This window comes from Granulicella pectinivorans, assembly GCF_900114625.1.
Classification (GTDB): domain Bacteria; phylum Acidobacteriota; class Terriglobia; order Terriglobales; family Acidobacteriaceae; genus Edaphobacter; species Edaphobacter pectinivorans.
In genome coordinates this window covers 1-56,611 of record NZ_FOZL01000001.1, presented here as the reverse complement: position 1 = coordinate 56,611, position 56,611 = coordinate 1, and the positions used below count along the sequence as shown (strand labels likewise).

The 56,611-nt window shown below is 60.9% G+C and carries 51 protein-coding genes and 1 tRNA gene (1 of these 52 cut by a window edge); 19 read left to right on the top strand and 33 right to left on the bottom strand.

Annotation, left to right across the window (positions count from 1 at the left end):
• On the bottom strand, positions 1 to 696 hold the 5' portion of the coding sequence (locus BM400_RS21845; protein ID WP_175528792.1) for a hypothetical protein. Its footprint begins 342 nt before the window's first position; only the first 696 of its 1,038 coding nucleotides appear in the window; it begins with the start codon at positions 694 to 696; the stop codon falls past the left edge of the window.
• 233 nt (positions 697 to 929) lie between these two features.
• Positions 930 to 2,813, bottom strand: coding sequence for a lytic transglycosylase domain-containing protein (locus tag BM400_RS00255; RefSeq protein WP_089835536.1), 1,884 nt, complete (start codon positions 2,811 to 2,813; stop codon positions 930 to 932).
• A 154-nt stretch (positions 2,814 to 2,967) separates the two neighbouring features.
• Here BM400_RS00255 and lepA point away from each other — a divergent pair, with 154 nt between their 5' ends.
• Both lepA and BM400_RS00245 read left to right on the top strand, forming a co-directional pair.
• Positions 2,968 to 4,770, top strand: a complete 1,803-nt coding sequence (lepA, locus tag BM400_RS00250) for a translation elongation factor 4 (protein ID WP_089835534.1) — start codon at positions 2,968 to 2,970, stop codon at positions 4,768 to 4,770.
• Positions 4,770 to 5,369: an HAD family hydrolase gene (locus BM400_RS00245; RefSeq protein ID WP_089835532.1), complete on the top strand. Its 600-nt coding sequence runs from the start codon at positions 4,770 to 4,772 to the stop codon at positions 5,367 to 5,369. Before lepA ends, BM400_RS00245 begins: the two co-directional genes overlap by 1 nt.
• Positions 5,370 to 5,422: 53 nt before the next feature.
• Here BM400_RS00245 and BM400_RS00240 read toward each other — a convergent pair whose 3' ends face one another.
• Genes BM400_RS00240 through tyrS form a run of 7 tightly spaced genes read right to left on the bottom strand, consistent with a single transcriptional unit; the run spans position 5,423 to position 12,357 of the window.
• Complete coding sequence (locus BM400_RS00240) at positions 5,423 to 5,959, bottom strand: lipocalin family protein (RefSeq protein ID WP_175528791.1); 537 nt, start codon at positions 5,957 to 5,959, stop codon at positions 5,423 to 5,425.
• Positions 5,960 to 6,012: 53 nt separating this feature from the next.
• A complete protein-coding gene (locus BM400_RS00235; protein WP_089835528.1) occupies positions 6,013 to 8,724 on the bottom strand; it encodes a ribonuclease R family protein in 2,712 nt (903 codons plus the stop codon).
• A 33-nt stretch (positions 8,725 to 8,757) separates the two neighbouring features.
• Positions 8,758 to 9,282, bottom strand: coding sequence for a peroxiredoxin family protein (locus BM400_RS00230; protein ID WP_089835526.1), 525 nt, complete (start codon positions 9,280 to 9,282; stop codon positions 8,758 to 8,760).
• Positions 9,279 to 9,902 carry a hypothetical protein gene (locus tag BM400_RS00225; protein ID WP_089835524.1) on the bottom strand — a complete coding sequence of 208 codons (624 nt, stop codon included), beginning with the start codon at positions 9,900 to 9,902 and terminating at the stop codon, positions 9,279 to 9,281. The genes BM400_RS00230 and BM400_RS00225 overlap by 4 nt, the downstream gene beginning before the upstream one ends.
• Complete coding sequence (locus tag BM400_RS00220) at positions 9,899 to 10,210, bottom strand: PadR family transcriptional regulator (protein WP_089835522.1); 312 nt, start codon at positions 10,208 to 10,210, stop codon at positions 9,899 to 9,901. Before BM400_RS00220 ends, BM400_RS00225 begins: the two co-directional genes overlap by 4 nt.
• A gap of 39 nt (positions 10,211 to 10,249) precedes the next feature.
• Positions 10,250 to 11,044: a hypothetical protein gene (locus tag BM400_RS00215; protein WP_089835520.1), complete on the bottom strand. Its 795-nt coding sequence runs from the start codon at positions 11,042 to 11,044 to the stop codon at positions 10,250 to 10,252.
• A 59-nt stretch (positions 11,045 to 11,103) separates the two neighbouring features.
• On the bottom strand, positions 11,104 to 12,357 hold the full coding sequence (tyrS, locus tag BM400_RS00210; protein WP_089835518.1) for a tyrosine--tRNA ligase: 1,254 nt from the start codon (positions 12,355 to 12,357) through the stop codon (positions 11,104 to 11,106).
• Positions 12,358 to 12,404: 47 nt separating this feature from the next.
• On the opposite strand from tyrS, the gene BM400_RS00205 reads away from it, so the two are divergent.
• The gene (locus tag BM400_RS00205; RefSeq protein WP_089841307.1) at positions 12,405 to 13,289 is read left to right on the top strand and encodes an alpha/beta hydrolase; all 885 of its coding nucleotides are present in this window, start codon (positions 12,405 to 12,407) and stop codon (positions 13,287 to 13,289) included.
• Between the two features lie 56 nt (positions 13,290 to 13,345).
• Positions 13,346 to 15,769, top strand: a complete 2,424-nt coding sequence (locus tag BM400_RS00200) for a RelA/SpoT family protein (protein WP_089835515.1) — start codon at positions 13,346 to 13,348, stop codon at positions 15,767 to 15,769.
• On the opposite strand, the gene BM400_RS00195 is transcribed toward BM400_RS00200, so the two are convergent.
• Entirely contained in the window at positions 15,766 to 16,797 is a 1,032-nt protein-coding gene (locus tag BM400_RS00195) for an acyltransferase family protein (RefSeq protein ID WP_141223754.1), read from the bottom strand. The two genes, BM400_RS00200 and BM400_RS00195, sit on opposite strands and share 4 nt — an antisense overlap.
• Positions 16,785 to 17,897: an acyltransferase family protein gene (locus BM400_RS00190; protein ID WP_175528790.1), complete on the bottom strand. Its 1,113-nt coding sequence runs from the start codon at positions 17,895 to 17,897 to the stop codon at positions 16,785 to 16,787. Before BM400_RS00190 ends, BM400_RS00195 begins: the two co-directional genes overlap by 13 nt.
• Positions 17,898 to 18,102: 205 nt before the next feature.
• On the opposite strand from BM400_RS00190, the gene BM400_RS00185 reads away from it, so the two are divergent.
• The 4 genes from BM400_RS00185 (at position 18,103) to BM400_RS00170 (ending at position 21,892) form a co-directional block, all read left to right on the top strand.
• Positions 18,103 to 18,702 (top strand): dTDP-4-dehydrorhamnose 3,5-epimerase family protein, encoded by a 600-nt coding sequence (locus BM400_RS00185; protein ID WP_089835509.1) that lies wholly within the window; start codon positions 18,103 to 18,105, stop codon positions 18,700 to 18,702.
• Entirely contained in the window at positions 18,699 to 19,604 is a 906-nt protein-coding gene (locus BM400_RS00180; RefSeq protein ID WP_089835507.1) for an SDR family oxidoreductase, read from the top strand. Before BM400_RS00185 ends, BM400_RS00180 begins: the two co-directional genes overlap by 4 nt.
• Before the next feature lie 82 nt (positions 19,605 to 19,686).
• Entirely contained in the window at positions 19,687 to 20,637 is a 951-nt protein-coding gene (locus tag BM400_RS00175) for a glycosyltransferase family 2 protein (RefSeq protein WP_089835506.1), read from the top strand.
• On the top strand, positions 20,627 to 21,892 hold the full coding sequence (locus tag BM400_RS00170) for a glycosyltransferase family 87 protein (RefSeq protein WP_089835504.1): 1,266 nt from the start codon (positions 20,627 to 20,629) through the stop codon (positions 21,890 to 21,892). Before BM400_RS00175 ends, BM400_RS00170 begins: the two co-directional genes overlap by 11 nt.
• On the opposite strand, the gene BM400_RS00165 is transcribed toward BM400_RS00170, so the two are convergent.
• The gene (locus tag BM400_RS00165; protein ID WP_089835502.1) at positions 21,870 to 23,945 is read right to left on the bottom strand and encodes a prolyl oligopeptidase family serine peptidase; all 2,076 of its coding nucleotides are present in this window, start codon (positions 23,943 to 23,945) and stop codon (positions 21,870 to 21,872) included. The genes BM400_RS00170 and BM400_RS00165 overlap by 23 nt on opposite strands.
• A gap of 43 nt (positions 23,946 to 23,988) precedes the next feature.
• Between BM400_RS00165 and BM400_RS00160 the strand changes: the two genes are divergently transcribed.
• Both BM400_RS00160 and msrB read left to right on the top strand, forming a co-directional pair.
• Positions 23,989 to 24,378 carry a RidA family protein gene (locus BM400_RS00160; RefSeq protein ID WP_089835500.1) on the top strand — a complete coding sequence of 130 codons (390 nt, stop codon included), beginning with the start codon at positions 23,989 to 23,991 and terminating at the stop codon, positions 24,376 to 24,378.
• 134 nt (positions 24,379 to 24,512) lie between these two features.
• Positions 24,513 to 24,923 (top strand): peptide-methionine (R)-S-oxide reductase MsrB, encoded by a 411-nt coding sequence (gene msrB, locus BM400_RS00155; protein ID WP_089835498.1) that lies wholly within the window; start codon positions 24,513 to 24,515, stop codon positions 24,921 to 24,923.
• 104 nt (positions 24,924 to 25,027) lie between these two features.
• Here the strand turns inward: msrB and BM400_RS00150 are convergent, their stop codons facing one another.
• From BM400_RS00150 to BM400_RS00120, 7 genes are all read right to left on the bottom strand, one after another.
• The gene (locus BM400_RS00150; RefSeq protein WP_089835496.1) at positions 25,028 to 25,579 is read right to left on the bottom strand and encodes a periplasmic heavy metal sensor; all 552 of its coding nucleotides are present in this window, start codon (positions 25,577 to 25,579) and stop codon (positions 25,028 to 25,030) included.
• Complete coding sequence (locus tag BM400_RS00145) at positions 25,579 to 26,100, bottom strand: hypothetical protein (protein WP_089835494.1); 522 nt, start codon at positions 26,098 to 26,100, stop codon at positions 25,579 to 25,581. Before BM400_RS00145 ends, BM400_RS00150 begins: the two co-directional genes overlap by 1 nt.
• Positions 26,097 to 26,717, bottom strand: a complete 621-nt coding sequence (locus BM400_RS00140) for an RNA polymerase sigma factor (RefSeq protein WP_089835493.1) — start codon at positions 26,715 to 26,717, stop codon at positions 26,097 to 26,099. Before BM400_RS00140 ends, BM400_RS00145 begins: the two co-directional genes overlap by 4 nt.
• Positions 26,714 to 27,295 (bottom strand): porin family protein, encoded by a 582-nt coding sequence (locus tag BM400_RS00135; RefSeq protein WP_141223753.1) that lies wholly within the window; start codon positions 27,293 to 27,295, stop codon positions 26,714 to 26,716. Before BM400_RS00135 ends, BM400_RS00140 begins: the two co-directional genes overlap by 4 nt.
• A 358-nt stretch (positions 27,296 to 27,653) precedes the next feature.
• Positions 27,654 to 29,018 carry a glycosyltransferase family 87 protein gene (locus BM400_RS00130; protein WP_141223752.1) on the bottom strand — a complete coding sequence of 455 codons (1,365 nt, stop codon included), beginning with the start codon at positions 29,016 to 29,018 and terminating at the stop codon, positions 27,654 to 27,656.
• Between the two features lie 53 nt (positions 29,019 to 29,071).
• The gene (locus tag BM400_RS00125) at positions 29,072 to 29,899 is read right to left on the bottom strand and encodes an NAD-dependent epimerase/dehydratase family protein (protein WP_089835487.1); all 828 of its coding nucleotides are present in this window, start codon (positions 29,897 to 29,899) and stop codon (positions 29,072 to 29,074) included.
• 15 nt (positions 29,900 to 29,914) lie between these two features.
• Positions 29,915 to 31,498 carry a GMC oxidoreductase gene (locus BM400_RS00120; protein ID WP_089835485.1) on the bottom strand — a complete coding sequence of 528 codons (1,584 nt, stop codon included), beginning with the start codon at positions 31,496 to 31,498 and terminating at the stop codon, positions 29,915 to 29,917.
• 51 nt (positions 31,499 to 31,549) lie between these two features.
• Between BM400_RS00120 and BM400_RS00115 the strand changes: the two genes are divergently transcribed.
• Positions 31,550 to 32,530, top strand: coding sequence for a glycosyltransferase family 2 protein (locus BM400_RS00115; RefSeq protein WP_089835483.1), 981 nt, complete (start codon positions 31,550 to 31,552; stop codon positions 32,528 to 32,530).
• Between the two features lie 90 nt (positions 32,531 to 32,620).
• Here the strand turns inward: BM400_RS00115 and BM400_RS00110 are convergent, their stop codons facing one another.
• A complete protein-coding gene (locus BM400_RS00110) occupies positions 32,621 to 33,373 on the bottom strand; it encodes an SDR family oxidoreductase (RefSeq protein WP_089835481.1) in 753 nt (250 codons plus the stop codon).
• Between the two features lie 132 nt (positions 33,374 to 33,505).
• Between BM400_RS00110 and BM400_RS00105 the strand changes: the two genes are divergently transcribed.
• Positions 33,506 to 34,138, top strand: a complete 633-nt coding sequence (locus BM400_RS00105) for a TetR/AcrR family transcriptional regulator (RefSeq protein ID WP_217644052.1) — start codon at positions 33,506 to 33,508, stop codon at positions 34,136 to 34,138.
• Between the two features lie 45 nt (positions 34,139 to 34,183).
• On the opposite strand, the gene BM400_RS00100 is transcribed toward BM400_RS00105, so the two are convergent.
• From BM400_RS00100 to BM400_RS00085, 4 genes are all read right to left on the bottom strand, one after another.
• Positions 34,184 to 36,607 (bottom strand): ABC transporter permease, encoded by a 2,424-nt coding sequence (locus tag BM400_RS00100; protein ID WP_089835479.1) that lies wholly within the window; start codon positions 36,605 to 36,607, stop codon positions 34,184 to 34,186.
• 81 nt (positions 36,608 to 36,688) lie between these two features.
• On the bottom strand, positions 36,689 to 38,242 hold the full coding sequence (locus BM400_RS00095) for a multicopper oxidase family protein (protein ID WP_245781597.1): 1,554 nt from the start codon (positions 38,240 to 38,242) through the stop codon (positions 36,689 to 36,691).
• A gap of 139 nt (positions 38,243 to 38,381) precedes the next feature.
• A tRNA-Cys gene (locus BM400_RS00090) sits at positions 38,382 to 38,457 on the bottom strand.
• A gap of 48 nt (positions 38,458 to 38,505) precedes the next feature.
• Complete coding sequence (locus BM400_RS00085; RefSeq protein WP_089835477.1) at positions 38,506 to 39,162, bottom strand: peroxiredoxin; 657 nt, start codon at positions 39,160 to 39,162, stop codon at positions 38,506 to 38,508.
• 274 nt (positions 39,163 to 39,436) lie between these two features.
• Between BM400_RS00085 and BM400_RS00080 the strand changes: the two genes are divergently transcribed.
• Positions 39,437 to 40,348 carry a PhzF family phenazine biosynthesis protein gene (locus tag BM400_RS00080; RefSeq protein WP_089835475.1) on the top strand — a complete coding sequence of 304 codons (912 nt, stop codon included), beginning with the start codon at positions 39,437 to 39,439 and terminating at the stop codon, positions 40,346 to 40,348.
• 719 nt (positions 40,349 to 41,067) lie between these two features.
• Positions 41,068 to 41,493, top strand: coding sequence for a response regulator (locus BM400_RS00075; RefSeq protein WP_089835473.1), 426 nt, complete (start codon positions 41,068 to 41,070; stop codon positions 41,491 to 41,493).
• 142 nt (positions 41,494 to 41,635) lie between these two features.
• Here the strand turns inward: BM400_RS00075 and BM400_RS00070 are convergent, their stop codons facing one another.
• The 3 genes from BM400_RS00070 to recG are packed head-to-tail and all read right to left on the bottom strand — an operon-like array spanning position 41,636 to position 45,194.
• Positions 41,636 to 42,289, bottom strand: coding sequence for a hypothetical protein (locus BM400_RS00070; protein ID WP_089835471.1), 654 nt, complete (start codon positions 42,287 to 42,289; stop codon positions 41,636 to 41,638).
• Positions 42,290 to 42,335: 46 nt separating this feature from the next.
• A complete protein-coding gene (locus tag BM400_RS00065; protein ID WP_089835469.1) occupies positions 42,336 to 42,767 on the bottom strand; it encodes a DUF2442 domain-containing protein in 432 nt (143 codons plus the stop codon).
• A 60-nt stretch (positions 42,768 to 42,827) separates the two neighbouring features.
• Positions 42,828 to 45,194 (bottom strand): ATP-dependent DNA helicase RecG, encoded by a 2,367-nt coding sequence (recG, locus tag BM400_RS00060; RefSeq protein WP_245781596.1) that lies wholly within the window; start codon positions 45,192 to 45,194, stop codon positions 42,828 to 42,830.
• Between the two features lie 227 nt (positions 45,195 to 45,421).
• Here recG and BM400_RS00055 point away from each other — a divergent pair, with 227 nt between their 5' ends.
• The 3 genes from BM400_RS00055 (at position 45,422) to BM400_RS00045 (ending at position 49,020) form a co-directional block, all read left to right on the top strand.
• Complete coding sequence (locus BM400_RS00055; protein WP_089835467.1) at positions 45,422 to 46,870, top strand: sodium:solute symporter family protein; 1,449 nt, start codon at positions 45,422 to 45,424, stop codon at positions 46,868 to 46,870.
• A 339-nt stretch (positions 46,871 to 47,209) separates the two neighbouring features.
• Positions 47,210 to 48,172, top strand: a complete 963-nt coding sequence (locus BM400_RS00050; protein WP_089835465.1) for an MBL fold metallo-hydrolase — start codon at positions 47,210 to 47,212, stop codon at positions 48,170 to 48,172.
• Complete coding sequence (locus BM400_RS00045; protein ID WP_089835463.1) at positions 48,169 to 49,020, top strand: aldo/keto reductase; 852 nt, start codon at positions 48,169 to 48,171, stop codon at positions 49,018 to 49,020. The genes BM400_RS00050 and BM400_RS00045 overlap by 4 nt, the downstream gene beginning before the upstream one ends.
• Positions 49,021 to 49,035: 15 nt before the next feature.
• Here the strand turns inward: BM400_RS00045 and BM400_RS00040 are convergent, their stop codons facing one another.
• Positions 49,036 to 49,533: a lysozyme gene (locus tag BM400_RS00040; RefSeq protein ID WP_089835461.1), complete on the bottom strand. Its 498-nt coding sequence runs from the start codon at positions 49,531 to 49,533 to the stop codon at positions 49,036 to 49,038.
• 200 nt (positions 49,534 to 49,733) lie between these two features.
• Here BM400_RS00040 and BM400_RS00035 point away from each other — a divergent pair, with 200 nt between their 5' ends.
• Complete coding sequence (locus tag BM400_RS00035) at positions 49,734 to 50,996, top strand: glycoside hydrolase family 28 protein (protein WP_089835459.1); 1,263 nt, start codon at positions 49,734 to 49,736, stop codon at positions 50,994 to 50,996.
• 3 nt (positions 50,997 to 50,999) lie between these two features.
• Here BM400_RS00035 and BM400_RS00030 read toward each other — a convergent pair whose 3' ends face one another.
• Both BM400_RS00030 and BM400_RS00025 read right to left on the bottom strand, forming a co-directional pair.
• Positions 51,000 to 51,278, bottom strand: a complete 279-nt coding sequence (locus BM400_RS00030; protein ID WP_089835457.1) for a DUF167 domain-containing protein — start codon at positions 51,276 to 51,278, stop codon at positions 51,000 to 51,002.
• Positions 51,279 to 51,430: 152 nt separating this feature from the next.
• A complete protein-coding gene (locus tag BM400_RS00025) occupies positions 51,431 to 52,117 on the bottom strand; it encodes a YggS family pyridoxal phosphate-dependent enzyme (RefSeq protein ID WP_089835455.1) in 687 nt (228 codons plus the stop codon).
• Positions 52,118 to 52,178: 61 nt separating this feature from the next.
• On the opposite strand from BM400_RS00025, the gene BM400_RS00020 reads away from it, so the two are divergent.
• Positions 52,179 to 52,862: a MarC family protein gene (locus tag BM400_RS00020; RefSeq protein ID WP_089835453.1), complete on the top strand. Its 684-nt coding sequence runs from the start codon at positions 52,179 to 52,181 to the stop codon at positions 52,860 to 52,862.
• Here the strand turns inward: BM400_RS00020 and BM400_RS00015 are convergent.
• The 3 genes from BM400_RS00015 to BM400_RS00005 all read right to left on the bottom strand — a co-directional run bounded on the left by BM400_RS00015 (position 52,859) and on the right by BM400_RS00005 (position 56,469).
• Complete coding sequence (locus BM400_RS00015) at positions 52,859 to 54,961, bottom strand: hypothetical protein (protein WP_089835451.1); 2,103 nt, start codon at positions 54,959 to 54,961, stop codon at positions 52,859 to 52,861. The genes BM400_RS00020 and BM400_RS00015 overlap by 4 nt on opposite strands.
• Positions 54,962 to 55,103: 142 nt before the next feature.
• Positions 55,104 to 55,649: a DUF4337 domain-containing protein gene (locus tag BM400_RS00010; RefSeq protein WP_089835449.1), complete on the bottom strand. Its 546-nt coding sequence runs from the start codon at positions 55,647 to 55,649 to the stop codon at positions 55,104 to 55,106.
• Between the two features lie 10 nt (positions 55,650 to 55,659).
• A complete protein-coding gene (locus BM400_RS00005; RefSeq protein WP_089835447.1) occupies positions 55,660 to 56,469 on the bottom strand; it encodes an alpha/beta hydrolase in 810 nt (269 codons plus the stop codon).
• Between the last annotated feature and the right edge of the window lie 142 nt (positions 56,470 to 56,611).

The following is a 56,611-nucleotide window of genomic DNA, read 5'->3' as shown; positions in this document are numbered from 1 at the left end:
CTTCTTCGCGGCAGATTTCGTGGACTTCGCAGCGACCTTCTTCAGCATCGCAACCTTCTTCGCGGGGACCTTGACTGCAGCCTTCTTCGCGGTCTTCTTCAGCGGCGCGACCTTCTTCGCGGCAACAGTCTTCGCGGGAACAGTCTTCTTCGCGGCTGCTTTCTTGGCCGGAACTGCCGTCTTCTTGGCAGGCGTGGCCTTCTTCGCCGTAGTCTTCACTGCTGGAGCCGCAGCCTTCACCGGTGCGGCTTTCTTGGCGACGACCTTCTTGGCGGGAACAATCTTCTTCGCCGCAGTCTTCTTGGCCACGGTCTTCTTCGTTGCCGCCTTCTTGCTGGAGGGAAGCGACTTCAGAATCTCGCCGACGGTCGGCACGGGGACGACATCGACAGGTTCGGTGGCCATGGTCTCAGCCGGGGTGTAGCCTTCGGCGGGTGTCGCGGGAGCGGCCGGGATATCGGCCTCTTCGGTGTGCGGAGTTTCGTGCAGTAGGGGCTCGGTAATTTCGGTCTTGATCTCGTCTTCCATGTCTTCCTCGTCGCCGTTCATTTCGTCATCGTCCGAAGTGAGAGTGATCTCTTCTTCTTCGTCGTCCTGCTCATCATCGAAGCTATGGCTGGTGTGACCGGTTTCATTCTGATCGTCATCGGCCGCAGCATGCCACTTCATCGTGTCCGTCTGGTTGTCGCGTTCCATCTCGTCTCCCTTTTCACTCAGGTCTCGATCCAGCGTCTCGATCAAAACTTTGTGCTGCCTCAATGCCTTGTTGCTGCTCAACTCACCGCTTCATACTCGGCATATCACCGCTTCATACTCGGCATAAATGTACTGCATCTACGGCAGGGATTCTAGCAATCGACTGTAGCATGCGCTAGTAACCGCACACACACTTTTTTTGCGTGTGAGCCTTACTTGTCAGATGCTGAATTTCATTTCGACGAACGATGATGCGGTGAACTCTTTGCACTCTTCGCTGCGGGCTTCGCGCTTGTCTTCGTCGATGCGCCTTTCGTCGTCGTCTTCGTAGCTCCGCCACGGCTCTTGTTGGAAGTGGGCGATATGCTCGAACGCCTTGATCCACGCGCCTTTGAGGCACGTCCACGAGCGCGGGCTCGCGACGAAGGTGCAAGATGAACGGGCTCCGCAACAGCAAGCGAACGACCCGCCTGCACGGCACTCGAGGAGAGATTGTTCCAGCGGCGAAGATCTTCCGGAGATACATTGAAGCGATCCGCGATCGTGATCAACGTGTCGCCTCGGCGCGTCGTGTAGCGCGAAGGGTGCGTGGATGCAACGGATCCGGCGATCGGGACGACGAACTCATCGCCCTCCTCCACCGGCGCGCTGAGACTGACTTCGTTGGCCTCGGCCAGCACGCTCGCCTGCACATGCATGTCGCTCGCGATGGAGGCGAGCGTCTCGCCGGCCTTCGCCTCGTGGAAGCGCCATGTCGCACGCTTTTCTTCGGGGATGTCCTTCATGCGTTCGGTGTAGAGCTTCGACGTGCCGATGGGAATGTGAAGATCAAACGGTTGATCGTTCGGCGTGGTCATGCGCAGAAGGCTCGGATTCAGCGCGACGATGGCAGAGACGTTGGTCCCTGTCACATCCGCGATGAGCGGAAGGCTGACCGCATAGTCGACGGTGACCGTATCCCAGATGAGGGGTGCGTCCGGCACCATCTTGTCCAGGCCATACTTCTCGGGGTTCTTGGCCATGATGACCGCGGCCAGAATCTGCGGCACATAGTTGCGCGTCTCGGCCGGCATCGCATTGCGCCGGTAGAGTTCCCAGAAATCCGCGTAGCCGGTACGCATTACGGCGCGCTGGATGTTGCCCGGGCCCCAGTCGTACGCGGCCATGGCGAGGTACCAGTCTCCGAACTGGTTGTGCAGTGCCTTGATGTACCGCGCATAGGCATGTGAGCTCTTCTCCGGATCGAAGCGTTCGTCGAACCATCCGTTGCGCTTGAGTCCATAGGCCCCGGTGGGCATGAACTGCCACATGCCGCCCGCGCCGGAGCTTCCGTTCATAGCCTGCGGCTGGAAGCCGCTCTCGGCGACGGCGAGATAGATCATGTCCTGCGGCACGCCTTCCTCGCGCAGGATCTTCTGGATCATGTCCTTGTACTTGCCGGCGCGTTCGAGCGAGCGCAGCATGTGCGCATGGAACGAGGGCGAGTTCGCGAAGTAGTTGATGTAGCCCGCGACCTGATCGTTGATAACGAGCGGGAGATCGGATGCCGTCGTCAACTCCCCCTTCAGCTTTGCGGTCAGTTCTGGGTTCGCGGGGAAGGTGAGGTCGGCTGCGGACTCGATCGGCGATGCTTCGACCGGAGCGGAGAAGCCGTTGCCCTGCTTCAGCGCTGCGAGTTCCAGGGAGTTGACGGCATTCAGCAGCCGGTCGAACTCGTCGGCCAGTGCCTGGTTGCCTTTGAGATCCATGCCGCTGGTCAGCATCGCGTCCACGGCGAAGTCGAAGTCGGTGCGCGCTGCTTCAAGACGGCCCGCCTGGTAGTTCGCCACGCCGGACTTGTAGGACCGCTCGGCGTTCGCGATGATCTGCTGCGCACGATAATTTGCAGTCGCGTCCTGAGCGTTCTGCACGCCCTGGGTCTGCAACGGCGTGGCAGCGGGCGTTGCGGCCGCTGCGGCTGGCTGGATGGTGGGCGCGGTCGCGTAGGCGGGCACGCTGGCCACGGGAGACTTGCTTACGGAGTCGTCAGGGCACCCGGCCAGGAAGACGAGCGGGGCGCAGGTACAGGCCGCAAGGGACCAGCGCCAGGCCAGCCGGGAAAACGTGCTCTCACTCATTCGCTTACCTCAGAAAACAGATCCATCCGTGTTCAGATGCCGTTCCTGATTGTAAGACGGGAAAGATCGCGAAGAGGGCGCGGGGATCGGGGAACAGGCGTCGAATCGCCTCCTCCCTGCTGTATCGTTATAGATTGAGGGTTTCGTCACGAGTATGGATCCAAGCCACATCCGCAACTTCGCCATCATTGCGCATATCGACCACGGCAAAAGCACCCTGTCCGACCGTCTCCTGGAGATGACGGGCTCGCTGACCTCACGCGAGATGCAGGCGCAGGTGCTCGACGCCATGGATCTCGAACGCGAGCGCGGCATCACGATCAAGGCGCATACGGTGCGCATGATGTACAAGGCCGAAGACGGCGAGACGTACCAGTTGAACCTGATCGACACACCCGGCCACGTCGACTTTTCGTATGAAGTATCGCGGTCGCTCGCCTCGTGCGAGGGCGCGCTGCTGGTGGTCGATGCCTCGCAGGGCGTGGAGGCGCAGACGCTGGCGAATGCGTATCTCGCCATCTCAAACGGCCTCGAAATTTTGCCGATCATTAATAAGATCGATCTTCCCTCTGCCGATATTGAACGCACCAAGGCCATGATCGAGAAGTCGGTCGGTCTACCCGCGGACGATGCGATTGCCGTTTCGGCGAAGACGGGTTTGAACGTGGCGTCCATCCTGGAGGCCGTGGTCACGCTTCTGCCTCCGCCGAAGGGCGATGTGAACGCTCCGCTCCAGGCGTTGATCTTCGATTCCTGGTTCGACCCATACAGAGGCGTCATCGTGCTGGCCAGGATCATCAACGGCAAGCTGCGCAAGGGCATGAAGATCCGGCTCATGTCCAACGGCAAGGTCTTCGACGTGGAGAGCATGGGCGTCATGACGCCGAAGCCAGTCGTGCTCGAAGAGCTTTCGGCGGGTGAGGTCGGATTCTTCGTCGCGACGATCAAGAATGTTGCCGACACGAAGGTCGGCGACACCATCACGGAAGACTCCCGCCCCTGCGCCGAAATGCTGCCGGGCTTCGAAGACATCAAGAGCATGGTCTTCGCCGGTCTCTATACCGTCGACTCACATGAACATGCGATGCTGCGCGACGCGCTCGAAAAGCTGCGGCTGAACGATGCAAGCTTCTCGTTCGAGCCGGAATCTTCGGCTGCGCTAGGCTTCGGCTTCCGCTGCGGCTTCCTTGGGCTTCTCCATCTGGAGATCATCCAGGAGCGTCTGGAGCGCGAGTACGACCTCGACCTCATCACCACAGCTCCCGGCGTGCGCTACAAGATCACCATGACCGACGGTAGTGTGCTCGAGGTGGACAACCCCTCGCGCTGGCCGGATCCGACGGAGATCGAGAGCATCGAGGAGCCCGCGATCATCGCGAAGATCCTCACCAACGAGGAGTACGTCGGCAACATCCTGAAGCTCGTCGAGGACAAGCGCGGACGCCAGCAGAACATCGAGTACGTCTCCGAGACGCGTGTGATGCTGACCTACGAGCTCCCCCTGAACGAGATCGTGCTGGACTTCTACGACCGCCTGAAGAGCGTCTCGCGCGGCTATGCTTCGCTCGACTACAACCTGGCCGGCATGTGGGTCTCGCCGATGGTGAAGATGGACATCCTCATCGGCGGCGAGCCAGTCGATGCGCTCTCGATCATCGTGCACCGTGACTTCGCGTACGACCGCGGCAAGGTGCTCGTGGAAAAGATGCGTGAGCTGATCCCGCGGCAGATGTTCGAGGTCGCGATCCAGGCCGCCATCGGCGCGAAGGTTATCGCGCGCTCGACCGTTACCGCCATCCGCAAGAACGTGATCGCGAAGTGCTACGGCGGCGACATCAGCCGGAAACGCAAGCTGCTCGACAAGCAGAAGGAAGGCAAGAAACGCATGAAGCGGATCGGCAAGGTCGATATCCCGCAGGAAGCGTTCCTCGCCGTATTGAAGATTGGAGAAGACTGATGTTGCTGGAACTGCCCGAAGGTCCGTTTGCGGCCTATCTGTTTGACTGCGACGGCACCATCGTCGACTCGATGCCGCTGCACTATGTCGCCTGGAAGAAGGCGCTCGGCGAGTGGAACGTGAACTTCGAAGAGAAGCTTTTTTACGCGTGGGGCGGCATGCCGGTGGTCGAGATCATCCGTTCGCTGAACGAGATGCATGGCGTCAACATGCCGGTCGAAGAGCTGCACCACCGCAAGGAAGGCCTCTACTACGAGATGCTCGGCGACCTGAAGGCCGTGCCCGAGGTGCTGGAGCATGTCCATGCGACCCACGGCAAGATTCCCTTCGCCGTCGTCTCCGGCTCGACCCGCGAGAGCGTGGTGAAGTCGCTCGAGATACTCGGCATCCTCGACAAGTTCGACACGCTGGTCTGCGCGGGCGAGTATGTGAACGGCAAGCCAGATCCGGAGCCGTTCCTGCTGGCGGCGGAGAAGCTGGGCGTCGACCCGAAGCTGTGCCTCGTCTTCGAAGACACCGAGATGGGGATTCAGTCGGCGACCGCTGCCGGGATGAAGTCGGTGAAAGTCATGCAGCCATGGGAACGTATCACGGCGTAAGCGACGCAAGAGACAAAGGGCAGGCGCTCAAGCGTCTGCCTTTTCCCTGCCGCTCAATGCCCGCTCTGCGGCATCATCACCAGCTTGGCCGAGCTGAACCCCATCGCATCCGCCTTGGCCTTGATCTCAGCCAGGGTCGCATCACTCATCGTGGGGGTACGCGAGAACACCCAGAGCTCCTTGCGATTCGGGCTTCCGCTCAGCGACCAGCTATAGTCCGGGGCCAGCGCAAATACCCAGTATTTCCGTGTGAACGGCCATAGCGTCGTGATCTTGAATCGACCGTCCAGGACCTTCTTATCCTGCGCCTTCGCGGTGATGTTGTTCGCATCATAGAAGCCGGCCTTCACCTTGCACGCCTCGACGAACTGAAGCTGGCTGGCCTTGTCCGCTTCGGCCACCAGTTGCGTCACATCACTTGCACACCGCTTGAGGCGCTTGCTGGGGTAACCCGCAATCGCATACCAGGTCCCGGCGTAACGGGCGTGGTCGAGTTGCGGCACAGCCGTCACGCTCTGTGCGCGAAGATCGAGTGTTCCAGCCACCAAAACCAATCCCACCGCCACTCGCAGCCAATCCCGCATCGTCATCTCCAAGGCTTTCCTATGGTTCGATGCTGGATTGCCTGTACGCGGCCAGCCCATTACTTCTTCTTCCGTTTACCCTTGTTCTTGCGGTCCTTCGTTCGTTCCTTGGTCTTCGACTTCCTCGGCTTGCCGCTGCGGTTAGGGCTTGGCTTCGACTCTGCCGCCGGCTGCTGCCCATCCACGCCGATCAGCGCAAACTGCAACCGTCGTTGTTGCTGGTCGATCCGGTCCAGCAGCACCCGCACGCGCTGTCCCATCTTGAAGACACGCCCCGAGCGCGTCCCGACGATCTGCCGGTCCGTATCCCGGAAGACGTATCGGTCCTCTTCCGTTCTTCGTCCGCGCGCTCCATCCAGCGCCCCCAGCGATGCGATGGGTACCAGCCCTTCAATAAACAGTTCGTCGAGCTCCACGAAGAAACCGTACTTCGTGCAGGAGAGGATAATCGCAGAGAAGTCCTCCCCCACGCGATCCTGCATGAAGCGCATCTTCTTCCACTCCATCAACTCGCGTTCGGCATCGTCGGCCCTGCGCTCCGACTGGCTTGACTCGCCCGCAATCGCCGCGAGCTCTTCGACCGGAATTGGTTCGGCATCGTACTGCGGACGAGCCACGAACTTCCTCTTACCGCCTGCCGCGGCTGCTGCCTTCGCGGCCCATGGCTGCGGGTCATCCGACCGAATCGCACCGCCTTCAGCCTCCGCGCCGCCCTGCAACAAGGCACGCAGCAAACGATGCACGATCAGATCCGGATACCGCCGAATCGGCGAGGTGAAGTGCGTGTAGCTCGGACTCGCCAGCGCAAAGTGTCCGACGTTCTGCTCGCTGTACCGCGCCTGCTTCAGCGACCGCAGCATCAGGAATGCGAGGATCCTCTCCTCGGCCGTGCCGGCGATCTTTGCCGTCAACCGCTGGTACATCTGCGGCGTTACGGGAATCTCGTCGGTCGTCACCTCGTGCGTACGTGCCTGTTTGCCGCTGCCCCGCGCATCGCGCCGGTCGGACTTCATCTGGACCTTCTTCACCGGCAGCGTCGCAATCCCGAGCGAGTACCCAAACGTCCCGGCTGTCTCCTCGAACTCCACGATGCGCTTCGGATCGGGCATCTCGTGGATGCGATAGATGCTCGGCGCCTGCGCTTCGAGCCAGTGCGCCACGCACTCGTTGGCCGAGAGCATGAACTCCTCGATCAGCCGGTGCGACCATCCACGCTCTGACCGTACGATCGACTCCATATTGCCCTGCGGATCGAAGCGGATCACCGGCTCGGGCAGATCGAAGTCAATGGACCCGCGGCGCTTCCTCTTCGCGTTGAGCAGCAGCGCCAGCGCATACATCTTCTCGAAGGTATCGCCGAGGTCGAGGAACTGATCGCGGATCGTCTTATCCTCGACGGTCTCGTGATCGAGAATCGCCTGCACCTGTGTGTACGTCATGCGCCGCGCCGAGCGGATGATGCCCTCGGCCACGCGGTAGCTGCTGATCTCGCCGCGCGCATCCACCTGCATGATGCACGACAGCACGAGCCGGTCCTCATCGGGACGCAGCGAACACATGCCGCTCGAAAGCTGCGGAGGCAGCATCGGCACGGCTCGATCCGGGAAGTAGACGCTCGTCCCGCGCAGACGCGCTTCAAGATCGAGGTCGGTCCCGGGCCTCACGTAGTGGCTCACATCCGCGATGTGCACCTGCAGCTCCCAGGTGCCATCCGGATGCGGCGTGACGTGGACGGCATCGTCGAAGTCACGCGCGGTCTCGCCATCGATGGTGACGATAGAGAGATGGCGGAAGTCTTCGCGCCACTTCAAATCTTCTTCTGCAAGCGTATCGACCGTCTGCTCCGCCGAGGCCGTCGCCTCCGCCAGCACGTTGGCCGGAAAGACATGCGGGATGTGGTGCTTGCGGATGACGATCTCGACATCCACCCCGAAGTCGTCGGGGCGTCCCAGTACCTCAATCACACGCCCCTTCGCGGGCCTGCCAGGAAGAGGAAAGTCGGTAATCTCCACATCGACCGCAAGCCCTTCGAGCGGCTCCCGCAACTCGGGATCCTTCCAGTCGAACGCGGCCGCCAGCGCCTCTTCACCCAGCACGCGATGCGCAACTTCGGTGGTCTGCGTCGCGGGCAACTCCAGGCCGTCGGGGATGAGGATCGGCTGACCCATGCGTTCGTCGAGCGGCGTCACATAGTTGCCATTGATCATCGGCGCGTTTTCCCAGGTGCTGCGCCGCCTCGTCCGCGCGTAGTGGAAGATGCCGACGACCGTCGGATTCCGCCGCGTCAGCACACGTGCAATGCGCCCGGAGCGACGCCCGTCGCGTCCCCGCGGAGCTTCATCGACGAGCACGAGATCGCCCTGCATCGCGCCGTTGATCTCATGCGGAGGAATAAACAGATCCTCATCGCGATTGGCCATCCCTTCAGGCCGCACAAATCCGAAGCCATCCCGATGCAGATCGAGCCTGCCCGTCAGCAGACGGTCGCGCGTGGCACGATGCTCTTCCGGAAGCTTCGGCTCCACGGCACGCGAAGGCCGCGCCGTCTTCTCCGGTGCCGCCGCGGGCAGAGACCACATCTCCGCGTCGATCTTGACCAGGTCGCCACGCAGCGTAATCCGACCGAGCTGCTCCAGAAGAAGCCTGCGCTCACGCCCGCCACCCAGACCAAGCTCGCGCACCAACTGCTTATACCCGGCGCGGTGGTTCGGGCTGCGCTCGATGCGCCGGATCAGGTCACGGTCGGTCTGCGGATACGGTGTATTTCCCATCCGCTTCAGAATAGCGCCGATCGTCCGCCAGCGTTATCGCAGTAACTCCCGAATATGCTTCTCGAAGTCCACGCGATCAACAACTCCGGCGTGCGACAGCGCGATGCGGCCTTCGCGATCGATCAGAAGCGTCAGCGGCATCTGCCCCAGGCCAAAGCTCTTCTCCATTACCGGCGTCCCGATCACGACAGGGTAGTCCATATGCCATTCCGACATAAACGGCTTCACGATCTTCATGCCGTCGTCGTCCGTCGACACTCCGATGACGGCGAGGCCACGCTCGCGATACTCCCTGTCGAACTCGATGTACCAGGGCAGTTCGAGCTTGCATCCGCCGCACCACGTCGCCCAGAAGTCCAGCAGGACGACCGTGCCTTTGTAGGCCGAGAGCGTCAGGGGTGTGCCCCGGTTATCGGTGAGCGTAAAGTCCGGTGCGATCCTGCGTTGCGCCGCCGGAATCAGGACATCGGGCGTCGTCTTCACATCCGTCGGCAAGGGATGTTGCCCATGGGCTGACAGAACAAGGGCGAGCAGGCAAAGTCCGCGGAAAGGCTTCATGCGTTCTCCATGCGTGAGGTACGAAGGGCAAAGAGCGCCGGCAGCAGCACGAAGATGCACGGCAGCAGGCAAGGGAAGACGACGCGATAAAACGTGAGATGGAAGACCGCGTCGTTCTGGGGTCCGTAGCGGGGGGCAGAGAACACCGGCCATACCGCCGCCATCAGCGCAATCATCACGCACAGCAACCTGGCCGTGGTGCGTGAGACGCACACAGCAAGCGTTCCCGCCGACCACGCGTAGAACGCGAGCATCGCGCATGCGGAGAGAAGACGTGGCATGACGTCAGTGACACCAACCCAGAACCCCGCATTCTGCAAAAGATGCGTGTCCGCGTTATCGATCCAGAACCACAGTGAGATCGCGACGCTCGATGCCGTACTCCGCGCCAGCGCAGTGAGGAGAAAGCTCAGCGGCAGCACAAGGACAAAGAAGGCAATCGCAGTGCGAGGCTCGGTGCAGGAAGCGGCGCCGCGTCGCAGCGCAAGACCGGCAATATCTCCTACGCTTGCAGCAAAGGTGCGGTTGGATTCGGCCAGATCGCCTAACACGGCTTCACGTTCGTGCGGAGCAAGGCCGCGCGCCACCCACTCCGTCACCAGCCACAGCGCTCGCCTCACTGAGGCCCCCAAGCGATGTCTCCGGTAATGCGCAACACGGCAGAGAAGAACGCCGACGCGTCTCTGCGGCCCGCGGGCGTCACCTGCACCATGCGTTTGGCGCGCCCGCCACGCTGGGCCGTTGCCTCGCCCATCCACGTCTTCACCAGGCCCTTTGTTTCCAGGCGATCGAGCGTCGTGTACAGCGCGCCGATCGAGCATGGGCCACCGGTAGCGTCTTCGATCTCGCGACGGATCGCTGCACCATATGCCTCACTATCGAGGCGGAGGCTGGCTGCAAGGATGAGGTATTCGAACTCGCCGATCATTAGTTCCACTTTGTAGAACTAATGATCGTTTGTCAACAGCTAGCGGGTCTCAATCATATTTGCTGCTTCGTTCAACGTGATGTTCGAGGGCAGCGGCTCGAACTTGTACTTCACTTCATCCGTCTGTTGCCCGATGGTCTTGAACAGCAGGGCGCGTCCGTCGATGTGAACGTGAGTCTCAGTGATCTGCCACAGCCCCGGCGCAATTTGGCTGCGTTCGACATTGAACGTACCGCCCTCACGCAGCTTGCCCAGCATCCCGAAGCCAATGTTGACGTCGTGCGAGAGCCTTCCGCGAATGACACGGATGCGATGCTGCTGCCGGTCGACGATGAGGTCGCCCTCCATCGCGGCCAGCACGCGCGATTCGATATCGGGTGCCTTGAAGTTCGCATCGGGCACAAAGTGCAGGGTGAGGTCGTTGCCGTCTGAGTTCGCGAGCGTCCATGTGAACGCCTTCGGCAGAAGGTTCAGCAGCTTCTCGGCGCTCTTGTCATCCTGCTCGCCATCGCGCTTCTGCTTGGCCTGCGCGCGCTTGTCGGTGACGAAGGAGTGGACTTTGGCCTCTTCAGCGGCGCGCTCCTGCGGCGTCAGCGGACGCCCGGACTCAGCGATCTTCTGTTTTACCTCGCCGTTTGCCGTGTCGACCACGTCGTAGACGCTGTTGTTCTCCTGCGTTTCGCGCATGCGATAGTGCCACAGCGAGTGGTCATTGCGTGCTGCGGCAAGCTCCGTGTTCACAGCCTGCTGGACCAGTGCCTGGGCGCTCTGTGCGCGGCACGGAACCGGGAGAACACTGAGAACGACCAGGGCGAGAACGGAGCGGGCGGCCATAATGCACAGTAGGATGCTGGCTCCGCCCGCGAAGGTTGCGAGGTCCCGATCAGGATCAGCTAAACCCAGACGACTCGAACCTGCCGCTTACCCAGTCGCAGCACCGGAGATTCACCCAGCGCCTCGCGGCTCAGGGTGCGTGCGGCGATCTTGGCTCCATTTAGGCTCACGGCATTGGCCGCCAGCTTGCGTGTCGCGTCGCCTGCCGATTCAGCCAGTCCAGTCATCGCGAGCAGCTTCGGAATCCTCAACTCGCCGGTCGCGGCATCCGTCAAACCTTCACTCGCGGTGTCGATCTCCACGGTCGGAGCATCCTCCGCAACGCCCCTCTGCTGAAACTGCGTTGCCCAGCTCTCCGCCGCCGCGTCGGCCTCGGCCACAGAATGAAAGTCCGCCGTAATCGTATGCGCGAGGTTCTTCTTCGCCTGCATCGGATGCAGCGCACCACTTGCGATATCGGCCTTCATCGCCTCAATCTGGCTGGTGCGCAGGTCGGTCAGCAGTGTCCAGAAGCGCCACATCAGCTCGTCCGAGATGCTCATCACCTTGCCATACATCTCCGGCGCCGGCTCATGGATGCCGATGGCATTCCCATAAGACTTCGACATCTTCTGCACGCCGTCCAGTCCTTCCAGGATCGGCACCATCAGGATCGATTGCTGCGGTTGCCCATAGTGCTTCTGCAGATCGCGTCCGCGCATCAGGTTGAACTTCTGGTCCGTGCCGCCCAGCTCCACGTCGCACTGGAGCGCGACCGAGTCGAAACCCTGCGCGATGGGGTAGATCAGCTCGTGCAGCGCGATCGGCTGCTCGGCGTTGAAGCGCTTGGTGAAGTCCTCCCGTTCGAGCATCTGCGACACGGTAAATTGAGCCATCAGCTTCACCATGTCGTAGTAGCTCAGCTTGTCCAGCCACTCGGAGTTGTACCGCACCTCGGTCTTCTCGGGATCGAGAATCTTGAAGACCTGCTCCTTGTAGCTCTGCGCGTTCTCGGCAATCTGCTCCGGCGTCAGCGGCTTCCGCGTGACGTTGCGCCCGGTCGGATCGCCGATCAGGGCGGTCGAATCGCCGATCAGGAAGATGACCGTGTGCCCAAGCTGCTGGAAGTGCCGCAGCTTGCGGATCAGCACCGTATGGCCCAGGTGCAGGTCGGGCGCGGTGGGGTCGAAGCCGGCCTTGATGCGCAGCGGCACACCGCTGGCGACAGACTTCGCAAGCCGCTCTTTCAGGGCTTCCAAAGGAAGGATTTCGGCAGCGCCTTTGGCGATGAGGTCGAGTTGTTCTTCTACGGGCAGAAACGTTTGTTCGGACATGATGATCTCTGTCGATTCTACCGTGCTGATGCCGTAGCATGGCTCGGATGAAAATTCTCGCGTCTCTTCTCCTTCTCGCGGCGGTCCCCAGTCTGGCGCAGCAGCGCACACTCCCGCTCTGGCCTAACGGTACCCCCGAGCCGAGCAGGGTCGTCGGCCCGGAGATCGATCCCACCACGGACCGGGACAGGATGATCCTGGGCAAGACCTCCACGCGCGTCACCAACATCAGCAAGCCCAGCCTGACGCTCTTCCCGGCCCCTGCGGGCAAAAACAACGGGGCGGCGGCGGTGGTCTTCCCCGGCGGAGGCTACTCCCTGCTCGCCGACCTGCACGAAGGCGTCGAGGTCTGCCAGTGGCTGAACTCTCTGGGGATGACCTGCCTGATGGTGAAGTACCGTGTCCCGGAGCCGGGCCGCTTCCCGGAGAACGTCGAGGATCTCGAGGACGCCCAGCAGGCCATGCGCATCACGCACGAGCACGCCGCGGAGTGGGGTATCGACCAGAGCAAGATCGGCGTCGTCGGTTTTTCTGCCGGCGCGCACCTGGCGGTTGTTCTCAGTACCCATCCGGATGATCACAGCAACCCGAAGGCTCCTGGCCCCACGGGTGCGGAGCGGCCTGCCTTCCAGATGATCGTCTATCCGGCCTACACCACCGAGAACGGGAAGGTCGTCGAGGCGGTCAAACCCACGGCCAACGTGCCTCCGACGTTCCTCGTGCAGGCGGAAGACGATGGCGTGAAGGTGGAGAGCAGCGTGCTCTATTTCCTCGCCCTGAAAGACGCGAAGGTGCCGGCGGAGATGCATATCTACGCCGAGGGTGGCCACGGCTACGGATTGCGGGCGACCGCGCTCCCGATCGGCGTCTGGCCGTCGCTGGCGGAAAAGTGGCTTCACTCGATCCGTATCCTCGGCCCGGCAGTCCCGTAAAACGCGGTTTTCCGCCGTTGCCACGCCAGTTCCAGATTGCCCGCTTATAATGACCTATGGCAATCGATCCCAAGGTCTCCCCTGATCCTTTCGGTTCTGCCGCCCCGGTGCAAGCGCCCGGGACGCCCGAGAGCGGGATTGCCCTGGAATCGCCCGCAACGTCGCTCAACGAACCCAGCGGAGCCTTTCCTCCGCTTTCGCCGCAGGTGGAGCTTGCCAACGGCATCTCCTCCGCCGAATTCGTGCCCGGCTTCCCCCCGGAAGTTCCCGCCGACATCGACGCCCAGTTCGAGACGCTTCTCCGCACCGTGCAGATCAACCGCCCCAGCGACGATCTCGAGATCATCCGCAAGGCGTGGCTCTTCTGCCTGCAACAGCATAAGGGCCAGAACCGCGCCAGTGGCGAGCCCTACATCATCCATCCGCTGGAGGTCGGCCAGATCCTCGCCGAACTCAAGATGGACTCGACCGCCATCGCCGCCGGTCTGCTGCACGACGCCGTTGAGGACACCGACGTCACCTCCCCAGAGATCGCCGTTCGCTTCGGCGACCAGGTCGCGCATATCGTCGAGGGCGTCACCAAACTCGACAAGATCAAGTTCGCCAACCGCGAAGACCACCAGGCCGAAAACATCCGCAAGATGCTTCTCGCCATGGTCTCGGACATGCGCGTCGTCATCATCAAGCTGGCCGACCGCCTGCACAACATGCGCACGCTCGGCGCGTTGAAGCCCGAAAAGCAGCAGCGCATCGCCCGTGAGACCCTCGAGGTCTACGCCCCGCTCGCGCACCGTCTCGGCATGGGCAAGCTGCGCGGCGAACTCGAAGACCTCGCCTTCAAGTACACAGACGCCTTCGCCTACCAGAAACTGGAGAAGGAGGTCGAAGCCCTGAGCGGCCCGAACACGCGCTTCCTTGAAACCGTCGTCGGCAACATCGAGACGCTGCTCGTCCAGCACCACATCCAGGGCCGCGTTGAATCCCGCGTCAAGCGTCTCTACTCCATCCAGCAGAAGCTCACGACGCAGAACGTTCCGGTCGAACAGGTCTTCGACCTGCTTGCCGTCCGCATCATCTGTAAAACCGTGGCGGAGTGTTACGCACTGCTTTATCCGCTCCGCACCACATGGCATCCCGTCCCCGGCCGCAGCAAGGACTTCATCTCCCAACCCCGCCAGAACCAGTACCAATCTCTCCACGAAACCCTCATCGGCCCCGGTGGCCACCAGTTCGAGGTGCAGATTCGCACCGAGGAGATGCATCGCGTCGCTGAAGAGGGAATCGCTGCCCACTGGAAGTACAAGGCATCCGACTCCGTGACCGCCAAGGACGAGCAGAAGCTCGCCTGGGTTCGCCAGATGCTGGAGTGGCAGAAGGAGATGACCGACCCCAACGAGTTCATGTCCACGCTCAAGATGGATATGTACCCCGAGGAGGTCTACACCTTTACCCCCAAGGGCAAGGTCGTCGTCCTGCCCAAGGACGCCAGCCCCATCGACTTCGCGTATACCATCCACACCGAGGTCGGAAACACCACTATCGGCGCGAAGGTCAACAACCGCATCGTGCCCCTCCGCACCAAGCTGCGCAACGGCGATATCGTCGAGATCACCACGCAGGCTGGCCACGCGCCCAGCCGCGACTGGCTCACCTTTACCAAGAGTTCCCGCGCACGCAACAAGATCAAGCACTGGCTCAATGAGCACCAGCGCGAGCGCGCCATCGAGGTCGGCAAGAAGCTCCTCGACCGCGAGGCCCGCAAGTACAAGATGGCGCTCAGCAAGTACTCCGAGGCCGACTACGACAAGGTTGCCGGAGAGTACGGCCTCGGCACCCAGGCCGAGCTTCTGGCCGGCGTCGGCTTCGGCAAGTTCACTGCCCGCCAGGTGCTCAACAAGCTCGAACCCGGCAGTACGCTACCCGTCGAGGCGCCCGCGCCCGAAGCCGGTGTCGGCAATGCTATCGGCCAGATGTCCGACGCGGTCAAGCGCGTCTTCTTCGGAAAGGGATCGGACTCGCTCCAGGTCGAAGGCCAGGATGACCTGCTCGTCTACCGCGCACGCTGTTGTAACCCCATCCGTGGTGAAGAGATCGTCGGCTATGTGACGCGCGGTAAGGGTGTCGCGGTCCATGCCCGAAGCTGTCCCAACGTGCAGAACCTGTTGTACGAGTCCGATCGCCGCATCCAGGTCGAGTGGTCCGCACCTCCCATGGAGCCCGGCACAGTGAAGCAGCAGACATATCCTGTGAAGCTCACCGTACTCTGCGAGGATCGCGCCGGCATGCTCAAGGAGTTCACGGCCATCATCTCGGACGAGGGCACGAACATCCGCAGCGTCGATACCAAGCCCACGCCCGACGGCAACGCGATCGTCGACTTCGTGGTGGAGACGGTCGACGTGCGTCATCTGAACCGTCTGGTATTGAATCTGCGCAAGGTTCCCGGCGTGCAGGACGTCCACCGCGTGCAGAAGATCTAGAGATACGCGTCCAGATGCTTCTGCTCGTAGCGCTTTTCGGCCTTGGCCGCGAGCTTCGCTCCGAGGTTGATCATCGGCTTCTCCAGCAGGTGATAAGCCGCTACTGAGAGTACCGCGATAGCCACGATCGTCACGCCCAACTGCATCCACAGCGACCGCCCAGCCAGCACATAGAATCCGAACACAAGCGCAAACGGATGGCTCAGGTAGATCCCATAGGAGTACTTCGCTATCTCGTGGCTTACCCGCGCCACAAGCCCGAAGTTGATCGGATGAAAGAAGGGAAGACCAATCCCAAGCGCAAGGCAAAGCGGCCACGAAGCTCCCACTGAAGGCCACATCATAAACAATACCGTCAGCAGAAGCAGGAACCCTGGAAACAACCATCCCGGTGCGCGTGGCCGCACCCGTCGAAACAGGACATAGGCCATCACGCCGGGCAGAAAGCACGGAATCACCGTGGCGAACTGGTTGCCGTCCTCGAGCATCCTGAAGCTCAGCCCTGCCGCCAGCGCCCAGAACAAAAGCAGAGGCCAAAGAGTGAAGTTCCGGCGCACAAAGAAGAACAGCACAGGCAGCAGGAGGTACATATCCACCTCCAACGGCAGCGACCACAGCACGCCCAGGATGTTATCCCGGTCGAAGAGGTTCTGCGTCAGCGTGCCGTTCGAGAGTATTGTTTGGAGATCCGGATGGATGGCAACGAAGAAATCGTTGGGGCTTCCTCCCACGGGTGCCCGCAACACGACCGCAAACAACAAGGCCACCAATACCAGCGGATAGATCCTGAAGCCGCGGCGAATATAAAAGTCCAACGTGTGCGGCTTGCGTTCCAGAGACCACATCAGCACCAGACAAGTGTGCACGAAGAACATATACACCCCGGCGACGCCAATCCACGCCGGCTCCCATCGCCCCACAACGGCGACCTTCTGAGCGAGCAGGACATGGTCCAGCACGACCAGTCCAATGGCAAACGAGCGCATCACATCAAGATTGACCTTGGGCTGCATGCTTACCTGGTCCACCGCTCCTTCAGGCGGATAAACGGTGATTCGAAGAAATGGAAGCTGAGTGACGCGAGGATAAGCGTGCAGATCAGGCCAAGGACGGATGCGTTGAACATGCTGTTGCCGGGCATAGACTTCACGGCCTTGTAGTAGAAGGCCTTCGGAATATCATGCAGCACGTAGGCCCCGTAGCTGATGCGACCGATCCACCGCAGGGGTGCCGGAGAGAAGATCCTGCTTGTCCACGAACGCGGCTGGATGGCGAGCACGATCAGCGCGGCAGCGAAGATATCGATGAAGGTCAGTCCCCAGGTGAACTTCCAGTCCGGGTAGTCGTCGTAACGCAGCGTGCGCGCGTCCGGATTCAGTACAAGCCAGACGATGACTGTCGCGACACACAGTGCGAAGACGACACGAGCTGCCTTGTAGAGCGCCGCACCGTGGCCTCCACGCAGCAGCAGCGCAAGGAGGCCACCCAGCAGAAGGCTGTCGGCTCGGAAGAACGTGGCGCGATAGAGGACCTCGCCATTCAGCATGAACTCCGGCAGCCGGTCGTTCCCGATCGCGCGCGCAACAGGAGTCAGGACGACGACCGCGAGGCAAAGCCACAGCAGACGTTTGCGATCCTTCACCCAGAAGACCACCCATGGCCATAGCAGGTAGAACTGCTCTTCCACGCACAGCGACCAGAAGTGGCCGAGGTAAAGGCGAAGACCATGAATGGTCCGGCTTAGCGGTTGTGCATCGGCAAGAAGCTGCAGGGGAGAATCCGGGGTGTAAGGATGCAGAAAACGCGCGAAGTTGCCGAGATAAGCCGGCCAGACGAGCCATGTCGTATCGATCTGCCACTTGAAAAGCGGCCACGTCAGCAGCACGAGCAGGAACGCCGCATAGTACAGCGGAAAGATCCGGAGTGTGCGTCGGATATAGAAGTTCCACACACGGTGCGGCTTTTCCTTCGTGTCGAAAAGAATGCCCGTGATCAGAAAACCTGAGAGGACGAAGAAAATATCGACGCCCGTCCAGCCCCACGACAGCCCGAAGTAGTGCTGGCCGAAGACCATCAAAAACGCCAGGGCTCGCACGCCGTCCAGAGCCGGGTAGAAAACGCGGTTCACTGGTCCGGGATCCTCGATTGCCGGATGTGAGAAGGAGGGCGAATCTGAATCCGGCATGCCGGAAACGATGGGGTGCGATGTAAGCAGGGAGACTCCAACGTAGAGACGTTTACGCACGAGTATATATAACAGGTCAGAAAGCCGCTCAGGGACGCACGAGAGAGGCAAGCAACTCCTGGCTCCTTTTGTATGATCCAAAGACGATATGTCATCCATCGCAATTCCGCCAAAGAACACCCGCTCTCGTAACCTCTGTTTTACGGAGAGCCAACTCCCCGGATGTTTTTCCGTTCAGTTTCCTGCATTTGAGGACGATCGCGGTCTGTTTGTAAAGACAGTGCAGCGTTCCGCGTTTGAGCGGCAGGGACTACGGGGGGATTTCGTCGAGACCTTTCATACTGTCTCGAACGACAGGGTTTTGCGAGGGATGCATTTCCAGGTTCCCCCGGTCGACCATGCGAAGCTGGTGTATTGTGTCTCCGGTGCCGTGTGGGACGTCGCACTCGATCTGAGAGTCGGTTCCCCCACATTCGGGGAGCATGCGGTCTATGAGCTTTCCGTGCAGGCGAACAACGCCGTCTACTTGCCAAGCGGAATTGCGCATGGTTTTGTGGTTCTCAATGGACCTGCTGATGTGATGTATCACGTGACTTCCGAGCATGATCCCGTACACGATCAGGGCGTCCTGTGGAGTTCCTTCGGCGCACCATGGCCGGGGGACGATCTCATCATCTCGGCTCGCGACCGCGCACTAATCCCATTTGCGGAGTTTGAGAGCCCATTTCGCTTTGAGGCCAGGCAATGAAGCAGCAGTCACGCTCTCTGATCATTGGGGCGACGGGCCAGATCGGAAGGCAGATGCTGAGTCGTCTTGGCGACCATGCGCTTCCGACAACACGCGCTGCGGACTTAATCCCGGGATGGCTACCCCTTGATCTCGCCGCCATCGCGACAGCGGATGACGCAGAGCGCGTTTTGGCGAGTGTTCCCCTGCATGCGATCTTTTGCCTTGCAGGAATGACCAACGTCGAGGCCTGCGAAGACCAGCAGGCACTGGCCACACGTGTAAATACAGAAGCACCTGGCGCCCTCGCCGTAGTGGCTGCACGACGTGGCATTCCGTTTGTCTACTTCTCCACGGAGTATGTCTTTGATGGAATGGGTGGCCCCTATCTGGAAGAGGATGACGCTCACCCGCTGAGCGTCTACGGAAGCAGCAAATGGCGGGGCGAGTTAGCCGTTCGAGAAGCCTGCCCTGACGCGTTGATCCTGCGTACGACCGTCGTGTACGGTCTCGACCGCGAGCGGAAGAACTTCGTCTATGGCCTGATGCGAAAGCTGGCGGCGGGGGAGACAATGCGTGTGCCTAACGATCAGGTCTCCACGCCAACCTATAATGTGGATCTTGCGACCGTGACCCAGACCCTTGTTGAACGTGGTGCTTCCGGCATCTTTCATGTCTGCGGACCCGAGTTGCTGAGTCGCCTTGAGTTTGCGCGCCGTGTCGCAGAAGAGCTGGGCCTGGATGCATCGCTCATCGAAGGCGTATCCACCACAGCGCTTGGTCAACGGGCTCCGCGTCCTTTGGATGCAGGCCTGCGTATCGATAAACTCAGGAGTCTTCATCCCGACCTGACCATGCATACGGTCGCAGAAAGCTTTGACGATCTGCGCTCAGCTCTAAGGGAGCAGGGCGTTGCAGGGTGATCGTGGGGGGGTGTTATATACTGCAGAAACTCCACGACGCTCGCTGTGCAGAGATTCCACTCCGCTGAGGCCCGCAGAACCCATGGCTAACGGCAAGCCCCTTGTTTCCCTCATCATTCCTGTCTATAACGAGGAGGACAATCTCCTTCCCTTGTATGAGACGGTCACCCCTATCCTCGCAACTCTGTCTGATCGCTTCGATTTTGAGTTCGTCTTCACGGACAACCATAGTACCGATAAGACCCCTGACATGCTGCGACTATTGGCTCGCGCGGACTCCAGGATCCGCGCCTATCGATTTTCTCGCAACGTTGGCTATCAGCGTTCCATCCTGACGGCTTATCTCAAATGCACGGGTGACGCGGCCATTCAGCTGGATTGTGATCTCCAGGACCCTCCTTCGTTGATTCCGGTCTTTCTCGATCATTGGCTCGAGGGCAACGATGTCGTGTACGGCATTCGCAAGAGCCGTGTGGAGGGCTGGAAGTGGCGTGCTGCACGCAGGGTCTTCTACTGGATCGTGGACTTTCTTTCGGAGGATCACATCCCCCAGAATGCAGGGGATTTTCGGCTCATCAGCAGACGCGTGATTCAAGAGCTTGGTACCATGGACCATGGCACGACACCCTATCTGCGAGGAACGATCGCGACACTTGGTTTCAAGCAGCTTGGCGTGGACTACGCACGCGCAGCAAGAACGATCGGCGAAACCAAGTTCAGCGTCTACGACAATGTGATGCTCGCTCTGGACGGCATCATCAATCAGTCCGTCGTTCCCTTGCGTGTCGGAACGTACATCGGCGTCACGGTATCGCTTGTTACGGTTCTGGCCATCATCGGCTACCTGATCGCCTACTTCACGGTGGGCTTCCGTGCGCCGGCCGGCTTCACGACGATTACAACCCTCATCCTCGGCTCCCTCAGCATCAACGCCATGCTCCTTGGAATTCTTGGGGAGTACCTCGGACGCATGTATCTCCAGATGAAGCACAGGTCTATCTCCATTGTGGAGCGCGAACTGCATGTCGATTGAACCGCTGCGGATACGCATCCTGAACGAATACCCACGACCATTGAGGATCTTCGCCGCAGTTGCGTCCTCCTTGCTGCTGCTTGCACTCACCGTGGAATTCATCAGCAAGTTTATCTTGCGCTGGGGCCGTCCCTACAGCAGTCCGCTGCTCTACGAATATTTTCCCGACATTGTCAGTCTGCGACCTCGCTTCACGCACTTTCATACCCTCGCCTTCTTCACTGACCTCAAAGATCCTCTTTGTATGTATCCAGCACCCATTGCGGTGCTTTACCGCTTTTTCTTTCTCTTTCGGCCCTATGACCTTGTCATCTTCCTGACCTTCATCCTGGTCTCGTTTCTTATTGCGGCGGTCCTCTTCGGTCGAGCCCTTATCGCCCGTGGGCTGAGTCGAAAAGCCACGATCATGCTTCTCTCTGCCGCGTATGTGACCTCCTATCCGCTTTGGTTTGAGATCAAGCAGGCCAACATGGAGATATGTGTATGGCTTGTTGTTTCCCTGGGCGTGTGGGCCTTCTTCGAAGATCTCAGCTACATTGCGGCCATCTGTTTCGGTATTGCTGGCGGTATGAAGATCTTTCCCTTCGTCTTTCTTGGACTTTTGCTAGCACGGCGCCAATACCGTGCGTTCACCGTTGGCTTTGTCGTCGCCGCCCTCATTCAGCCCCCATCCTTGTGGCTCGTGTACCCACACGTGGCGGAATCACTGCGGCTCAACAACCAGGCAATTGCCAAGTTTCGCTCCATCGAAATGCTGCAAATTCATCCGGAAACCGGATCTGACCATTCAATCTTCGGCATCATTAAAACGTTGCTCTATCGTCACCTGCAATCAGCCGGACTCGATCCGATCCTCACGGCATATCTCCCCCTCGCGGCCCTTGCCGGCTTCATTCTCTACTTCGTTCGCATCCGTAAACTCCCAGTGCTCAACCAGGTATTGAGTCTCTGTATTGCCTCCATCCTTCTGCCGCCCACCTCGTTTGACTACACGCTCATCCATCTCTACGTGCCTTGGGCGCTCCTGGTGATCTTCGCCCTGATTGCGAAGCAGTCAGGACGCGAGTACAAGGGGCTCGTCGAGGCATTCGTCTGCTTCGCTATCCTTTTCGTACCTGAGACCGAATTCATCTATCGCCATCAGTCGCACGGCGGCCAGATCAAGGCGCTTGTCCTGATCGCTCTCTTCTTCATCGCGCTCAAGTATCCGTTCCCGGTGGAGGAGTGGGACGCTAAGCTCGCGTCTCAAGCCTGAACTCCATCCTCAACGCTCGCACCAGAAACGCATATTCATCCGCAATCATCTCCACGCGCTTCCCAAGCGGCATCCCCGCCCCATGTCCTGCGCGCACCTCGACGCGGATCAGCGCCGGATTCGGCCCACCTGCCGCCTGCATCGTCGCCGCGAACTTGAAGCTGTGCGCCGGAAACACGCGATCGTCGTGATCCGCCGTTGTAATTAGCATCGTCGGATACGCAACACCGGCGTTCACATTGTGCAGCGGCGAATACTTCACGATCGCCCTGAACTCGTCCTCGTTCTCCGACGGTGAGCCATAGTCCGCCTTCCACGCCCACCCAATCGTGAACCTGTCGAACCGCAGCATATCCATCACGCCCACCTGCGCGATCGCTGCACCAAACAGATCCGGCCTCTGCAACGCGCACGCCGCCACCAGGAGCCCTCCGTTTGACCCACCCTGGATCGCCAGCTTCGGAGAACTCGTATACCCGCTCGCGATCAAATACTCCGCACACGCAATAAAGTCGTCGAAGACGTTCTGCTTCTTCGCCTTCATCCCGCCCTCATGCCACGCCTCGCCGTACTCTCCGCCGCCGCGCAATCCAGCCTGCGCGTACACGCCGCCCATCTCCATCCACAGCACGTAGGTCGGGGAGAACGCCGGCTGCAGCGTCACGTTGAAGCCCCCATACCCGTACAGCAGCGTGGGGTTCGTGCCGTCGAGCGCCATGCCCTTCCGATGCGTCAGAAATAGCGGCACCCGCGTCCCATCCTTGCTCTCGACAAACACCTGGCTCGTCGCAAACGCCGCCGGATCGTATGCCAGCTTCGGTTGCCGGTAGATCCTGCTCCCAAGGGTGGTCAAGTCCAGCCGATACACCGTCGCCGGCGTATTGAAGTTGGTAAACGTATAGAAGGTCTCGGTATCGGTACGTTCGCCGCCGAACCCACCGGCCGTCCCGATCGCCGGCAACGCCAGCGTGCCCGCATGCGTCCCGTCCATCCGGTGCAGTTCCACATGACTCTGCGCATCCGCAAGATACTGCGCGATAAAGAGATGGTTGACCAGCGAAACCGTATCCAGCGGATTCTCCGTCTCCGCAATCAAGGTCTGCCATCGCTCCCGCGCCGGATCGGCCAGATCGATCGCGATCACCTTCCCCTTCGGCGCGTCCAGCGTCGTCCGAAAGAAGAAGACCGTCCCCACATTGTCGATCGGATCGAAGACTGCCTCCTCCGTCGTAATCAGCGGATGCACCTCCTTCGTCGCAAGGTCCATCAGCGTGATCTGGTTATTCGGACTCGTCCCCCGACTCTGTGCAATCAGCAGATAGCGCCCGTCGTCGGTCACCTCCGCATGCAGGTTCAGCTCCTTGTCGTCGGGCCGGTCGAAGACCAGCACATCCTCCGTCTGCGGCGTACCCAGCGCGTGAAAAAAGACCTTGTGGAAGTAGTTCGCGGTCTTTAGCGTCGTCTCGGTCGGCTCACCATAGCCCGAGTAAAAGAACCCCGAGTTGTCCTTCACCCAGGCCGCCGAGCTGAACTTCGACCAGGCCACGACATCCGGCAGATCCTGCCCCGTCGTCACATCCCGCACCCGCCACGTAATCCAGTCCGATCCAGCCTCGGCCAGCGAGTAGGCCGTCAGGCTGCCGTCGTCGGTCGTCCTGCGACCCGAAAGTGCCACCGTCCCATCGGCCGAAAGCGTATTCGGATCGATCAGCACCTGCGGCTCCCCGTCCAGGCCCTCCTGCCAGAACACCACCGGATGGTTCTGCAGCCCTGTATTGTGCGTATAAAAGAACCGCGTCCCACGCCGCGAAGGCGCCGTAAACCGCTCGTAATTGATCAACTCCATCAGTCGCGTTCGCAGCGCATTGCGTTCGGAAACCTCGCTCAGCCAGCCCTGCGTCAGGGCATTCTCGGCCTTCACCCAGGCGGCGACTTCGGGCGCATCCAAATCCTCCATCCACCGGTACGGATCGGCGATCGGTGTGCCGAAGTAGATGTCTGTCTGATCGACCGTGCGTGCCTGCGGATAGGGAAGGGGAGTGCTTTCAGCCATCCGCTGATTGTACAAACTCACGGACCCGGGCGAGAATGAGCCTATGTCGAACAAGACCGCAATCGCCACCCCCGACGCCCCAGCCGCCATCGGCCCCTACTCGCAGGCCATCCGCATCGGCGACCTGCTCTTCACCTCCGGTCAAATCGGACTCGACCCAAAAACGGGCGAAGTCGTCGCCGGCGGCATCGAAGAGCAGACCGTACGAGTCCTCGAAAACCTCAAGGCCGTCCTCGCCGAAGCGGGACTCGGCCTCGAGAACGTCATCAAAACCACCGTCTTTCTCCAGAGCATGAGCGACTTCGCCGCTATGAACGCGATCTACGCCACCTACCTCGCTCCCGAGGGTGTCGTCCCCCCGGCCCGTTCCACCGTCGCCGTCGCCGGCCTGCCAAAAGGTGTGCTGGTCGAGATCGAGTGCATCGCCAAGTAAAGAAAGCTCTTTGCAACAAGAAGCTTCCTCTCTCGCCGTTGCTCTGTCTTCCAGGTGGCTCTACTCGGCTCCTGGCGTGGCTCCTGAGAACCGGAATGTAACGTCCCGCATCCAATACCAAGGAGAGATTCCCAATGCCTGAGACGATCAAGAAAGTCGAAAAGACGGACGCGGAGTGGCGCGAGATCCTCACCCCCGACCAGTACTACATCCTGCGCGAGAAGGGCACCGAGCGCGCCTTCACCGGAGCCCTCGTCAACAACCACGACGACGGCATCTACCGCTGCGGAGCCTGCGGTGCTGAGCTCTTCCCCTCTGGAACGAAGTTCGAGTCCGGCAGCGGCTGGCCCAGCTTCTGGGATCCCATCAACCCCGGAGCGATCACCCTCCACGAGGACAAGAGCTACGGGATGCGCCGCGTCGAAGCCACCTGTACCGCCTGCGGTGGCCACCTCGGTCACGTCTTCCCCGACGGCCCCGCTCCCACCGGCCAGCGCTATTGCATCAACAGCGCCTCGCTGGCGTTTGAAAAGAAGGCCGAATAAGCCAAAGCAAGGCGTAACGAGAGTCAGAACGAAGGCGGGATAAGTCCAAGCATTTGCTTGCACTTACCCCGCCTTTCTTTTGCCTTGAATCCCTAATCCCTGCCTTACTCCAGCACCCGACGGTCATCCAGCCGCGCAATCTGGTCGTCCGTCATCTCTTTGCGGATCGCGAGCTCCATATGCGCGTACGCCTTTTCGACCTCGCCCTTGGCCTGCGTCACCCGGTCGATCTGCTGGAAGATCTGCGTCTCGTCCGGGTTTTTACCCTTCGTTAGCTTCTCCAGTTGCGATTCCTCGTGCTGCAGCGTCTTGTACAGCTTCACCAGCGTCGGTTTGCTCGCATTGAAGGCGTCGTCCATCCGGTGCTGCTGCCCTGTATCCAGACCCAGCGACCGCGCAAACTGCTTGTCATCCCACCAGCGACCCGGAGGCCCCAGCTGCAGCCCGCCCCTCATCGTGCTGCCGATATCCCCGCGGCTCGAAGGAGGCGGTACCGACCGCAGATTCTGCGATAGCGGAATATTTCCCCCTCCGCCAAACGGTCCCCTCCCCATGCCCCCGCCGCCGCCATGCCCGCCCTGCGCGGCAGCCAGCGACGCGCTCGCGACCATCGCTGCCGCCAGCGTCAGGCATCGAAAACGAAGGTGGCCAAACATTAGTTCTGCACCTCATTCACGGAATTCCGAGGGCTGCCGGCCATCCGCACGCTCGCATGGCGAAACGACTGCAGCGGAGCCGGAACGGTTGTTCTCATCTCGGAGTTGATCGCCTCCAGCAGATCGTTATCCGCGGCGATCTCCTGCTCATTGCTCACGGCGGAGGACTGCTCCACCGGAGCCTGCACCACATCCACGCCCGCAGGACCACGATGCAGCCCAACCGTCAGCACGCACGCCATGGCCGCCATCGTCGCCACGCCTACCGACCAACGCATCGGCTGGCTCGCGTTCGAGAGTTGTGCCGCAGAAAGATCCCGCGACACCGTATTCGACTTCGCCTGAGCCCAGGCCATCGTCCCCGTATTGAAGGTGGTCATCGAAGACTGAAACGCCAGAATCTGCGCGCCGCACGCCTCGCATTCGGCTGCATGCAGCAAAGCGTCGTCGCTTGCGCAGCCGATCAGCACATCGTCCAGATCTTCTTCCGTAAGATGACCAAATTGCAAGGTATTCGTCATGGCTTGGCTCCCAGTTGAGTCCGCACCGCCTTCAGAGCGCGGTGCAGATGAGTCTTGACCGTATTCACCGGCATGTTCATGGCCTTCGAAATCTCCTCCAAATTCATGTCATCGGAGAACTTCATCAGGAAAGCCGTGCGTTGATTCATGGACAGCGTCTCGAGAATGCCCGACAGCCGCCCGACCTGCTCCCGCGCGATCAAACGCTTGTCCGCGCTCGTCTCATCGGTCGCCACAAACGACGCGACGTCGCTCACATCCACCGCCGTCGCCTTCGCCTGCTTCCAGAACTTGAACTTCTGCGTCCTCTGGTGATCCCGCACCAGGTTCAGCGCAATGCTCGTTAGCCACGTGTTCAAGCTGCACTCGGCGCGAAAGCTCGCCCGGGCGTTCCATGCCTTCAACAGGCAGTCCTGCGTCAGCGTCTCCGCCAAATCGGGATCGCCCGTAGAAAACGTCACAAAGCGCAGGATCCGCGCCCGGTAGTTCTTCACCAGCACGTCGATGTCCTGCAACTCGAGAACTCCCTGGCTCCGGATGGCTGTCGTGGCCTGATCGCCAGCGGTTCCTTCCGGAGCAGGGATGCCGTACGCGGGGATGGTGTGGGTAATATTCATCGGCCGTACCGGTCGCCTCCATGAAAGTGGTATGCCACGCCGAACGAGAAGACCACCGGCATAATCGCCTTCGGGGGAAACGCTCCCCAACGCTGGTATTCGATGTCGGCCACACGCACATTCATACCCGGCAGGACCTTGATATCCAGTCCGCCACCTGCTGTATAGATGTTGTACGCCAGATTCGCCACCGCTACCTCCTGCACGCTGCCCGATCCGTTCGACGCATACCCGGGAAAGTTGAAGACCCCGCGTCCATACATACCCTTGACATACGGGACGAAACGATCGCGAATCGGATAGCTGAATCGCGGCCCGATCTCGTACGTCCGTTCATACAGAATCGGATCGATCCCGGAAAGCTGGTGAAAATCGATCTCGATCCCAAGGTGATACCGCAAATCTAGGTCCCCATACAAACCGTAACCGTTTAGATTCACCGATCCATAGTCTGGGTTGGCATAGGAGTACGACCCTCCAAGCTGCAAATCGGCAAGACGCGTTGCGGTTGGCGACGCCTGCCCCAGGCCCATCCTGCAACCGGCGGCAAGCACAAACAAAGCGAAAAATCTCTTCACAGCGGTCTCCTCCTGGCTCCACATGGAACCGGGACTTCGCAATCTGCCAACATCCAAAATACAGCGTGCCGTATTGCATCAATGTACCGTCTGCCACCGAAACAGTGTAGACAGAAATCCTTACGATACGGGTCCGGAGCCTGTACTTCGGATACGACAGATGCGGCTCAACGCTCGCGCTCTGGGGTACACCCAAGCAGACGCGGTGTTTAGCTCCGAAGGTTACGTAAAGCCCCGGTATCTTTCCTTATCGGCCGTTTTTGAACCCGGATCGCCCCGGTTGCCGTGATTTTTAGCGAAGATTCGCCTTGCTTCCCAAAAATCGCGATCCTTCCATCGGGCGGACCCGGCGTCACTCTCACGCCTCAGGCGCCGCCCCGCTCGCCAGGGAGAGCTGTTGCGGAATCCTGTAAAGCGCGACCAGGAAGAAGACCGTCAGAGCCAGCAATGACATCGCAAGCGGCCGCTCCGCCAGGCCCATGAACGCATTGCCGCCTGAAGCAGCTCCAAACAACCTCCGGAGCACAGGCACCACGTACTTGAAATAGTTCGGCGAGATGGCCAGGGCGAGCATGAGACTCAGGCAGGCACCCACAACACCCCATCGCGGTGCTTTCTTGAGCATGAGAGCGATCGCCGGGAAGGCGGCCAGAAGAATCGTCGAGTCGTACACCCGGTGGTAGATGGGCAGAAGGCTGAAGGTGACAATAGCGGCGAGGCAAAGCAAGTCCTTCTCCCGGTTCGGAGCCAAACGCAGCGCCGGATACAGCCAAGCCCCCAGAAGCACCAGGCTGAAGCCCCAGACCACCGGGTTGTAGAACGCAGGATCGTTGCGAAAGATGCTGACGATCGTCTGCAGATCGGCGATCTGGCTCGGCTCGCCGTTGCCGGTCGGCCCTGGATCGCTCAAATGACCGCGTGACGCCACGCCCTTGACGTTGATGCTGTAATCCTGTGTCCAGTGCCGTGTTCCATCGTGGTTGGCCGCCCACACCACGGCGGGAACGCAAAGCAGAATCGTCACGCCCACGACCTGAAGGGCCCGCTTGCGAGAGACAGGGGACGCCAGCAGGAAGTACAGCAGCGCGAAGGCCCCGAGATGCGGCTTGAGAGCGAGCGAAAGGGCATAGCAGAGGATTCCTGCCGGAACGAACCGCCCCTGCAACAGCGACCAGATCCCCAGGCAGCACAGCGCGGCGATCAGGTAGGTCGGCTGCAAGAGAAAGACCCCGTAGATATGCATCGCGAGGAAGCACGCCAGGCACAAGTTCGCCGCAAGAGGCGAGTAGTCCGAACAAAGCCCGGCGAACAACAGAGCTGTCAGCCCGTAAAGCGTCAGGGACAGCACCATCCATACATGCCACGAGAGCTGCCATGGAAGAGCTGCCAGCGGCATGAAGTAGAACAATGAGGTCGGAGGATAGCCGGCATAGTACGGCGCGAACACGCCCTTGTGCGCCAGATCGTTCGCTTCCGCTTCAGCCTGGGTCCCGCCATGTGCGAGGAACGCGGCCCGGGTCTCGTCGCCGTGATAGGGATTGCATCCATCCAGAAGGCATCGGCTGCTGCTGTAGATCGAAAGATAGTCCATGCCGAAGTGCGGGAATTGACGGATGTGCGAGGTCAGAAAAAGACAGACGAGCCATCCCGCGATCACGATCGCAAAACCCGTGATGCGCTTTATCGGAGCGCTCGCGGAACCGGAGACAGAATGAGAGACCATGAGGAACTCCAAGTCGGAAGAGCGCTGCTTCGAGTGCAACAGCAAGAATCCGATCAGCTAAAGCTACGGACAGGGATATCGTCGGAAAAGGCTGGTTTGGGGTTGGAGTAGACCATGCTGAGCAGGCTGTCGGAGCGAAAGCTCAGCTTCAGCCCTATCTTCTCGGCGCTCTTCAAGGCGAAGTAGACAAAACGCCACGGCACACTGACCAGCTTCACCTGTTTGCCTTCCTCACTCGCGATACGAAGCACCAGGTCGCGCAGCATCCATGGCTTCGGATGCGCCACCGTCAGCACTCTTCCTGAAAAGCGGTCGTCTTCGAGGGCACGCAGCACCGCTGCGGCAAGATCTTCTTCGTGAACCAGAAACTGCGTATACAGGCCGCTGCCTACCATCGGCACCACCCCTCCGCCGCTCACCTGCTTCCGCAGCGACCCAAACATGCCGCCCGCTCTCTCTCCCCACACGAGCCCCGGACGAATCACCGTCCCACCCGCATCGATGACGATCTTCTCCGCGGCCAGCTTGGTCTTTCCGTAGTTGGAGCGAGCCTCTTCAAAGCAGGATATCGTCGAAATGAAGACGATCCGTTCGACGCCCGCTGCCTTTGCCTCGGCAATCAGACTGCGTGTGCCCTCCACGTTTGTCTCCCAGCTCAGCATAGCGTCGGTCTGCGTCATGTCCCATGCGCTATGGACCAGCGCTGTCACACCATGGCTGCGTAGAGCCTCACCCACGCCGTTGTCGCCCATCTGCCACACGATGCCCTCGGATCCGGCCTTCCGGCCCATCGGAACCACGGCGAAGTGGCTCGCCAGCAACGCTGCAATATGGGAACCGACATAACCGTTCGCCCCCGTTACAGCACACACTCCATTCATCTCAGCCTCCTGGGCTTATGCACCGGCGTGTGTGCCGATCCGGTGTGCGTTCGCCATCACAGTGTAGGTGATGGTGGTTCCCGCGATGGAAGGCAGTACGCTCGAATCCACAACGTGAACCCTCTTCAGCCCAGCGGGCCTTCCCAGCAGATCGCTCTCGAATCCCTTCGGTTCATGCGCCATGGGGAACGTTCCTCCGGTGTGGAATCCGCGGCCAGGCTCACCGCGTTCCATCATGGGCCCAACCGGTATCATGCCCGTCAACCCGCGAATCGCGCTCAGCTTCTTGAGCAACGTCTTCACCAAGCTCGTGGTCTCTGGCCGCTCCTCGGCGATCAGACGCAGACGATCCGACTCGCCATCGCGCTCGAGGATACCCGTAAAACCGGGTGAGTCCGAGGAGTGCATAAAAGCCTGCACAATCGTAAGCCGCGACAGAACCGCCTTCCACGGAAAGAGCCTGGCCAGAGGGCCCAGCATGCCCAGCATCGTGTGGATCGGTTGTTCGAATAAGTCGCTATAGGTATAGATCTGGAGATGAGTGGAGTAGCGACTTACGCGGTCGTCCATAATCTCCAGGAATATCTGTGACATCGTCTGTAAGTGGCCGCGCTCAAACCCAGGCGCGCCACGCAGACTCAGCATCGGCATCATGAAGTAGTGCGAGTCACGAAAGGTGACCGGCTTATCGTAAGCTTCGATCGACCGAAGCACGATCGCCGTGGAGGCGATGACACCGGCTGCGAGAAAAGCCCGATCGCCTTGAAGAATCTGTGTCCTCCCATCCGACAACACAGCGTTCACGGAGACGCCCTCGTCCGTCTCATCCACGCGCTGGACCGTGTATCCCGGCATATAGCGAAAGTTCGGATGCTCCTTAAGCTCATCGACCGTCTGTGCCGACGAGTAAAGCAATCCATACGGACACCCGTACATGCACAGCGCACACAGTTGGCAAGGTCCCGGAGCGCCATGACCCGGCTGATTGATCGCGAGCCGCGACTGTCCGAATTTAATCCCGTGTTCCCGCAGTTCGCTGTTATGCACACTCAGGCTGTCCCAAAGCTGCTTCCCCTGCGGTCCCAGAGGCATGGGTTGCGTGGGCTTGAAGGTGGGGAAGTCCTCTTCCAGGCCGTCCACGCCCTGTGCCACGGGCATAAAGTCCAACACCGCGCGATAGTGGGGTTCAAGCTCCTTCACGGTCAACGGCCAGTCTTCGATATCGCTCTGGCGATACGGCATCACAGCCGTGCCCCATGTCGCGCTCAGTCCACCTTTACCCATGGAGTACTGCACGTACACGCCTTCACTCGTCATCGGCGTCGCACCGGGCATCTTCTTGTATGGGAAGTCAGAACCGTAGGTCAGCTTCAACAGGCCCTTCACGCCAGCCTTCGTTCCCTCGCGCATCCATAGGCTTGCTTTGCCTGGCCACTCCGCGGAAGGCAGGCTCCCAAGTTCCACCAGTTTCGCAGCCTTTTCAGGTTCAAGCGTGGAACCACCATCCAGCATCCACACGCTATATCCCCTCTCCAGTAACGCCTTGGAGACAGAAACTCCCGCCGGACCGGAGCCTACTACAATCTGTGGAAGATCCATATCGTCAATATTACACAGCGATTTGACAAAGCCGGTGTAACCTAGTCTCAAATGCCGGAGACAAACGCAAACCTCACTCCCGCCGTTACTCGCGTGGCCGATCACTCGCCTCGGATCGCCGTTTTGATCCCTTGCCACAATGAGGAAGTCGCGATTGGAAACGTCGTATCCGGCTTCGCCATCGCTCTGCCCACGGCCTCCATCTACGTGTACGACAACAACTCCACCGACAAGACCATGGCCAAGGCAAGGGCAGCCGGCGCCATCGTCGCGCAGGAGACCCTGCAGGGTAAAGGCAACGTCGTACGCCGGATGTTCTCCGATATCGATGCCGACGTCTACGTGCTCGTCGATGGCGATGACACCTACGATGCCGCCAGCGCTCAGGCCATGATTGATCTCCTCTATAGCGAGTGCGTCGACATGGTCACCGGCACCCGCGTCACAGAAATTGTCGCGGCGTATCGCCGTGGACACCGCTTCGGTAACGTGGCTCTCACGGGCATCGTACGTTTCGTCTTCGGCAGCCGGATCACCGATATGCTCTCCGGCTACCGCGTCTTCAGCCGGCGCTTCGTCAAGACCTTCCCTGCGTTGAGCTCAGGCTTTGAGACCGAGACCGAACTCACCATCCACGCACTCGAACTGCGTATGCCTCTCGCCGAGATGGAGACTCAGTATCGCGACCGCGCCGAAGGGAGTTCCTCGAAGTTGAGCACCTACAAAGACGGTGCGCGTATCCTGCTCACCATCGTCACCCTCATCAAGGAAGAGCGCCCGCTTCAGTTCTTTACCGTCATCTCGTTGGTGGTCTTCGTCACTGCGATGGTTCTCGGCTTCCCGTTGGTCCTGGAGTTCCACAGGACCCATCTCGTACCCCGTCTTCCGACCGCAATCCTGAGCGCTGCGATGGTGATGATCTCGTTCCTCAGCTTCGTGTGCGGGTTGGTCATGGACACTCTCTCCCGCGCGCGCAAGGAGATCAAGCGCCTCGCTTACCTCTCGATTCAGCCCCCACGCAGAACGATGTAAACAGTCGAAGCAAGAACAACGAAGAGTGGGATAGTTCAGGTTTTTACCTGCACGTATTCCGCTCTTCGTTGTGTTGAGTTGTACCTCCGTTTAAACCTGCGCCGCGCCGCCATCCACAAACAACTCGATCCCAGCCACAAAGCTCGAGTCCTCACAAGCCAGGAACACCGCGGCCTTTGCGATCTCGTCCGCCTCGCCCACCCTACCCATCGGCACCATTGAAGCCATCTGCGCATAAAACGCCTGACGCTCCTCCTCCGTCTGCGCCAGCCCATCCACCCCCGGCGTCGCAATCGGTCCTGGGCTCACCACGTTCACGCGGATCTTCTTGTCTTTCAGATCCTGCGTCCAGGTCCGTGCAAACGACCGCACCGCCGCCTTCGACGCCGAGTACACGCTGAACGCCGGCATACCCTTGATCGACACGATCGAAGCATTCAAAATGATCGATCCGCCCTCCGGAATCAGCGGCAGCGCGCCCTGCACCGTAAACAATAGACCCTTCACATTCGTATTGAAGATCTGGTCGAAGTGCTCCTCCGTAATCGAGCCCAACGGAGCGAACGTCCCGCCGCCGGCATTCACGAACACCACGTCCAGCCGCCCCTTCTCCTGCTTGATTTGCGCAAACAGCGCGTCCAGATCCGCGAGCTTGGAAGCATCGGCCCGAACCGCCTTCACCTGGCGTCCAATCGCCGCGACCGCCGCATCCAGCTCCGGCTGACGCCGCCCCGTAATGTAAACGAACGCCCCCTCATCGACGAAACGCTTCGCCGTAGCCAGCCCAATGCCCGAGTTGCCGCCCGTAACCAGCGCGATCTTGCCTTCCAGTTTGCCTGCCATATCGAATCTCCCTGGTGATCCTTATTTTGTACCGCACGTTTCAGATGTATCCACCACGGACAGGATGCAACATCTTTGAACAGATCGTTCCAGAAATTCATCTAATCTAGTGGAAAACAACAAGGAAGCGAGATGCCGCACGAGACCCCACAATCTGCTGCTGAGACCGCCGTCGAAATAAAGATGGGCCGTCCCCGATGCTTCTGCGAGGACGCCGCGCTGGAAAAAGCCATGCGCGTCTTCTGGGAGAAGGGGTACGAAGGTGCCACGCTCGCCGACCTCACCACGGCCATGGGCATCAATCGTTCCAGCATGTACGCCACCTTCGGCGACAAGCAATCCCTCTTCCGCCGCGCCCTCGCTCTCTACTTCGAAGGCCCGATGTCCTATATCCCCAAAGCCCTGGCGAAGCCAACTGCCCGCGAGGTCATCGACGCCCTGCTCGAAGGCTCCATGGACCTGCTCTCCGACTCTGCCAACCCCCGTGGCTGTCTTTCGGTCCAGGGCGCGTTAGCCACCGGCACTGAAGCCGCGGAGATGAAGCAGGCCATGATCGACCTCCGCCGCCAGGGCGAATCCCTCCTCGCAGAGCGCTTCCAACGCGCCCACGACGAAGGCGACCTCCCCGCCCACCTCGCCCCAGCGGATTTCGCCCGGTACATCTCCACCATCCTCACCGGCATAGGCGTCCAGGCCGCCAACGGGTCTACTCCGGCCGAACTGCAACGCATCGTGCGGATCGCCAAGCAGTCCCTCCCGCTCTAAAAGCAAGGCGCAGCCCCGCAGTCTCTCTGCTTGAAGTGCGGCTACCTACTCCGACCGTAGCGCCTGCATCGGCTGCACCGAAGCCGCCCTCCGCGCTGGCACCACACACGCGATCACCGCCGACGTCAGCAGCAGCGCTGCCACCGAAGCAAACACGGAGAGGTCCAGCTTGCCCACGCCATACAGCGTGGTCTGCATGCTGCGCCCCACAAAGTAAGCTCCCACCAGGCCAAGCCCGAGTCCAATGCCGGCCAGCGTCAGCCCCTCGCGCACGATCAGCGCAACGACACCGCTGCGCCGTGAACCCAGTGCCATGCGCAGTGCAATCTCATGCTTCCTCTGCGCCACCGAGAACGACATCACGCCGTACACGCCCAGAGCCGCCAGCAGCAGCGCCACCACCGCGAAACAGACAAACAACGTCAGCGTGAAACGATCATTCGACAGAACATTGTCGTGGATCTCGTCCATGGTCCGTGGAAAGGCGACGGCAACTTCAGGATCCACGCGATGCACGGCGGCCGCGATGGACTTCACCATCGCCGCAGGATCACCCGCCGTCCGCACGCCGATACCCGCACCCGGCCATGGAATCTGAAAGAAGGGAATCCGCATCTCGGGCCGACCGTCCTTGCTGTCGCGCGCCTTAACAGTGTGGTACACCCCAACAATCTGCCACTCCTGCGGCGGGCCCAGCTTCGTCACGCCGGGAATCAGTTCCTCCACGGAGATCCTCGTCTGCAGCGGATCGGCGTCCTTCAGATACTTCTTCACAAAGTCTTCATTGACCACCGCGACCTTAACCGAGTTAGTCGTGTCCTGATCGCTGATCGCGCGCCCCGAAGTGATCTTCACGCCGAACGTCTTGAAGAATCCAGGTGTCACCATGCCGTATTCCGTATTGGGACGTAGCGAGGGATCGTTGAAGGCAGGCTTTCCCACGATCGTGAAGGGCATCCCGAAACCCGCCCCGTACAGCGGAAGCCCAGTCGACGCCGCGGTCGCCGTCACCCCTGGCACGGAATCGATCGAGGCCAGCATCTGGTGGTAGTACGCGGTGATCTTTTCGGGGTCTTTGGGCCGCGAGTCCGGAACATTCAGAAAGAACGTCAGCACATGGTCCGTATTCATCCCCAGGTCGACCTTCAACAGGTTCAGGAACGAATGAATCGCCAGCCCTGCGCCGGAGAGCAGCGCCAGTGCCAGCGCGAACTCGCCCACCACCAGCGACTGCCGCAACCGATGGCGCCCCGCGGCCGTTCCCGTCCGGCCGCCTTCTTTCAATGCCTCACCCGGGTCGATCCGCGACGCGTACCACGCAGGCGCTGAACCGAAGAGAACCCCGGCCAGCGTCGTGGCAACCAGCGTGAAGCCAAGAATCGGCAGGTTCAGTTGCAGATCTGCCTCCGAAGGCAGCGTGCCCTTCGGCATAATCGCGATCAGCGCACGCAGCATCGCGTATCCGGCACCCACGCCAAGCAGGCCTCCCGTAAGCGCCAGCAGAAGCGACTCCGTCAGCAACTGCACAAAGATCGTGCGCCGGCTCGCACCCAGCGCGGAGCGGACCGCGAGTTCCTTCTGGCGCGCCATGCCTCGCGCCAGCAGCAGGTTCGCTACATTCACGCACGCAATCAGCAGAATGAACGCCACCGCTCCCAGCAGAAGCCATAGTGTCTGTTTCCGCTCGCTCGGCAGAAAGTCATTCTTCAACGGTTCTACAAACGAGCCCCACCCCTGGTTGCTCTTCGGATACGCCTTGGCGATATTCGCCGTCACCGCATCCATGTCCGCCTGCGCCTGCTGGATGGTCACGCCGGGTTTCAACCGCCCGATCGACAGCAACCAGTGAAAGTCATGGTTCAGTTGTTCCGGCTTGAAGACCAGCGGCACGGCAAGCTGCTCGTCAGAGCGATCGTCCAGCCCCGGTGGCAGCACGCCCACGACGGTATAGGGCTCGCCATTCAAACGCATCGCGGTGCCGAGAATCTTGCTGTCGCCCCCAAGGTGTGCCCACAGCTTATGCGTCAGGATGACGACATGGTCCTTGCCCGCCACCCCCTCCTCCGGCAGAAAGTCACGCCCCAGGAAGAACGGCCGTCCCATCATGTTGTAGTAGCCGACGGTCACCTCGCGCCCATCGATATTCTCTGGTTCTTCCTTGCTCGCAATATTGAACGATGCGCCTGTAAAAGCGCTCAGCGTCGAGAACGAGTGCGCCTGGTTCTTCCAGTCCGTATAGTCGCCGGCCGAAATCCCGTTATGGTACGTCTTGATCTTCGACCAGACCACCACCAACTGCTCCGGCTGCGGATACGGCATCGGTGCCAGCAGCGTAGCGTAGTCCACGGTAAAGATCGCCGTATTCGCGCCAATCCCAAGCGCGAGGGTCAGCAGCACCGTCAACGTTAACCCGGGGCTCTTCCAAAGCATGCGCACACTGTAGCGGAGATTCCGGAGAAGACTCGACATCGGAACAGCCTCACGATGAAATCCTGATGCGGATCGGACTCCGCTCTACCAAGGAACGTAAGCATCCTGTCGAAAGTTCCGCTAAACGACCACCTCAAACGGACGCATCATGTCGTTCGCCTCGTGCTCCAGAATGTGGCAGTGGTACAGATACCTCCCCGCATACCCCTCAAACCGCACGATGATCCGCGTCACCAGCCCCGGCGGGCACTGCACCACATCCTTCCAGCCCATCTCATGGGCCGCCGGAGCCTCCGCCTGCCCCGTAAAACGGAGCGTCTTCTCCATCAGGTACGCGGTCGTATCGAACGGCCTCCGGTCGAGTATCTGGAAGCGCACCAGGTGCAGATGCATCGGATGCGTATCGTCCGTAAGGTTCACGAACTCCCAGATCTCCGCCGTATGCAGCTTCGGAAACTCCGTCGTCGGCTCATGCCAGTGTTTGCGATTCAGCAGCATCACCATGGAGCGGTCCACATCGTCCTTGTAGTCGTGCAGCGTAATCGTGCGCGTCGTCACCGCCTCCGATTCGGGAGTCCGCGCAATGCTCCGCAGCACCCTGGGCACCGGTTTATGCGCGACCGCCGCCTGCCCCTTCACGCGAAACTGCACGATATCGAACGCCCCCGTCCGCAGATGCGTCGTCTTCCCAGCAAGACCGCTGAAGTCCACAAGCAGGTCCGCCCTCTCCGCGCAGCCAAGCACAACGCTATGTTGTGCCACCGGCGCAGCCAGCAGCCCCTGATCGCACCCTATCTGCCAAAATGCCTGGCCATCCGACAACGAAAGCTGAAAGAAGCGGCTGTTCGCCACATTCACCACGCGGAACCGGTATATCCGCGGTTCGACCTCCAGATAAGGGCGAATCTTGCCATTCACCAGGATCCCATCCGCCGAAAACTCCGGAATCCATGGCTTCGCCGGGTCGCCCGAGACGTCATAGAGCAGCTCGCCATCGGCTAAAAAGTCCCTGTCGTAAAGGATCAGCGGAACCTCATATGCTCCACTCGGAAGTTGCAGGGCGTCTTCCACCTCGTCCCGCACCAGGAGCATCCCAAACAGTCCCGCATACGTATTCAGCCGGTTGATCCCCATCGCATGGTCGTGAAACCACAGCGCGGTCGCCTCCTGATCCATCGGATAGTGGCACGTCCGCGACTGACCGGGCACAAACCAGTCCTCCGGATATCCATCGTCCTTCGAGGCCGTCTTCGCCCCATGCAGATGTACCGCCGCCCGCACCTCCGGAACATCGTGCCCCGATCCATGCAACGAATAATCGATCGGCAGAAAGTGCTTCGCAGGCAGGTTGTTCACCCACCGGATCGTCAGCGGCTGCCGCGCCCGCGTCTCCACCAGCGGAGCCATCGCCGCAGGCCCGTAGCTCCACATCCGCGTAGCCGGCACATCGCGATGCACCTTGGCGCGAATCTCCCGCATGGTCAGCGTCACTGGTAGCCCCGTGTTCCGCACGATCTCTGGCAGAGGCAGTGCATCCACAAACGGAGCAAGCGCCAGCGTCCGCAGCGGAGTGAGCGCGCTCTGCGGTGCCTGCAGCCTCTTCATCCCAGGCATCGCTTGCGCAATCGCCATGGACGCGGCTTGTTCCAGAAAGATACGGCGTGTACTCGGCAACGCTGGCCAGCTCCGGGGAAAGAACCTCTCCACCATACAACGACAGGCAACGTCGGTGCCGAAGAGTCCTGGTCCCTGCATGTGCCCCTACAGCAGAAAAGCCGCCCTCATCCGGGCGGCCTTCAACTGCATGAAATGATGGAGCACCGAATGGGATTTGAACCCATGAATACTGGTTTTGCAGACCAGCGCGTTAGCCACTTCGCCATCGGTGCTCATGCCGTCGCGCATAGCTTGCGCGACGGTGCGTTAAATCATTGTACTTACTTCGGCTGTTCCGTCGTGCGCAGATACGGCTTTACCGTCTTGTATCCCGGGAAGATCTTGTCCGCCTCTTCGTTCGAGACGGCGCCCGTGATGATCACGTCTTCGCCCTGCTTCCAGTTCGCCGGCGTCGCCACCTTGTGCTTTGCCGTCAACTGAATCGAATCCAGCACGCGCAGAATCTCGTCGAAGTTGCGTCCCGTCGTCATCGGATACGCCAGCGTCAGCTTGATCTTTTTGTCGGGTCCAACCACAAACACCGTGCGCACCGGAGCGTTGTTCGCCGGCGTGCGTCCCTCGCAGCTATCTCCCTCATCGCCCGGCAGCATGTCGTACAGCTTCGCCACCTTCAGGTCGTAGTCGCCGATGATCGGAAAGCTCACCGTCGCGCCGCTCACGTCCTTGATGTCCTCAGCCCACTTGCCATGGTCGCTTACCTTGTCCACCGAAAGGCCGATTACCTTCACGCCGCGCTTTGCAAACTGCTCTTCGAGCGTCGCCACTGCGCCCAGCTCCGTCGTGCAGACCGGCGTAAAGTCCTTCGGGTGCGAGAACAGCACCACGTAGCTATCGCCTACAAACTCGTGAAAATCGATCGTGCCCTGCGTGGTCTCCGCCGTAAAATTCGGAGCCGTGTCATTGATCCGGAGCGACATAAGTTTCCATTCCTCGTGTGAGATGAACTACGTAAAAAACCCACCCTGCTCATGCGCGTCGGGTGGGTTTCAGAGGCCTTGTTCGAAGCTTGCTTCCTTCGAAGTTTCGACTCATCCACGCAGCCCGAACTCACAGCAGCGGCAACAGCAGCGTGTGGAGTTCGAGTTGGTCATGGACATCGTCATAAAATTTTGTACCGCAGCCAGCTATGCTAGCCGTGGGGCTGTTGTGCCCACTTGCGGTTCCTCAAACTGTACGACCCGGAGATTCCCCATGTCAACCCCGCGCACCCTCGACTACACCCAGGTCGACGTCTTCGCCGAGCGCCCCCTCGAAGGCAACATGCTCGCCATCTTCCACGATGCTACCGGCCTCACCACCGCCGAAATGCAGGCGCTCGCCCGCGAAACCAACCTCTCCGAGACCACCTTCATCCTCCCTCGCGACGAGGCCACCGAGCGCGCCCAGGGCGTCCGCGTCCGCATCTTCACCACCGAGGAAGAGCTCCGCTTCGCCGGCCACCCCACCCTCGGCACCGCAAGCTGGATCCACGAACACCACCCCATCTTCCGCAACGCCGAGACCATCACCCTCGAACTCGGCGTGGGCCAGGTTCCCGTCCGCTTCGATCCCTCCGACCCGGCGCGCCCCGGCGTCTTCGGCACCATGCACCAGCCCAACCCTACCTTCGGTGCCGTACACGACCCCGCAGCCGTCGCCGCAGCCATCGGCCTCACCGCAGCCGACCTCGACCCCACCCTGCCCATCCAAACCGTCTCCACCGGCATGGCCTTCTGCATCGTGCCCCTGCGCTCGCTCGAAGTCGCAAGACGCCTCAAGATCCCCCAGGGCAAGGCCCAGCCCTACCTCGACGCCTCCGACGCCAAATTCTTCCACTGCATCACCCGCACCGAGCAGGGAAGTCGAGCCCAATGGCACGCCCGCATGCAGTTCTACAACGGAGAAGACCCCGCCACCGGTTCCGCATCCGGCTGCACCATCGCCTTCCTCGTCCAACACGGTGCCGCCCCCTCCGGCGAGCTAACCCTTTTGGAACAGGGAATCGAGATGTTACGGCCCAGTGAAATTCACACCCGCGCAACACTTCTCAACGGAGCCGTCACAAAAGTGTTCGTCGGTGGACGCACCATTCCCGTTGCAACGGGACGCTTTTTCCTGCCGTGATCCGAACCTTTTCAACAGACGAAAACGCGATTTACCCAACAGGCATAGGGCATCGCGAGAAACTGTGCATCGGCAAGCACTAAAAACCTCCACATACTCCTTTCTTTCGCCCTTGCAAAGCGGCACGGCGGTTCGTAATGTTGGGAAGCGTTGACGAGGCGTGAGACGAAACGAGAGCTCATCGCCGACACACACAACACGAACGACAGATCCAGAAACACGCAGTAAAAGCAAGCTTTTCGCAGGCCTTTTACAAAACAATTTGAGTTGAGAGATACGGCCGCGGTCCATGCGGAAGTGCTCTCCGGATGCTTCGAAACCGCTGCTGGGTACAGTCGCGATCGCTCCCCTGCTCGTCTTAAAAACGAGCATCGCCGATTGACTCCTCATCCCCGCAGCAGCCTCCCCAGCGTCTCCGGACAAGCACGCTCCAAATCTCCAAACGACCTCTCAACAACCCCGTGGTTCGGCGCGTTTCGCCGGGCGTGCGACCCCCCATGTGCTCTTCGCCTTCTGAAAGCACTGTGCATATCGGGGGATCAAGCCCCTGCGTCTCGTGAGCGCCCAAGGCACTGTTCCGTCGTGAGCAGCCGCCCAGCCTCGCGCCTCGGGGAGGTAACCAACCGCTTGCCAGCCGCCCTGCCAACCACAGAGCCCCTTGCAGCCGCACCGCCCCCGCGCCTTACCAGGCACCCGGGCAGATCGAGACGATTCCAAGCATGCGCCCCAAGAAGACCATCCTCTGCGTCGATCACAACGAACAGTCCCTCTCCATCCGCAAGTTCCTGCTTGAGACCCGTGGCTACCGCGTCGTCGCCGTCACCACCGCGCAGGAGGCCCTCGAAGAGGTCAACCGCTCCATGCCCGGCTCCATCGATCTCCTCCTCGCCGAACTCCTCCTCCCGCAGATGGACGGCAACGAACTCGTCCGCCGCGCCAAGCAACATAACCCCGCCCTGCCGTCGATGTTGATCTCAGGCACCGTCACCTCGCACGAGCGCGCCACCGCCGCCGACGTCTTCCTGCCCAAGGGCGCATCCTCCCCCGTCGAGATGCTCGAGCGCATTCGCGTCCTCGTAGCCCGCAAGCGCGGCCCCAAGAAGGCCATGCCCGTCCAGCCCATGGTCTTCCAGCAAACGGCCTAGAATCGCCACCAAATCGGGTGCCCCACATCTCGCCTTTGAGATGTGGGTGATGGAGCCTCCGATCTCAAAAGCTCACTAAGCCCTCGCGCTTATCTTTCCGATCGTTTCCGACAAGGCGCAATGAGGCCACGGAAACGACACATCACAAGTGTCCGTCCCTGAATTCGTTCTCAGGAAACGGATCCGCGGTTGGCAGCAACTCTCTGGCATCCTTGCATCCGTGGTATTTCCAGAGGCACCCGTAATCGAAGGCGGTGTATCGCTTTCGGTCGTCAGCGGTTGCCTTCCGCGTCATGTATACAACGAATTGATAGTAGCGAAACCGATCCGAAGTAGACCAACCAGCTGTAACCGGCTTTGTCGGCCTGTCACGCCACCAATGCTCATCAACCTCATCAAAGCGGATAGAAGATGGACTGAATCCATTGATCCCGTCACTCTCTATGCCGTAGCCGGTGCTTGTTCTTGAGATGACGGAATTCTTCACGTCAAAGGTCACAACGAAGACTTCGCCGGTGCCTCGCCACCAACGAGGAAGTTGAGCGTTATCAATTCTCTTACTCCACTCGCAGAACAATGGGTTGCATGGTTCAGTCGTCTTCGCGCCAATCTCCGCGGCAACTCTCTTTGCGTCCTCGAAGGTCGAAGACCCAAGTCTTAGCGTCTCCAGTCTGCTGAAAAGATAACGCGCCCGTATTGCTGGATAGAGCAGATAGGCGCAACAAAGCACCGTGAGTAAGCCAGCGATCAGGCCGCACCTTCGCAATGCTATCTTCATCGCAAGATCATCGCCCATCAATGACACCACGGCAAGCAGTACTTCAAAGGCGGAAAGAACAGAACTAAGCCTTGGCAGCTACTACTTTCCTCGGTCTTCCGCCCTTGGACCCGTTCGCCTGAGAGGCCAGGCGCTTCGCTGCACTCTTGGCCCCGCCGCCCTTCCTACCCAGGTGCGCCATCCAGCGCCGGTTTCCATACACTCCTTCAATCAACGCTGGGACGTACAGATCGACATCGAGATCCGGAAAACTGATCCCGGTTCCACCTCCGAGCAGTTCATAGCGTTGGATCTGCTCATGGGTAGCCTTACCCAGGCCTTGAATGTCTTCAATAGGCAATACCAGACGCCGTTGGTTGCTCAATCCCACAATGAGCAGGTTGAGATCCTGGATATGCTCAACAGTCTTCGCCAGCGGCTCATCCTCGCGAAGCTTTGCTCTATCGAGAGCCTTCTCAATCTCGGCATCTGTTGTCATCACTTTGTGCTCATCCATGATGTACCTCCCCGAATCCTAAGGCATATCCGAGTTGCAACTTACAACGTACAACTGCCTCTACGCCTCCACCAACCCATACCGCCTCTGCCACTGTTCCCGCAGCCTCACCCAAACCGCCTCCCGCTCCTCAGCCGAAATCCCGTCTGCCTCCCCCGCAGCAAACTTGACCGCCTCCCCCTTAGCCATCTCCAGCACCTCCCGGTCCCGAATAAGATTCGCTACCCGAAATTCCGGAAGCCCCGCCTGCCGCGTCCCAAAGAACTCCCCCGGCCCCCGCTGTTGCAGATCCAGCTCCGCCAGCTCAAACCCGTTCTGCGTCCTTACCATCGCATCCAGCCGTTCATCAGCCTCAGGCGAAACATGCGCCCCCGTAACTAACAAGCAATAGCTCTTAGCCGCCCCACGCCCAACGCGCCCGCGAAGTTGATGCAACTGAGCCAGCCCAAACCGCTCCGCATGCTCAATCACCATCACCGAAGCATTCGGCACATCCACACCCACTTCAATCACAGTCGTGGCGACCAAGACATTGATCTCCCCCCGCTTGAACCGCGCCATGGTCACCTCCTTCTCATCCGAAGAGAGCCGCCCATGCAGCAACCCCAGCTTCAGCCCATGCAGCGCCCCATGCTGCAACTCCTCAAAGCTCTCCACCGCCGACCGCAAAGGCTGCTTCGGAAAGCTCGTCTGCACCGCCTTCTTCTTAGCCGTCTTTTTCCCTTTTCGCCCGCCCACAGATGCGTCATCTCGACCGGAGCGGAGCGCAGTGGAGAGACCCCCGTATTTTGTCTTTGCACTCGCTTCCGGCTCAACATCCTGCGCAAAGTCCAGCTCCGGATGCTCCTCCTTCGCCCCTTCAATCACCGGATACACCAGATACGCCTGATGCCCCAGCGCCACCTGCTTCCGGACAAACTCCCAAACATCCGGAGCCCGCTCCTCCGTCGTCCGCCGCGTAATAATCGGAGTCCGCCCCGGCGGCAGCTCGTCGATCACGCTCGCCTCCAAATCCCCATACACGGTCAGCGCCAGCGTCCGCGGAATTGGCGTAGCCGTCATCACCAGCACATCCGGATCCGTCACCCGCCCATCCGGCCCTGGCTTCTTCATCAGCCGGAACCGCTGCTGCACACCAAACCGGTGCTGCTCATCCACAATCACCAGCCCCAGGTTGAAGAAATCGACCTTGTCTTCCTGCAGCGCATGCGTCCCAATCACCAGGTCCGACTCCCCGCGAAATACCCTCCCGCGCCCTTCGCGCTTCATCTCTTCCTTCAGGCTTCCCGTCAACAGCGTCACCCGGTATGGCCGCCCCGTCCGCGGACTCACCTTCTCCCCCAGCAGCTTCCGCGCACTCAGATAATGCTGCGTCGCCAGAATCTCCGTCGGAGCCATCATCGCCGCCTGGTACCCGTTCTCAATCGCCACCAGCGCCGCCTGCAACGCCACAATCGTCTTCCCCGACCCCACGTCGCCCTGCAACAACCGCCTCATCGGACGCGTCTGTCGCATGTCAGCTACGATCTCCGCCAGCACCCGCTTCTGCGCCGCCGTCGGATGAAACGGCAGCATCTGCTTCAGCGCCTCGCGCACCTCCGGCCCGGTCGTAAAAGCCGTCCCTTCCCGCTCCCGCAGCTTCTTGCGCTTCAGCTCCAGCCCAAGCTCCAGGTAAAAAAACTCCTCAAAGATCAGCCGCCGATGCGCCGGTGTCTGGTAACTCATCAACTGCGTCATCGGCGTCCCGGCTTCAGGAAAGTGAATCGCCCGCAACGCTTCCATGCGGCTCGGCAGCCCCAGCCGCTTGCTCAGCCCCAGCGGAATCGTCTCATCCGCCGTCACATTGGCCTCGATCAGCTCCTCAAAGATCGACCAGAGCAGCCGCCGCACCCACTTCGACCCCAGCTTCGCCCCCCACGGCGTTGTCCCGCCTAACGTCTCGTAAATCGGGACGATCCGACCCATCTCCAGCAGCGCAAACTCCGCATCCGCCCCGCCCGACCCCGGAGCCCCCGGCACCGGCAAAATCTCCCACTGCGGCTGCACCATCTTGAACTTACCCGCATTCGACCGCGACGGCTCCAGCTTGCCGTAGAGCGCCACCGTCTGCCCCACCTGAAACTTCCCCTGCAGATACGACCCGCGAAACCACATCGCCTTCACCGAGTGCACGCCCTGCCCCACGGTCAGCTCAAACAGCGGCCCCGTCCGCGTCTCCAGCAGCGTCGACCCCCGGACCTCGCCAATCACCGAAGCCATCGTGTTGGCCTGCAGACTCGCAATCGGCTGAATATTCAGCCGGTCCTCATACCGAAACGGCAGATGGTACAGCAGGTCCTCCACGGTCTCGACTCCGCGCTTGGCCATGTCAGCCGCGACGCGTTCTCCCACCCGCCGCACATACTTGATTGGAGTAGAAAGATCCACAAGAAGAGAATACAAGGCGAAGGGGCGTTCACACGCCCTTTTACCGCTTCGCGTGGCTCTCCCGGTGGTCGAGAAAAGAAATCATAGTCGCCACACACGAGTGTCCTGCGACACACTTCACGCCGAGCAACGCGAGGCCCACGCGAAGCAGTTACAAGTCACGAAGTGACCGCCCCGCGCGCAGCGGGCCCGTCCGGCAGGACTGCCGTATACAATTCCCACAACCCATGACCCTCTACGCCGTAGTCCTAGCCATCATCGTCCTCACCCTCCTGACCGTCTCCCTCGCCCGCGTCAGCAAAGTTAAAACCAAGGCAGACTACCTCGTAGCCGGACGCTCCCTCCCAGCCTTCGTCCTCGTCTTCACCCTCCTCAGCTCCTGGATCGGCTCCGGCTCCCTCCTCGGCGGCGCCGAAAACGCCTACAAACACGGCTTCGCGGCCCTCTGGCAGGGAGGCGGCGGATGGGCCGGACTCGCCCTCATCTACTTCATCGCCCCCCGCGCCCGCAAATTCGCCCAGTTCACCATCCCCGACCTCTTGGAAGCGCGTTATAACCAGACCGCGCGCGTCCTAGGAGTCATCGCCGTCCTCTTCACCTACACCGCCATCACCAGCTACCAGTTCATCGGCGGCGGAGACATCCTCCACCTCATCTTCCCCGGCAACATCACCGCCGTGCAGGGCCGCTGGGTCATCGCCGCCTTCGTCATCCTCTTCACCGCCATCGCCGGCATGTCGTCGGTCGCCTACATGGACGTCGCCATCGGCCTCCTCACCACCTTCACCATGATCGCCGCCCTCCCCGTCCTCATCCATCAGGCCGGAGGCTGGTCCGCCGTCCACGTGGCCCTCCCCGCGACACACTTCCAGGTACTGGGAGACTTCACCCTCATCCAGGGCCTTGAACTCTTCCTCCCCACCTGCCTCCTCATGCTCGGCAACCAGAGCATGTACCAGAAGTTCTTCTCCGCCAAGTCCGAAGCCGACGCCACCAAAGCCGTCGGCGGATGGATCGTAGGCACCGTCATCCTCGAATCCATCATCGTAGCCATCGCCGTCGTCGGCTCCGCCCTCTTCCCCACCGGCGACGTCCACGACCACCCCCGCGAGATCCTCGCCTACACCGGCCTCCATGGCCTCCACGGCTCGCCCATCCTCATGCTCCTCGGCGCGCTCCTCGTCGGAGCCATCTTCGCCAAGATCATCTCCACCGCCAACAACTACCTCTTCTCCCCCTCCACCAACCTCGTCAACGACATCTTCGTCCGCTACCTCAAGCCCGAAGCCGGCAACAAGCAGATCCTTCTCGTCAGCCGCCTCATGGTCATCGCGCTCGGCGGATGGGCCTTGTATCAGGCCCTCCACACCGAGTCCGTCCTCAAGAAGAGCCTCTACGCCTACACCATCTACTCCGCCGCCCTCACGCCCGTCATCCTCGCCGCCTTCTACTGGAAGCGCGCCACCGCCTGGGCGGCGGTAGCCAGCATCGGCACCGGAACCTTCGTCACCGTCTTCTGGGACTCGGATTTCATCCACACCCGACTCCCCCGCATCGTCTCCGAGCGCGACGCCATCTTCCCGGCCCTCATCGCATCCCTCCTCTGTCTCGTCATCGTCAGCTTCGCCACTCCGAGACCGAGCGAAGAAAAACTCCGCCCCTTCCTCGAAGGCTGAAATGCCACCACGCTGGCGTCCCCACACTTCGATTGTGAGGTGTGGGTTTGTCCGCGGTGGGTATGTACCCCAATATCCGCACAACCGCCCACAACGAGACCACGTTTTCCATGCAAAACACCACGTTTTAGTGATCCATAAAACTACAGGTAAAAGCCTGAAAAACCCGAAGAAGAAGGCACAAAACCCTGAAATAAACCACAAATCCCCACAAATGCCGAAGATCGGCTCACCGTCTCGGAATTGGTCGGACCTCGGGTCTTGACAAACCGCCCCCACGAAACGCCTCAGTCCAAAACCTCGCGCCTGCATCCAATTCCCAAGGGGGAAACTCTCGGCATGGATGAACGGCGCAGTACCCGTACGGCCAAAGTAGGCAAACTCAGGCAGCTCTGGCGTCTCGTTCGCGAAAGTTACGCGAACCCCATGACCGGCGAGCCGCAAAAGCCCGTCCCGGTCGCCGCCGGCGAGCTCGGCATCACCTTCATCGGGCATTCGTCCTTCCTCCTGCAAGTCGCTGGAAAAAATGCACTTGTGGATCCCGTCTTCGCCTCACGCCTGGTAATTCTGCGCCGCCAGCGCCGCGCCGGAGTCAAGGTCGAAGACCTTCCCGCCATCGACGTGGTGCTCCTCTCCCACGCCCACATGGACCACCTCAATATCCCATCTCTCCGGGCCATCATCAAGAAAACAAAGAACCTGCGTGGCCACGCGCCGGTCGTCGTCGTGCCCAACGGCGTCGAAGACCTCGTCCGCAACCTCGGCTTCTCCCGCGTCGAGACCATGAGCTGGTGGGACAGCGAGATCGTCGAAGGCCTCCGCATCACCATGACCCCCTGCCAACACTGGGGCGCACGCATGTTCTCCGACACCCATCGCGAGTTTGGCGGATACGTCATCGCTCCCGCGGCAGGCGGCCCCAGCATCTACCACTCCGGCGATACCGCATACTTCGGCGGCTTCCGCGAGATCGGCTCCCGGCTCCGTCCCGACGTCGCCCTCATGCCCATCGGCGCTTATTTTCCAGACAGTTACCGTGGCGTCCACACCAGCCCTGAAGAGGCCGTGCAGGCCTTTCTCGATACCGGTGCCCAGACCATGATTCCCATGCACTACGGCACCTTCCGCCTCGGTCGCGAGCCCATGGACGAGCCTCTCGAGCGGCTCGCCGCCGAGACCGTCCGTCTCGGCCTGGAAGACCGCGTACGCGTCGTAATCGAAGGCGAAACCTTGCGTGTCGTCAAACCGTCCGGCGCGAACACTGCGTCGCGCCAGATGGCGGGAGCATCCAAACGCTCATGAGCGATGCAGTGGCAAAAACCTTCAAACTCGGTGGCGATCTGGAAGTCAATCGCCTTGGCTATGGCGCAATGCGCATCACCGGCACCGGCGTGTGGGGTCCGCCCAAGGATCCCGAGTCGGCGAAGGCAGTTCTCAAGCGCGCCGTTGAACTCGGCGTCAACTTCATCGACACGGCCGACTCCTACGGCCCGCAGGTCTCGGAGCAACTGATCGGACAGGCACTGAGTCCGTACGCCCCGGGCGTCGTCATCGCGACCAAGGCTGGCCTGACCCGTCAGGGCCCGAACAAATGGCTCCCCGTCGGACGCACGGAATACCTCCGCCAACAGGTCGAACTCAGCCTCCGCGCCCTGAAGCTCGAGCGCATCGACCTCTGGCAGCTTCACCGGATCGATCCCAAAGTTCCCGTCGAAGAGTCCCTCGGCGAGATCGCCAAGTTGCAGAAAGAAGGCAAGATCCGTCACGTCGGTCTCTCCGAGGTGAAGCCGCACGAGATCGATCAGGCGCGTAAGGTCATCGAGATCGTCAGCGTGCAGAATCAGTACAACATCGGCGACCGCAAGCACGAGGACGTCGTCAACTACTGCGAACAGAACAACATCGCCTTTATCCCCTGGTTTCCGGTCGCGGCCGGCAAGCTCGCCCGGCCCGGCGGCAAGCTCGACCAGGCGGCGAAGAACCACAATGCCACTGTCGGTCAGCTTTCGCTGGCGTGGCTCCTCCACCGCTCGCCTGTGATGCTGCCTATCCCTGGGACCTCGTCGATCGAACACCTCGAGGAGAACGTCAAGGCCGCCGACATCACCCTGTCGGACGCCGAATGGAAAGAGATCGAAGCCTCTGCCTGATGTCTACGGCATGAACTACCCTTTTACAGCCACTGGTAAGCCCGCCCGATTCTCCGGAGCGGGCTTTCCTCCCTCCGGAGTCTGGAAGAGCGTCATCTCCGCCTTTCGCCTCGTTAACAGTCCCGGAACCACCACCCCGCCCGCATGATCCCACCGCAGGAACTGCTCCGCTGCATGCTCGAAGTCTCCGGCGTTCACGGAACGCAGCAGGGCCGAAGTCAGCAGGCTGGCGCAGCCAAGGTTGAAGACGAAGTCCACCAGCGCGTCGAACTGGTTCTGACTGATGGCGCCGGTCACCGCACGGTTGACGCACGCGACCGCCCCTGCAACATCGCTCTCCAGAAACTGATTCGCTTGATCCTGTGTGATGGTCATGCCGCCATGAACCGAGCGCCCCGTGTGTCCATATCCGATGGTCCACACGCCCACCTGGTCCTGATACGCCGTCAGTGCGAAGCCTTCGAATCGCTTCGTCAGCGAGAGCCCGTTTGGGCTGTACGTAAAATTTGCCATAGATTTCTCCGCGAGGCTGTGAGCGACCATCATAGAGGCCTCTCCGGGGAATGCCAACAGCTTTTTCTGTACCGCCAATGGAAATCTATTCCTATTATTTTCAATGAGATGTAATGATTTCATGCGCGAAAAAGACAGTGGTTGGACCAATGCGTTAGTATTCGTGTGTTTCGATCACACATTCTGAACGAGGGTTCGCCATGAAGAAGCTTCTACCAATTGCAGTGATGGGTTTGTTAATGGGTGGGCAGGCGTTCGCCAAGGTGTGCGATGTGCGTGCAGCGGGTGCCGTGGGCGACGGAAAGACCAAGGATACGGCTGCCCTCCAGAAGGCCATCGACGAGTGCGCGGCGGCTGGCGGCGGTACGGTCCAGTTCAAGCCGGGAACGTATCTCACTGGACCGATTGAGGTTAAGAGCAATATCACGATCGACCTCCAGACCGGGGCAACGATCCTGGGCTCGCAGGAGCGGAAGGACTATCCGCGGCGGGTCGAGATGCGCGAGATGTGGATTCAGCCCCTGGTCGGCGTGGTGAATGCCAAGAACGTGACGATTCACGGCGGTGGGACGCTCGACGGTAACGGACAGCCGTGGTGGGATGAGGCCCATACGGTGAAGGGATCGGGGCTGTACCAGGGGTCGAACGAGCATCCGCGACCGATGCTGCTCTTGATCGATCATTCGTCGCACGTTCAGGTGGAGGGCATAACCGTCCAGAATTCAGCATTTTGGCAGATCGTGCCGTACTATTCGGACGATCTGACGTTCAAGAAGCTGCGGATTCTCGCTCCGGAACACTCGCCCAACACCGACGCGATCGACCCCTTTGCTTCGAGCCATATCCTGATCGACCATGTGTTTTCGTCGATCGGCGACGACAATATCGCGATCAAGAGCGGCGTGATCGATTCACCCGGGCCGGACAGCCCGAGCCATGATATTACGATCACCGACTGCGAGTTCGAGCGGGGGCATGGGCTCTCGATCGGCAGCGAACTGTCTGGCGGCGCGTACAACATTCACGCGGAACGTGTTCATTTCAAAGGGACAGATCAGGGGATTCGCATCAAGTCGAACCGCGACCGCGGCGCGCAGATCTACGGGATGACGTTCAAAGACATCACGATGGAGGATGTGAAGACGCCGATCCTGATCAGCGAGTACTACCCGAAGACGGTTCCGGACGGGGTGGTGGCGGCCGCTCCGATTGGGCGCTTAACCCCCTTCTTTCATGACTTTACGATCGAGAACGTGACGGCGACGGGAGCCACGAATGCAGGCTATATCGTGGGCCTGCCGGAGTCGCCGGTGAAGAACGTTGTGCTGAAGAATGTGAAGATTTCGGCCAAGAAGCACATGATCGTGATGTACGCGCAGGTGACGGGCTCGAACGTGTCCGTGACGTCGGAGGATGGAAAGCCGACGGAAGTGGCTCCGAATGCTACGTTTGCGATCCAGTAAAAGCTAGGTTCCAGAGCTGAGGAAAGGCGAAAGCGCGTGCTCGATCTGAGCCGCGCTTTTTCCTTGGATCTCGAGTGTTTTCTGCCTGCTGGTTTGGCCGGATGTGATGGTCAGGCTGGACTGAGGGGCGCGAAGGAGATCTGCCAGAAAGGCGATGAGGGCCTGATTGGCCTTGCCGTCGACAGGGGGTGCGGTGAGGGAGATCTTGACGGCTCCGTCGTGCATGCCGGTGATGGCGTTCTTGCGGGCTCCGGGATGAAGGCGGACTTTGAGCGGTGCCATCTTTGGGGTTTGTGGTTACTTTTAGGGTTTTATGCCCTTTTCTTCGGTTTTCTCAGGCATTTACCTGTAGTTTTCGTGGCCGGTAAAACGTGGTTTTTTGCATGGAAAACGTGGTCTGCGTGTGGGAATTTGTGGTGACGAAATACACGTTGCTACGCGGGAGCCGGATAGAGCCGTTTGCCGAAGAGGGCGGTGCCGACCCGGATGCAGGTGCTGCCCTCGGCGATGGCCACGGCGAAGTCTCCGCTCATCCCCATGGAGAGGCCGGCGCCGGGAAGGTGCTGGTCGCGAAGCTGGCGGAGCCGCTGGAAGTAGGGACGCGCGGCCTCGGGATCCTCGGACCAGGGGGGGACGGTCATGAGGCCGGCGGGGGTGAGGTTCTGGAGGGAGGGCAGGTATGCGAGGAGGGCGGGGAGGTCTTCGGGCTGGATGCCGTGCTTGGACTCTTCGTGGCTGAGCTTGATTTCGATGTGGATTGGTAGGACCTTGCCGAGGGCTTTGGCGGCGGCGTCGAGGCGCTGGGCGATCTTAAGGGAGTCGACGGTATCGACGCCGTCGAAGAGTTCGGCGGCCTTGGTGGTCTTGTTGCTTTGGAGGGGGCCGATGAGGTGCATCCGGAGGCCTTCGAGGGGTGAGGCTGTGGGGAACTTCTGCTGCCACTCCTGCACGCGGTTTTCGCCGAAGAGGTGCTGACCGGCGGCGTGGGCTTCGAGGATGACCTCGACGGGGTGAACCTTGGAGACGGCCATGAGGGCTACTTCGCCGGGCGAGCGATGGGCGCGGGCGCAGGCGTCGTGGATCTGGTTCTGGATGCGGGCGAGATTTTCGGCGATGGACACAGGGTTAGTTTACCGGGGGTTGATGGCGGGTGGAGGGGATTTGCTGAGACAATGAAGAGTGATGTTTGATCCACACAGCGTAAGTCTTCTGGCTCTGGAACGATCCGCCTATGTGCGGTTCTCGCTGCTTGCGCTGAGTTCGATCTTCTTCCTGGTGGATCCGTTTGCGGCTCTGCCTACATTCCTGGCGGTGACCGAGGGCTCGGATGCGGCGCGGCGGAGGCGGATGGCATGGAAGGCGTCGCTGACGGCGTGGCTGTTCCTGTCGACGTTTGCGCTGGGCGGGCAGTACATCTTCAGGATGTTCGGGATTACGCTGCCTGCGTTCGAGATTGCGGGCGGGATCATTCTGCTGCTGATCGGGCTGGATATGCTGGAGGCCAAGCGGTCGGCGACGCAGGAGGTTTCGGGCGACACGATGGCGGCGGCGAACAAGGAAGACGCGGGGATTGTCCCGCTGGGGATTCCCATGCTGGCGGGGCCGGGCGCAATTACGAGCGTGATGGTGCTGGTGGGTCAGGCGCAGACGAACTGGCAGATGGTGGCGATTCTTGGGGCGATCTTCGTGACGGCGGTGGTGTGCTTCCTGGTGCTGGGGAACTCGGATAAGGTGGCGCGGGCGCTGGGGGATACGGGGATCCGGATTCTGGTGAGAATCATGGGGCTTCTGCTGGTGGCGCTGGCGGTGCAGTACTTCGTCAATGGGCTGGCGGACCTGGGTGTTTTGGCGAAACCTGCTGTTTAGTCCGCTGGGCAGGGGATGATGCGGACTGTGGGGTTCGCGGCGATGGCGGGCAGAGTCCAGACCCAGGAGGTGGGCTGGGACCAGATGGAGTCGGTGGACTCGGCGATCAGGACAGACAGATGCAGGGTGCGGCAGACGTTTCTGGCGTCGGCTGCGGTGGCGACGGTGGGAGCGGCTGCGTCCTGGCGATCGTTGCCGGCTTTGCCTTTTTCGAAGCCGGCGAGGGTGTTGCCGTAGAGGGCGACGAGCGAGGGCAGGATGGTCTGGCAGAGGGCATAGTTGCCGCCGTAGCCGGTGCCGCAGCCGTGGTCGAAGGCGGCGATCTGGTGGGTGGCGTAGAAGGTGAGGGCGGGCTGCATGGGGCTGATGGGGTTGTACTGGATGCTGCCGGCGGTGGCGGGGATGGACTGGTAGGCCTCGCGGATGTTGTAGAGGCGCTCCGAGAGGTGGTCGGTGGTGAGGACGTCGAGCTGTTTGGGCAGGGTCTGGCTGGCGACGAGGGGGAAGTAGATGCGTTGCCAGACGACCTGGAAGAGCTGGGCGGAGAGACCGAGGACGATACAGGCTGTGGCGAGGTGGGGAAGGGAGTTCCGGCGCCGGTACAGGTATTGGACGGCCCAGAGCTGGAGGGTGAGGCGGAGGAGGAGGCCGGCGTCGACGCCGAGGTCGTTGGGTGAGGCGATGGAGGCGGAACTGAGGAAGAGGTAGGGGATTGCGGTGCCGAGGAAGATGGCCCAGACGGTGCGCTCGCCGGGAGTGAGGGAACGTGCGCGGTCGAGGCGGATGCGATCGACGAGGACGAAGGCGAAGAAGCCGAGGTCAAAGAGATTGATGAGGAGGACGGCGGGCTGGGCGAGGAGGTGGTTGAGGGCGGCGCTGCGGGTGATGGCGTGGTACTTGGCCATGTAGAGAAGGATGAAGTCCTCGTTGCGCCAGCGGAGATGGAGAAGGCTTCCGGAGGAGGCGGCTCCGTCCGTGCTGCCCAGTTCGCGGAGGAAGGTGTGGGCGAGCAGGAGGGCGGTGACGGCGGAGAGGGCGAGGGCGGCGATGGTGTGGAAGCGGCGCTGGCGGAGGAGGTCGGCGACCCAGACGAGGCAGACGATCGCGATGATGAGTGTGGGAAGGACGGCGGCTCCGGCGGAGGAGGCGAAGCATAGACCGGCGAAGAGGCCGGTGAGGATGGTTTGGGAGCGTTTGTTTTCAGCCAGGGCGATGACGAGGATGCCGGTGAGGAGGCAGGCGAAGCTGGCGACGTGGTGCGGGGCGTAGAAGGTGGCGCTGAGGAAGGAGGGGGTCCGGTCCTGATGCCACCATTCGAGTTCTGGGTAGGGATGGAGCTTGTGAGAGAGGAACAGGGGCAGGGTGGGGATGAGGTCAAGGCCCATGACGGAGAGAGGCAGGAGGGAGAGGGCGCAGAGGGAGCGGAGATGCTCGCGGAGGTTGAGGAGGTATTTGAGGGAGAGGAAGAAGACGGCGAGGAGGGTCCAGGCGGCCCATACGGAGCTGGCGGCGAGGGCGGCGCGGGCTGGGATGTGAAGCAGGCGGGCGAGATCGGCGGTGACGACGTACCAGAAGTAGAAGTAGCGGAGGGCGGCGGGGTGTCCGTCGAGGGCGGAGAGGCCGTTGATGGGCGGGACTCCGGAGCGCATGGCGGCCTGGACCATGGGGACGCGGACGGACCAGTCGTAGAGGATGGTGCTTACGTAGAGGTGGTGGCCGATCTGAAGGTCGGCGGAGGCGAAGACAAGGTAGAAGGCGAGGAGGCCGGCAGCGGAGAGGACGATGGCGGTGGGGCGGGTGACGCGCGTCCAGGGGCGTTTCGGGGAGCGGCCGAGGAGGGAGAGGGCGATGGCGGCGAGTGCGCCGAAGAGGACTGCGGGAGCGGGCCAGGGAAGGGAACGGCCGAGGGTGACGCAGATCTGGATGGTGAGGGGAACGGAGAGGCAGAGGCACCAGAGGAGCTGTTCGGCGCGGGAGCGGGTGCGGAAGCCGTTGAGATTGAGGGCGTATGCGAGGAGGTAGCCGGGTGGCAGAAAGAAAAGGGCAAAGCCCAGAATCCCGAGGTAGCCCTGCGCGAGCTCGATGAGAGTGGAGTGCAAAAGGGGGTCCTCGGGGGCTAGATGGAGTGGATGGTTGGGGGATGCTGTGGCGACTACCCACATCTGAGACGCGAGACCCGTTCGGGGAGCTATGGGCAGATTGTGGGGCGCTCCTTTGATGGGCTGTCCAGCTTTGTTCGCGCTAGGGAAGGAACAAGGCGGATGCGGCGATGATGAGGCCGGCGAGGCCAATGGAGAGGCCGAAGAGGAAATAGGCGCGCTGGCGGGTGAGGAGCGTGATGGAGGCGAGGACGACGGCGATCTGGAGGAGGGCTTCGCCGAGATCGTAGCGGGAGGCCTGGGCCTCGTCGTGCTTGACCTCGACCTCGTATTCGCGGGCCTTGTCCTGCTCTTCGGCGAGATCGCTTTTCCACTTGTCGATGTGGGCGCGGAAATCGGCGAGCTTGGCGGTGGTGGCGGGCGACGGGTTGGGCTGGAGGCCGATGGTTTCGACGACGACCTGGAGGTTGTCCTGACGGATCTTCTTGGCCTGGTACTCATTCCACTGGTCGCCGGCCTTGGACTGGTTGAGGACGGCCTCGGTGTGCGTGCGGTGCCCGGCAACGGTGACGATGGCGACGAGTACGGCAAGGATGGAGATGGCGAGGGAGATGCTTCGGAGGCTTTCGCCGCCCTCGCGAGCCTCTTCCATCTGCTTTGAGAATTCCTGGATCTCGGTGGGTTCCATGGGAGGGATTCTAGTGCATATGGCGCTTGATGAAATTGAGGATGGGCTGCCAATAGGTGAGGGTGGGGTTGAGGTAGCCGCCGGGATGGGTGAATCCTGGTGGGATGACGAGGGTGGCGGCTGGTTGCGCGGCGTGTAGGGTGTGGGCGTGGTGGAGGGGGAAGAGGCGGTCTGCATCGCCGTGAACGATGAGGAGGGGGATGGAGAGGGAAGGCAGAGTGGCTGCGGTGTTCCAGACGTCGGGAATGAGGCGGGCGAGGAGGTGAGAACGAGTGATCTGGGCGGCGGCGGCGCGGAGGGAGAGGAAGGGCTGACAGAGGATGAGGCCTGCCGGCGCAGGGGAGAGGTGCGGGATCGCTTCGGTGGCGATGCCGGTTCCCATGGAGAAGCCGAGGAGGAAGATGGGGAGGCCGGGGGCGGAGGCGCGGAGATGGGCGTATGCGGCCTGGGTATCTTCGCGTAGGGTTTGGACGGAGAGGGTGCCGGTGCTGCGGCCGTAGCTGGCGTAGTCGAAGATGAGGCTGACAATTCCGTGGGCGGAGAGCTGCGTTTGGACGCCCTTCCAATAGGAGAGTCGATCGCCGATGCCATGACAGAGGAGGATGGCAGCGTGGGGATAAGAGGCGGGGCCGAGTTGCGCATCCAGATAGCCGTGCGTGGTTGGGATGGTGAGGAGCACAGGGTTGTTGCCTGGGACGCCTGCCGGCGGGCGGCCGTGGCGGAGACGCCTGAGGAAGGTGAGGCTGTCGTCGACGGTGTAGATGAGGCGTTTGGCCAGAGTGATCCAGAAGCGGAGGCGGAGATCGCTGAGCTTGGCCATGGTTTGGATACCTTATTACAGGGTGAAGAAGAGAGTTTGAAGATTTCCACGTAATCCACAGTTTTTGGGTTGCGTTGTTTTTGTGATGGGGTTAGTCTTGGGAAGTCGCACATGACTGACGGGCCGGTTACTGAGGTGCTTG

What these genes read in the sequence shown, in the direction of transcription:
- BM400_RS00130 (WP_141223752.1), bottom strand. Translation starts at nt 29,018, where the DNA reads ATGGTCTCTCATTCTGTCTCCGGTTCCGCGAGCGCTCCGATAAAGCGC.
- BM400_RS00105 (WP_217644052.1), top strand. Translation starts at nt 33,506, where the DNA reads ATGCCGCACGAGACCCCACAATCTGCTGCTGAGACCGCCGTCGAAATA.
- BM400_RS00080 (WP_089835475.1), top strand. Translation starts at nt 39,437, where the DNA reads ATGTCAACCCCGCGCACCCTCGACTACACCCAGGTCGACGTCTTCGCC.
- tyrS (WP_089835518.1), bottom strand. Translation starts at nt 12,357, where the DNA reads ATGTCCGAACAAACGTTTCTGCCCGTAGAAGAACAACTCGACCTCATC.
- BM400_RS00040 (WP_089835461.1), bottom strand. Translation starts at nt 49,533, where the DNA reads ATGGCAAATTTTACGTACAGCCCAAACGGGCTCTCGCTGACGAAGCGA.
- msrB (WP_089835498.1), top strand. Translation starts at nt 24,513, where the DNA reads ATGCCTGAGACGATCAAGAAAGTCGAAAAGACGGACGCGGAGTGGCGC.
- BM400_RS00120 (WP_089835485.1), bottom strand. Translation starts at nt 31,498, where the DNA reads ATGGATCTTCCACAGATTGTAGTAGGCTCCGGTCCGGCGGGAGTTTCT.
- BM400_RS00230 (WP_089835526.1), bottom strand. Translation starts at nt 9,282, where the DNA reads ATGAAGCCTTTCCGCGGACTTTGCCTGCTCGCCCTTGTTCTGTCAGCC.
- BM400_RS00215 (WP_089835520.1), bottom strand. Translation starts at nt 11,044, where the DNA reads ATGGCCGCCCGCTCCGTTCTCGCCCTGGTCGTTCTCAGTGTTCTCCCG.
- BM400_RS00145 (WP_089835494.1), bottom strand. Translation starts at nt 26,100, where the DNA reads ATGACGAATACCTTGCAATTTGGTCATCTTACGGAAGAAGATCTGGAC.
- BM400_RS00030 (WP_089835457.1), bottom strand. Translation starts at nt 51,278, where the DNA reads ATGGCACCGCTCAAAGTCCGCCTTCATCCCGGAGCCCGCAAGAACGCC.
- lepA (WP_089835534.1), top strand. Translation starts at nt 2,968, where the DNA reads ATGGATCCAAGCCACATCCGCAACTTCGCCATCATTGCGCATATCGAC.
- BM400_RS00020 (WP_089835453.1), top strand. Translation starts at nt 52,179, where the DNA reads ATGTTTGATCCACACAGCGTAAGTCTTCTGGCTCTGGAACGATCCGCC.
- BM400_RS00100 (WP_089835479.1), bottom strand. Translation starts at nt 36,607, where the DNA reads ATGTCGAGTCTTCTCCGGAATCTCCGCTACAGTGTGCGCATGCTTTGG.
- BM400_RS00055 (WP_089835467.1), top strand. Translation starts at nt 45,422, where the DNA reads ATGACCCTCTACGCCGTAGTCCTAGCCATCATCGTCCTCACCCTCCTG.
- BM400_RS00180 (WP_089835507.1), top strand. Translation starts at nt 18,699, where the DNA reads ATGAAGCAGCAGTCACGCTCTCTGATCATTGGGGCGACGGGCCAGATC.
- BM400_RS00235 (WP_089835528.1), bottom strand. Translation starts at nt 8,724, where the DNA reads ATGGGAAATACACCGTATCCGCAGACCGACCGTGACCTGATCCGGCGC.
- BM400_RS00255 (WP_089835536.1), bottom strand. Translation starts at nt 2,813, where the DNA reads ATGAGTGAGAGCACGTTTTCCCGGCTGGCCTGGCGCTGGTCCCTTGCG.
- BM400_RS00065 (WP_089835469.1), bottom strand. Translation starts at nt 42,767, where the DNA reads ATGGATGAGCACAAAGTGATGACAACAGATGCCGAGATTGAGAAGGCT.
- BM400_RS00115 (WP_089835483.1), top strand. Translation starts at nt 31,550, where the DNA reads ATGCCGGAGACAAACGCAAACCTCACTCCCGCCGTTACTCGCGTGGCC.
- BM400_RS00085 (WP_089835477.1), bottom strand. Translation starts at nt 39,162, where the DNA reads ATGTCGCTCCGGATCAATGACACGGCTCCGAATTTTACGGCGGAGACC.
- BM400_RS00160 (WP_089835500.1), top strand. Translation starts at nt 23,989, where the DNA reads ATGTCGAACAAGACCGCAATCGCCACCCCCGACGCCCCAGCCGCCATC.
- BM400_RS00125 (WP_089835487.1), bottom strand. Translation starts at nt 29,899, where the DNA reads ATGAATGGAGTGTGTGCTGTAACGGGGGCGAACGGTTATGTCGGTTCC.
- BM400_RS00200 (WP_089835515.1), top strand. Translation starts at nt 13,346, where the DNA reads ATGGCAATCGATCCCAAGGTCTCCCCTGATCCTTTCGGTTCTGCCGCC.
- BM400_RS00245 (WP_089835532.1), top strand. Translation starts at nt 4,770, where the DNA reads ATGTTGCTGGAACTGCCCGAAGGTCCGTTTGCGGCCTATCTGTTTGAC.
- BM400_RS00110 (WP_089835481.1), bottom strand. Translation starts at nt 33,373, where the DNA reads ATGGCAGGCAAACTGGAAGGCAAGATCGCGCTGGTTACGGGCGGCAAC.
- BM400_RS00220 (WP_089835522.1), bottom strand. Translation starts at nt 10,210, where the DNA reads ATGATCGGCGAGTTCGAATACCTCATCCTTGCAGCCAGCCTCCGCCTC.
- BM400_RS00140 (WP_089835493.1), bottom strand. Translation starts at nt 26,717, where the DNA reads ATGAATATTACCCACACCATCCCCGCGTACGGCATCCCTGCTCCGGAA.
- BM400_RS00005 (WP_089835447.1), bottom strand. Translation starts at nt 56,469, where the DNA reads ATGGCCAAGCTCAGCGATCTCCGCCTCCGCTTCTGGATCACTCTGGCC.
- BM400_RS00175 (WP_089835506.1), top strand. Translation starts at nt 19,687, where the DNA reads ATGGCTAACGGCAAGCCCCTTGTTTCCCTCATCATTCCTGTCTATAAC.
- BM400_RS00050 (WP_089835465.1), top strand. Translation starts at nt 47,210, where the DNA reads ATGGATGAACGGCGCAGTACCCGTACGGCCAAAGTAGGCAAACTCAGG.
- BM400_RS00240 (WP_175528791.1), bottom strand. Translation starts at nt 5,959, where the DNA reads ATGACGATGCGGGATTGGCTGCGAGTGGCGGTGGGATTGGTTTTGGTG.
- BM400_RS00170 (WP_089835504.1), top strand. Translation starts at nt 20,627, where the DNA reads ATGTCGATTGAACCGCTGCGGATACGCATCCTGAACGAATACCCACGA.
- BM400_RS00070 (WP_089835471.1), bottom strand. Translation starts at nt 42,289, where the DNA reads ATGGGCGATGATCTTGCGATGAAGATAGCATTGCGAAGGTGCGGCCTG.
- BM400_RS00035 (WP_089835459.1), top strand. Translation starts at nt 49,734, where the DNA reads ATGAAGAAGCTTCTACCAATTGCAGTGATGGGTTTGTTAATGGGTGGG.
- BM400_RS00075 (WP_089835473.1), top strand. Translation starts at nt 41,068, where the DNA reads ATGCGCCCCAAGAAGACCATCCTCTGCGTCGATCACAACGAACAGTCC.
- BM400_RS00045 (WP_089835463.1), top strand. Translation starts at nt 48,169, where the DNA reads ATGAGCGATGCAGTGGCAAAAACCTTCAAACTCGGTGGCGATCTGGAA.
- BM400_RS00150 (WP_089835496.1), bottom strand. Translation starts at nt 25,579, where the DNA reads ATGTTTGGCCACCTTCGTTTTCGATGCCTGACGCTGGCGGCAGCGATG.
- BM400_RS00010 (WP_089835449.1), bottom strand. Translation starts at nt 55,649, where the DNA reads ATGGAACCCACCGAGATCCAGGAATTCTCAAAGCAGATGGAAGAGGCT.
- BM400_RS00165 (WP_089835502.1), bottom strand. Translation starts at nt 23,945, where the DNA reads ATGGCTGAAAGCACTCCCCTTCCCTATCCGCAGGCACGCACGGTCGAT.
- BM400_RS00205 (WP_089841307.1), top strand. Translation starts at nt 12,405, where the DNA reads ATGAAAATTCTCGCGTCTCTTCTCCTTCTCGCGGCGGTCCCCAGTCTG.
- BM400_RS00185 (WP_089835509.1), top strand. Translation starts at nt 18,103, where the DNA reads ATGTCATCCATCGCAATTCCGCCAAAGAACACCCGCTCTCGTAACCTC.